The sequence below is a fragment of the Geodermatophilus sp. SYSU D01045 genome (assembly GCF_054050295.1).
In genome coordinates this window covers 1-56317 of record NZ_JBJGZB010000006.1, presented here as the reverse complement: position 1 = coordinate 56317, position 56317 = coordinate 1, and the positions used below count along the sequence as shown (strand labels likewise).

Annotated in this window: 55 protein-coding genes, 1 tRNA gene and 1 pseudogene (1 of these 57 cut by a window edge); 31 read left to right on the top strand and 26 right to left on the bottom strand. The window is 75.7% G+C overall.

Features of this window, described 5'->3' with window-relative positions:
• Window positions 1-2344, top strand: partial view of a RelA/SpoT family protein gene (locus ACI798_RS06785; protein WP_457047541.1) — the 3' portion only. The gene continues 80 nt to the left of window position 1, outside the view; the window shows 2344 of its 2424 coding nt (coding positions 81-2424); the start codon falls outside the window, past its left edge; it ends in the stop codon at window positions 2342-2344.
• Here ACI798_RS06785 and ACI798_RS06780 read toward each other — a convergent pair.
• The 3 genes from ACI798_RS06780 to ACI798_RS06770 form a co-directional block, all read right to left on the bottom strand.
• A complete protein-coding gene (locus ACI798_RS06780; RefSeq protein WP_457047540.1) occupies window positions 2334-2975 on the bottom strand; it encodes a class I SAM-dependent methyltransferase in 642 nt (213 codons plus the stop codon). The genes ACI798_RS06785 and ACI798_RS06780 overlap by 11 nt on opposite strands.
• Entirely contained in the window at window positions 2972-3532 is a 561-nt protein-coding gene (locus tag ACI798_RS06775; RefSeq protein WP_457047539.1) for a peptidylprolyl isomerase, read from the bottom strand. Before ACI798_RS06775 ends, ACI798_RS06780 begins: the two co-directional genes overlap by 4 nt.
• 310 nt (window positions 3533-3842) lie before the next feature.
• Window positions 3843-4343: a DUF3145 domain-containing protein gene (locus ACI798_RS06770; protein ID WP_110007004.1), complete on the bottom strand. Its 501-nt coding sequence runs from the start codon at window positions 4341-4343 to the stop codon at window positions 3843-3845.
• A 396-nt stretch (window positions 4344-4739) separates the two neighbouring features.
• Between ACI798_RS06770 and ACI798_RS06765 the strand changes: the two genes are divergently transcribed.
• The gene (locus ACI798_RS06765; RefSeq protein ID WP_457047538.1) at window positions 4740-5642 is read left to right on the top strand and encodes a maleylpyruvate isomerase N-terminal domain-containing protein; all 903 of its coding nucleotides are present in this window, start codon (window positions 4740-4742) and stop codon (window positions 5640-5642) included.
• Here ACI798_RS06765 and ACI798_RS06760 read toward each other — a convergent pair.
• Window positions 5639-6856: a M23 family metallopeptidase gene (locus tag ACI798_RS06760; RefSeq protein WP_457047590.1), complete on the bottom strand. Its 1218-nt coding sequence runs from the start codon at window positions 6854-6856 to the stop codon at window positions 5639-5641. The genes ACI798_RS06765 and ACI798_RS06760 overlap by 4 nt on opposite strands.
• A gap of 458 nt (window positions 6857-7314) precedes the next feature.
• Between ACI798_RS06760 and ACI798_RS06755 the strand changes: the two genes are divergently transcribed.
• Window positions 7315-7860: a DUF1707 SHOCT-like domain-containing protein gene (locus ACI798_RS06755; RefSeq protein ID WP_457047537.1), complete on the top strand. Its 546-nt coding sequence runs from the start codon at window positions 7315-7317 to the stop codon at window positions 7858-7860.
• A gap of 537 nt (window positions 7861-8397) precedes the next feature.
• Here the strand turns inward: ACI798_RS06755 and ACI798_RS06750 are convergent.
• Window positions 8398-8607: a DUF4177 domain-containing protein gene (locus ACI798_RS06750; RefSeq protein WP_457047536.1), complete on the bottom strand. Its 210-nt coding sequence runs from the start codon at window positions 8605-8607 to the stop codon at window positions 8398-8400.
• A 234-nt stretch (window positions 8608-8841) separates the two neighbouring features.
• Between ACI798_RS06750 and ACI798_RS06745 the strand changes: the two genes are divergently transcribed.
• Both ACI798_RS06745 and ACI798_RS06740 read left to right on the top strand, forming a co-directional pair.
• On the top strand, window positions 8842-9081 hold the full coding sequence (locus ACI798_RS06745) for a hypothetical protein (protein ID WP_456902659.1): 240 nt from the start codon (window positions 8842-8844) through the stop codon (window positions 9079-9081).
• A 184-nt stretch (window positions 9082-9265) separates the two neighbouring features.
• Window positions 9266-9339 (top strand) — tRNA-Ile (locus ACI798_RS06740).
• A gap of 92 nt (window positions 9340-9431) precedes the next feature.
• Here the strand turns inward: ACI798_RS06740 and ACI798_RS06735 are convergent.
• Entirely contained in the window at window positions 9432-11699 is a 2268-nt protein-coding gene (locus ACI798_RS06735; protein WP_457047535.1) for a hypothetical protein, read from the bottom strand.
• A gap of 762 nt (window positions 11700-12461) precedes the next feature.
• On the opposite strand from ACI798_RS06735, the gene ACI798_RS06730 reads away from it, so the two are divergent.
• Complete coding sequence (locus ACI798_RS06730; protein WP_457047534.1) at window positions 12462-13286, top strand: bestrophin-like domain; 825 nt, start codon at window positions 12462-12464, stop codon at window positions 13284-13286.
• A 21-nt stretch (window positions 13287-13307) separates the two neighbouring features.
• Here the strand turns inward: ACI798_RS06730 and ACI798_RS06725 are convergent, their stop codons facing one another.
• Window positions 13308-13883 carry a dihydrofolate reductase family protein gene (locus ACI798_RS06725; RefSeq protein ID WP_456941847.1) on the bottom strand — a complete coding sequence of 192 codons (576 nt, stop codon included), beginning with the start codon at window positions 13881-13883 and terminating at the stop codon, window positions 13308-13310.
• A gap of 96 nt (window positions 13884-13979) precedes the next feature.
• Between ACI798_RS06725 and ACI798_RS06720 the strand changes: the two genes are divergently transcribed.
• Both ACI798_RS06720 and helR read left to right on the top strand, forming a co-directional pair.
• Window positions 13980-14210, top strand: a complete 231-nt coding sequence (locus ACI798_RS06720; RefSeq protein WP_456941846.1) for a hypothetical protein — start codon at window positions 13980-13982, stop codon at window positions 14208-14210.
• Between the two features lie 153 nt (window positions 14211-14363).
• On the top strand, window positions 14364-16514 hold the full coding sequence (gene helR, locus ACI798_RS06715; RefSeq protein WP_456941845.1) for an RNA polymerase recycling motor ATPase HelR: 2151 nt from the start codon (window positions 14364-14366) through the stop codon (window positions 16512-16514).
• Window positions 16515-16557: 43 nt separating this feature from the next.
• Here the strand turns inward: helR and ACI798_RS06710 are convergent, their stop codons facing one another.
• Both ACI798_RS06710 and ACI798_RS06705 read right to left on the bottom strand, forming a co-directional pair.
• A complete protein-coding gene (locus ACI798_RS06710) occupies window positions 16558-17595 on the bottom strand; it encodes an NAD(P)-dependent alcohol dehydrogenase (protein WP_457047533.1) in 1038 nt (345 codons plus the stop codon).
• A gap of 157 nt (window positions 17596-17752) precedes the next feature.
• On the bottom strand, window positions 17753-18775 hold the full coding sequence (locus ACI798_RS06705; RefSeq protein WP_457047532.1) for a zinc-dependent alcohol dehydrogenase family protein: 1023 nt from the start codon (window positions 18773-18775) through the stop codon (window positions 17753-17755).
• Window positions 18776-18904: 129 nt separating this feature from the next.
• On the opposite strand from ACI798_RS06705, the gene ACI798_RS06700 reads away from it, so the two are divergent.
• The 3 genes from ACI798_RS06700 to ACI798_RS06690 all read left to right on the top strand — a co-directional run bounded on the left by ACI798_RS06700 (window position 18905) and on the right by ACI798_RS06690 (window position 21202).
• Complete coding sequence (locus tag ACI798_RS06700; protein WP_457047531.1) at window positions 18905-19792, top strand: helix-turn-helix transcriptional regulator; 888 nt, start codon at window positions 18905-18907, stop codon at window positions 19790-19792.
• A 61-nt stretch (window positions 19793-19853) separates the two neighbouring features.
• On the top strand, window positions 19854-20708 hold the full coding sequence (locus tag ACI798_RS06695; RefSeq protein ID WP_457047530.1) for an SDR family oxidoreductase: 855 nt from the start codon (window positions 19854-19856) through the stop codon (window positions 20706-20708).
• Between the two features lie 92 nt (window positions 20709-20800).
• The gene (locus tag ACI798_RS06690) at window positions 20801-21202 is read left to right on the top strand and encodes a TspO/MBR family protein (RefSeq protein ID WP_457047529.1); all 402 of its coding nucleotides are present in this window, start codon (window positions 20801-20803) and stop codon (window positions 21200-21202) included.
• A 7-nt stretch (window positions 21203-21209) separates the two neighbouring features.
• Here ACI798_RS06690 and ACI798_RS06685 read toward each other — a convergent pair whose 3' ends face one another.
• Window positions 21210-22109, bottom strand: coding sequence for a LysR family transcriptional regulator (locus ACI798_RS06685; protein ID WP_457047528.1), 900 nt, complete (start codon window positions 22107-22109; stop codon window positions 21210-21212).
• 72 nt (window positions 22110-22181) lie between these two features.
• Here ACI798_RS06685 and ACI798_RS06680 point away from each other — a divergent pair, with 72 nt between their 5' ends.
• Both ACI798_RS06680 and ACI798_RS06675 read left to right on the top strand, forming a co-directional pair.
• Window positions 22182-23141: an EamA family transporter gene (locus ACI798_RS06680; protein WP_457047527.1), complete on the top strand. Its 960-nt coding sequence runs from the start codon at window positions 22182-22184 to the stop codon at window positions 23139-23141.
• A 162-nt stretch (window positions 23142-23303) separates the two neighbouring features.
• Window positions 23304-24311, top strand: coding sequence for a hypothetical protein (locus ACI798_RS06675; RefSeq protein WP_457047526.1), 1008 nt, complete (start codon window positions 23304-23306; stop codon window positions 24309-24311).
• A 16-nt stretch (window positions 24312-24327) separates the two neighbouring features.
• Here ACI798_RS06675 and ACI798_RS06670 read toward each other — a convergent pair whose 3' ends face one another.
• Together ACI798_RS06670 and ACI798_RS06665 are read right to left on the bottom strand one after the other, a co-directional pair.
• Entirely contained in the window at window positions 24328-24798 is a 471-nt protein-coding gene (locus ACI798_RS06670) for an N-acetyltransferase family protein (protein WP_457047525.1), read from the bottom strand.
• 77 nt (window positions 24799-24875) lie between these two features.
• On the bottom strand, window positions 24876-25295 hold the full coding sequence (locus tag ACI798_RS06665; protein ID WP_457047524.1) for a hypothetical protein: 420 nt from the start codon (window positions 25293-25295) through the stop codon (window positions 24876-24878).
• A 165-nt stretch (window positions 25296-25460) separates the two neighbouring features.
• Here ACI798_RS06665 and ACI798_RS06660 point away from each other — a divergent pair, with 165 nt between their 5' ends.
• Window positions 25461-25964, top strand: coding sequence for a DUF2505 domain-containing protein (locus tag ACI798_RS06660; RefSeq protein WP_456943263.1), 504 nt, complete (start codon window positions 25461-25463; stop codon window positions 25962-25964).
• A gap of 3 nt (window positions 25965-25967) precedes the next feature.
• On the opposite strand, the gene ACI798_RS06655 is transcribed toward ACI798_RS06660, so the two are convergent.
• Complete coding sequence (locus ACI798_RS06655) at window positions 25968-26165, bottom strand: hypothetical protein (protein ID WP_456943264.1); 198 nt, start codon at window positions 26163-26165, stop codon at window positions 25968-25970.
• Between the two features lie 37 nt (window positions 26166-26202).
• Window positions 26203-29358 carry a carboxyl transferase domain-containing protein gene (locus ACI798_RS06650; protein ID WP_457047523.1) on the bottom strand — a complete coding sequence of 1052 codons (3156 nt, stop codon included), beginning with the start codon at window positions 29356-29358 and terminating at the stop codon, window positions 26203-26205.
• Between the two features lie 84 nt (window positions 29359-29442).
• On the opposite strand from ACI798_RS06650, the gene ACI798_RS06645 reads away from it, so the two are divergent.
• On the top strand, window positions 29443-29577 hold the full coding sequence (locus ACI798_RS06645) for a hypothetical protein (protein ID WP_456943266.1): 135 nt from the start codon (window positions 29443-29445) through the stop codon (window positions 29575-29577).
• A gap of 40 nt (window positions 29578-29617) precedes the next feature.
• Window positions 29618-30835, top strand: a complete 1218-nt coding sequence (locus ACI798_RS06640; protein ID WP_457047522.1) for a serine/threonine-protein kinase — start codon at window positions 29618-29620, stop codon at window positions 30833-30835.
• Here ACI798_RS06640 and ACI798_RS06635 read toward each other — a convergent pair.
• Window positions 30806-31858 (bottom strand): ion channel, encoded by a 1053-nt coding sequence (locus ACI798_RS06635; RefSeq protein WP_456943268.1) that lies wholly within the window; start codon window positions 31856-31858, stop codon window positions 30806-30808. The two genes, ACI798_RS06640 and ACI798_RS06635, sit on opposite strands and share 30 nt — an antisense overlap.
• 96 nt (window positions 31859-31954) lie before the next feature.
• Here ACI798_RS06635 and ACI798_RS06630 point away from each other — a divergent pair, with 96 nt between their 5' ends.
• Window positions 31955-32461 (top strand): mycothiol transferase, encoded by a 507-nt coding sequence (locus tag ACI798_RS06630; RefSeq protein ID WP_456943269.1) that lies wholly within the window; start codon window positions 31955-31957, stop codon window positions 32459-32461.
• A 246-nt stretch (window positions 32462-32707) separates the two neighbouring features.
• On the top strand, window positions 32708-33889 hold the full coding sequence (locus tag ACI798_RS06625) for an acyl-CoA dehydrogenase family protein (RefSeq protein WP_457047521.1): 1182 nt from the start codon (window positions 32708-32710) through the stop codon (window positions 33887-33889).
• 9 nt (window positions 33890-33898) lie between these two features.
• Here ACI798_RS06625 and ACI798_RS06620 read toward each other — a convergent pair whose 3' ends face one another.
• Window positions 33899-34168, bottom strand: a complete 270-nt coding sequence (locus ACI798_RS06620) for a hypothetical protein (protein ID WP_457047520.1) — start codon at window positions 34166-34168, stop codon at window positions 33899-33901.
• Window positions 34169-34301: 133 nt separating this feature from the next.
• Here ACI798_RS06620 and ACI798_RS06615 point away from each other — a divergent pair, with 133 nt between their 5' ends.
• Window positions 34302-34607 (top strand): hypothetical protein, encoded by a 306-nt coding sequence (locus ACI798_RS06615; RefSeq protein ID WP_387984944.1) that lies wholly within the window; start codon window positions 34302-34304, stop codon window positions 34605-34607.
• Window positions 34608-34800: 193 nt separating this feature from the next.
• Here the strand turns inward: ACI798_RS06615 and ACI798_RS06610 are convergent, their stop codons facing one another.
• Window positions 34801-35259, bottom strand: coding sequence for a MarR family winged helix-turn-helix transcriptional regulator (locus ACI798_RS06610; RefSeq protein ID WP_457047519.1), 459 nt, complete (start codon window positions 35257-35259; stop codon window positions 34801-34803).
• 20 nt (window positions 35260-35279) lie between these two features.
• Here ACI798_RS06610 and ACI798_RS06605 point away from each other — a divergent pair, with 20 nt between their 5' ends.
• The 4 genes from ACI798_RS06605 to ACI798_RS06590 all read left to right on the top strand — a co-directional run bounded on the left by ACI798_RS06605 (window position 35280) and on the right by ACI798_RS06590 (window position 39744).
• Complete coding sequence (locus tag ACI798_RS06605; RefSeq protein WP_457047518.1) at window positions 35280-36320, top strand: ABC transporter substrate-binding protein; 1041 nt, start codon at window positions 35280-35282, stop codon at window positions 36318-36320.
• 76 nt (window positions 36321-36396) lie between these two features.
• Window positions 36397-37842, top strand: coding sequence for an APC family permease (locus ACI798_RS06600; protein WP_456943274.1), 1446 nt, complete (start codon window positions 36397-36399; stop codon window positions 37840-37842).
• On the top strand, window positions 37839-38861 hold the full coding sequence (locus ACI798_RS06595) for an acetamidase/formamidase family protein (RefSeq protein WP_456943275.1): 1023 nt from the start codon (window positions 37839-37841) through the stop codon (window positions 38859-38861). Before ACI798_RS06600 ends, ACI798_RS06595 begins: the two co-directional genes overlap by 4 nt.
• A 103-nt stretch (window positions 38862-38964) precedes the next feature.
• Window positions 38965-39744 carry an esterase/lipase family protein gene (locus tag ACI798_RS06590; RefSeq protein ID WP_456943276.1) on the top strand — a complete coding sequence of 260 codons (780 nt, stop codon included), beginning with the start codon at window positions 38965-38967 and terminating at the stop codon, window positions 39742-39744.
• Here ACI798_RS06590 and ACI798_RS06585 read toward each other — a convergent pair.
• On the bottom strand, window positions 39714-41312 hold the full coding sequence (locus tag ACI798_RS06585) for an FAD-dependent oxidoreductase (protein ID WP_456943277.1): 1599 nt from the start codon (window positions 41310-41312) through the stop codon (window positions 39714-39716). The two genes, ACI798_RS06590 and ACI798_RS06585, sit on opposite strands and share 31 nt — an antisense overlap.
• Window positions 41313-41371: 59 nt before the next feature.
• Here ACI798_RS06585 and ACI798_RS06580 point away from each other — a divergent pair, with 59 nt between their 5' ends.
• On the top strand, window positions 41372-41968 hold the full coding sequence (locus tag ACI798_RS06580) for a helix-turn-helix domain-containing protein (RefSeq protein WP_456943278.1): 597 nt from the start codon (window positions 41372-41374) through the stop codon (window positions 41966-41968).
• On the opposite strand, the gene ACI798_RS06575 is transcribed toward ACI798_RS06580, so the two are convergent.
• Genes ACI798_RS06575 through ACI798_RS06555 form a run of 5 tightly spaced genes read right to left on the bottom strand, consistent with a single transcriptional unit; the run spans window position 41965 to window position 46192 of the window.
• Window positions 41965-42936, bottom strand: a complete 972-nt coding sequence (locus ACI798_RS06575; protein ID WP_456943279.1) for a quinone oxidoreductase family protein — start codon at window positions 42934-42936, stop codon at window positions 41965-41967. The two genes, ACI798_RS06580 and ACI798_RS06575, sit on opposite strands and share 4 nt — an antisense overlap.
• Before the next feature lie 17 nt (window positions 42937-42953).
• Window positions 42954-43313 carry a hypothetical protein gene (locus ACI798_RS06570; RefSeq protein ID WP_457047517.1) on the bottom strand — a complete coding sequence of 120 codons (360 nt, stop codon included), beginning with the start codon at window positions 43311-43313 and terminating at the stop codon, window positions 42954-42956.
• A complete protein-coding gene (locus ACI798_RS06565; RefSeq protein WP_456943281.1) occupies window positions 43310-44188 on the bottom strand; it encodes a DODA-type extradiol aromatic ring-opening family dioxygenase in 879 nt (292 codons plus the stop codon). The genes ACI798_RS06570 and ACI798_RS06565 overlap by 4 nt, the downstream gene beginning before the upstream one ends.
• Window positions 44181-45002 carry a citryl-CoA lyase gene (locus ACI798_RS06560; protein WP_456943282.1) on the bottom strand — a complete coding sequence of 274 codons (822 nt, stop codon included), beginning with the start codon at window positions 45000-45002 and terminating at the stop codon, window positions 44181-44183. The genes ACI798_RS06565 and ACI798_RS06560 overlap by 8 nt, the downstream gene beginning before the upstream one ends.
• Window positions 44999-46192, bottom strand: a complete 1194-nt coding sequence (locus tag ACI798_RS06555; protein WP_456943283.1) for a CaiB/BaiF CoA transferase family protein — start codon at window positions 46190-46192, stop codon at window positions 44999-45001. The genes ACI798_RS06560 and ACI798_RS06555 overlap by 4 nt, the downstream gene beginning before the upstream one ends.
• Window positions 46193-46403: 211 nt before the next feature.
• On the opposite strand from ACI798_RS06555, the gene ACI798_RS06550 reads away from it, so the two are divergent.
• The 5 genes from ACI798_RS06550 (at window position 46404) to ACI798_RS06530 (ending at window position 51792) form a co-directional block, all read left to right on the top strand.
• The gene (locus ACI798_RS06550) at window positions 46404-47897 is read left to right on the top strand and encodes an amidohydrolase family protein (RefSeq protein ID WP_456943284.1); all 1494 of its coding nucleotides are present in this window, start codon (window positions 46404-46406) and stop codon (window positions 47895-47897) included.
• A gap of 8 nt (window positions 47898-47905) precedes the next feature.
• Complete coding sequence (locus tag ACI798_RS06545) at window positions 47906-48724, top strand: IclR family transcriptional regulator domain-containing protein (RefSeq protein WP_456943285.1); 819 nt, start codon at window positions 47906-47908, stop codon at window positions 48722-48724.
• A 29-nt stretch (window positions 48725-48753) separates the two neighbouring features.
• Entirely contained in the window at window positions 48754-49323 is a 570-nt protein-coding gene (locus ACI798_RS06540) for a hypothetical protein (protein WP_456943286.1), read from the top strand.
• A 111-nt stretch (window positions 49324-49434) separates the two neighbouring features.
• Entirely contained in the window at window positions 49435-50037 is a 603-nt protein-coding gene (locus ACI798_RS06535; RefSeq protein WP_456943287.1) for an acyl-CoA-like ligand-binding transcription factor, read from the top strand.
• An 84-nt stretch (window positions 50038-50121) separates the two neighbouring features.
• Window positions 50122-51792: an MDR family MFS transporter gene (locus ACI798_RS06530; RefSeq protein WP_456943288.1), complete on the top strand. Its 1671-nt coding sequence runs from the start codon at window positions 50122-50124 to the stop codon at window positions 51790-51792.
• Between the two features lie 102 nt (window positions 51793-51894).
• On the opposite strand, the gene ACI798_RS06525 is transcribed toward ACI798_RS06530, so the two are convergent.
• Both ACI798_RS06525 and ACI798_RS06520 read right to left on the bottom strand, forming a co-directional pair.
• Window positions 51895-54117 carry a glycoside hydrolase family 3 C-terminal domain-containing protein gene (locus ACI798_RS06525; RefSeq protein ID WP_457047516.1) on the bottom strand — a complete coding sequence of 741 codons (2223 nt, stop codon included), beginning with the start codon at window positions 54115-54117 and terminating at the stop codon, window positions 51895-51897.
• Window positions 54114-54365: a hypothetical protein gene (locus ACI798_RS06520; protein WP_457047515.1), complete on the bottom strand. Its 252-nt coding sequence runs from the start codon at window positions 54363-54365 to the stop codon at window positions 54114-54116. The genes ACI798_RS06525 and ACI798_RS06520 overlap by 4 nt, the downstream gene beginning before the upstream one ends.
• Window positions 54366-54562: 197 nt before the next feature.
• On the opposite strand from ACI798_RS06520, the pseudogene ACI798_RS06515 reads away from it, so the two are divergent.
• Window positions 54563-54640, top strand: a pseudogene (locus ACI798_RS06515) (hypothetical protein); the annotation flags it as partial.
• Complete coding sequence (locus ACI798_RS06510; RefSeq protein ID WP_457047514.1) at window positions 54624-55208, top strand: DUF3500 domain-containing protein; 585 nt, start codon at window positions 54624-54626, stop codon at window positions 55206-55208. The pseudogene ACI798_RS06515 and the gene ACI798_RS06510, both read left to right, overlap by 17 nt.
• Here the strand turns inward: ACI798_RS06510 and ACI798_RS06505 are convergent.
• On the bottom strand, window positions 55115-56113 hold the full coding sequence (locus ACI798_RS06505; RefSeq protein ID WP_457047513.1) for a hypothetical protein: 999 nt from the start codon (window positions 56111-56113) through the stop codon (window positions 55115-55117). The genes ACI798_RS06510 and ACI798_RS06505 overlap by 94 nt on opposite strands.
• Window positions 56114-56317: the final 204 nt, after the last annotated feature.

The window sequence follows — 56317 nt, the reverse complement described above, 5'->3', positions numbered from 1 at the left end:
CCCGCTGCCGTCCCGGCCGCTGGTCCGCCGTCCCGACGACGTCGGCAGCGAGCCGCCGGAGGAGGGCGCCCCCGCCCGCCCACGCCGGGTGCGCGACCGGCTGGCCCGCCGGATCGTCGCCAGCCAGCGCAGCGAGGTCCGCCCGGTGCTCGAGCCGCTGGCCGCGCTGCACCGGCAGAGCCACCCCAAGGCCGACCTCACGCTGCTGCAGCGGGCCTACGACGTCGCCGAGGCCGCGCACGCGACCCAGAAGCGCAAGAGCGGCGATCCCTACATCACCCACCCCCTGGCCGTGGCCACCGTGCTCGCGGGCCTGGGGATGGACACCACGACGCTGGTCGCCGCGCTGCTGCACGACACCGTCGAGGACACCGGCAAGACGCTCGAGGCGATCAGCGACGACTTCGGCCCCGAGGTCGCCCACCTCGTGGACGGCGTCACGAAGATCGACAAGGTGAAGCTGGGCGACGCCGCCCAGGCCGAGACGATCCGCAAGATGATCGTCGCGATGGCCCGCGACCCGCGGGTGCTGGTCATCAAGCTCGCCGACCGGCTGCACAACATGCGCACGCTGCGCTTCCTCCCGCCGGAGAAGCAGGAGAAGAAGGCGCGCGAGACGCTGGAGATCCTCGCCCCGCTGGCCCACCGGCTGGGCATGAACACGATCAAGTGGGAGCTCGAGGACCTCGCGTTCGCCACGCTCTACCCCAAGCGCTACGACGAGATCGTCCGGCTGGTCGCCGAGCGGGCGCCCTCGCGCGACACCTACCTCGCCGAGGTGACCGCGGCGGTCACCGAGCAGCTCAAGGCGGCCGGGATCCAGGCCGTCGTCACCGGCCGGCCCAAGCACTACTACTCGATCTACCAGAAGATGATCGTCCGCGGCCGGGACTTCACCGACATCTGGGACCTGGTCGGCATCCGGATCCTGGTCGACACCGTCCGCGACTGCTACGCGGCGCTGGGCATCATGCACGCGCACTGGCAGCCGGTGCCCGGGCGTTTCAAGGACTTCGTCGCGATGCCGAAGTTCAACATGTACCAGTCGCTGCACACGACGGTGATCGGGCCGCAGGGCAAGCCGGTCGAGCTGCAGATCCGCACGCACGACATGCACCGCACCGCCGAGTACGGCATCGCCGCGCACTGGAAGTACAAGGAGAAGGCGCGGCAGGGCGGCAGGCCCGGCCCCGGCGAGTTCGGCGCCTCGAAGGTCGGCACGCCCGACGACATGCTGTGGCTGCGCCAGCTGCTGGACTGGCAGCGCGAGGCCCAGGAGCCCGGCGAGTTCCTCGAGACCCTGCGCTACGACCTCGGTCCGCAGGAGGTCTTCGTCTTCACGCCCAAGGGCGACGTCATGAGCCTGCCCGGCGGGTCGACGCCGGTGGACTTCGCCTACGCGGTGCACACCGAGGTCGGCCACCGCTGCATCGGCGCGCGGGTGAACGGCACGCTGGTCAGCCTGGACAGCAGGCTGTCCAACGGCGACGTCGTCGAGATCTTCACCTCCCGCTCGCCCACGGCCGGCCCGTCGAAGGACTGGCTGTCCTTCGTCGGCTCCTCCCGCGCGCGGACCAAGATCCGCCAGTGGTTCACCAAGGAGCGCCGCGACGACGCCGTCGAGGCCGGCAAGGAGGCCCTCACCCGGGCCATGCGCAAGGCCGGCCTGCCGCTGCAGCGGCTGCTCGGCGGCGAGGCGCTGGTCACGCTGGCCAAGGACCTCCGCTACGCCGACGTCACCGCGCTGTACGCGGCGGTGGGGGAGAACCAGATCTCCGCGGCGTCGGTGGTCGACAAGCTGATCACCGCCCTCGGCGGCGCCGAGGGCGCGGTCGAGGACATCGCCGAGACCGCGATCCCCACCCGGCGCCCGCTGCACCGGCGCCCGGCCAGCGGCGACCCCGGGATCGTCGTCCACGGGATGAGCGACGTCTGGGCCAAGCTCGCCAAGTGCTGCACCCCGGTGCCCGGCGACGAGGTGCTCGGCTTCGTCACCCGCGGCGGCGGGGTCAGCGTGCACCGCACCGACTGCACCAACGCCGCGGACCTGCGGCGCAAGAGCGAGCGGCTGGTCGAGGTGGAATGGGCCAGCCAGCCCGGGTCGGTGTTCCTCGTCTCGATCCAGGTCGAGGCGCTGGACCGGCACCGGCTGCTGTCCGACGTCACCAAGGCGCTGGCCGACGAGCGGGTGAACATCCTCTCGGCGTCGGTGCAGACCAGCCGGGACCGGGTGGCGGTCAGCCGGTTCACCTTCGAGCTGGCCGACCCCGCGCACCTGGGCGCGGTGCTGCAGACGGTGCGCAACGTCGAGGGCGTCTTCGACGTCGAGCGCGTCACCGCCTGAGGGCCACCACCGCGTACAGCGGGTCCCCGGCGCCCGGCGGGGTGCGCAGCGACACCTCCGGCTCGGTGAAGGCGCCGGCGCGGCGCACCAGCTCGGCGACCAGCGCGCCGTGCTGCTCGTCGGTCGTGGCCAGCCAGCCGTGCACGGCCTTGGTGGGGAAGCAGCGGTTCGAGAAGGTGACCACCAGCGGCCCGCCCCGGCGCACCACCCGCCCGGCCTCGGCGAGCACCTCGACCGGCCGGGTCAGGTAGTCGATCGACACGCAGCACACCACGGCGTCGACGTCGCCGTCGGGCAGCGGGAGCCGCGGGTCGGCGTTGAGGTCCCGCACCACCCGCTCGGTGGCCGCGGGGTTGGCGGCCAGCTCGCGGGCGTTCATGCCGAGCACCACCAGCTCGGCCGGCGGGGTGCGGAAGTGCGAGACCCACGAGGACATGAGGTCCAGCACCCGGCGGGGTACCGGCGCCGAGCCGTCGATGCCGAGCTCGGCGTAGAGGTCGCCGACCGCGGCGATCGCGTCGTCGTCGATGTGGGTGACCAGCCGCGGCGGGCCGTAGAACTCCGCGTCGGGCCGCTCGTCGTCGCGCGCGAAGAACCCGGGCGGGAACCCCGCGTAGGGGTCCTCCGTCATCCCACCGGTGCCATCGAGGTGACCGTCACCGGGACGGTCGGGGCGCCGCCGCCGGGGGAGGGGTCCAGCGAGCCGTCGTTGCCGTTGGCCGCGACCACGTCGAGGACGGCGAGGCCGCCGTCGTCGACCGTGCCGACGACGGTGTAGTCCGGCGGCAGCGCGCTGTCGCCCCAGACGAGGAAGAACTGGCTGCCGTCGAGGCCCTGCCCGCTGTTGGCCATCGCCACGGTGCCGCGGGGGTAGGTCTCGTCGCCGTCGACGTCGGTGGGGAAGGCGTAGGTGGGCCCGCCGGCGCCGGTGCCGGTCGGGTCGCCGCACTGCAGCACCTGCAGGCCCTCGCTGTCGACCTCCCGGTGGCAGGACGAGCCGTCGAAGAAGCCCTGTGCGGCCAGGTGCAGCATGCTCGCCGCCGCGCACGGGGCGCCGGCCCGGTCCAGGGTGAGCGTGAGCTCGCCCAGGCTGGTGGTCATCCGCAGCGCCGCGGTGCCCTCGGCGGGCACCTCGTCGTCGGGCGGGGCGACCTCCACGGCGTAGGGGTTGCCCGACCGGGCGGCCACCCACTCGCAGGCCACCGTCGCGGCGCCCGCAGTACCGCCGCCGGGCGGGGGGGCGCCCCCCCGCCGGCCGCCCGCCCCGCCCCCCCCCCCCCCCCCCCCCGCCCCCCCCCCCCCCCCCCCCCCCCCGCCCCCCCCCCCCCCCCGGCCCCCCCCCCCCCCACGCCCCGCCCCCCCCCCCCCCCGGCCGCCCGCCGCCCGCCCCCCCCCCCCCCGCGCCCCCCCCCACGACCTGGTGTGCAGCCTACGACGAGGACGCGGGGTGCCTCACGTCGTGTGCCCTGATCGTGACCTGCGACTTCGCCCCGGACCCTCAGACGACCTGGTGCAGCCAGGTGGTCTGGCTGCCGTCACCGGCGTAGCGGTAGACCTCGAGATCGGCGTCCCAGGCCGCGCCGAGGAGCTGGTCCACGCCGTGGCGGAACGCCTCCACCGACGTGGCGGTCGCCGCGAGGGTGCGCAACTGCTGCTCGGTCACCACGATGTCGCCGTTGGCGCTCGTGGGGGCGCGGAAGACGCCGTGCCCCGGCACGTAGGACATGCGCTCGCCGTCGTTGCCGTGACTGGCCTCTTCGGTCACCTCGAACCGCAGCATCGGCCACGCGCGCAGCGCGGCGACCAGCTTGGCGCCCGTGCCGGGGGACCCGGTCCAGGCCACCTCGGCACGGTAGGCACCGTGCGCCGCGGGCTGGTCGGCCCACGACAGGGAGACCGGCGCGCCGATGACGCGTTCGAGCGCCCACTCGACGTGCTGGCAGAGCGCCTTCGGGCAGGAGTGCACGAAGACGACACCCTGGGTAGACCGTCGCTGCACGAGGCACCTCCATCGACTCGATCGGTCTCGTCTTCCCCAACGGACGATCGATTCGGTGACAGGCTGTGGTCAACGGCGGTGGGCCAGGGCTTCCGGGGACAGTGTGCACGATGAGGTGCCGGTCGCGCCAGTGCGGATGCAGCGACTGTTCCGGATGTGACCACACCCGCCCCGCAGGTCACGGAAGTGCTGGTCAGCGCCATACCACGACCGGTGGCGCGGCGTCCAACCCGAGGTCGGACGGCCCTGACGGTACACCGTGGCTCCCGTCACCGGCCGTTGCGGGAGCCCGTGTCGTATACGGAACTCTGTCGACCGTCGGTGACGCACGGTGAACGCCCCGCGGGAGTGTCGGTCACCCTGCGAGATCGTCCGCGGGGTGGGTAGGGGCCCGGCATGGGACGCGACGACGGGACGCACGGGATGGCCGACGCCGGCCGGGACGTGGTCGGGCCGATGGTGCTCGGCGCCTGGGACGCCTTCCTCGAGCAGGCGGCCGCGGTGGACCTCGACCGGCCGACGCGGCTCCCGGGCTGGCGGGCGCACGAGGTGTGCGTGCACCTGGGCTGCTGGCCCGACCACGCCGCCCTGGCCGACCTGACGGCGTCCGCCCGGGCCGGCGGCACCGGGACGCCGGCCGACGTCGACGCGACCAACGCCCGGGTGACCACCGCCCACCGGGACGCCTCGCGGGAGGAGGTCCTCGCCGCGCTGCGCCGCAACCGGGAGGCGACCGCCCGCTACCTGGCCGAGGAACCCACGGAGCTGGACACCGCGCCCGCCGTCTCGACGGTGGGGCGGCTGCCGATGCTGTCGGTGGTCCTGGGCCAGGCCTACGAACTCGCGGTGCACGGCCTGGACCTGGTGCCGCTGGGCGCTCCCCCGGTCCCGCCGGCGGTCCTGGACGCCGGGCTGGCCGCGCTGGCCGACGTCACCGGCGCACTGGCCGCCTCGTCGGGCATCGCCGGCGGCGCCGCACTGGTCAGCCCCGGCGGCGGCTGGGTCTTCGCGGCCGACCCGCCGGGCTGGACGGTGCGGCGGGTCGCCGGAGGACGGCCCCGCGGCGCCGTCGTCGAGGCCGCGGCCGACGTGCTGCTGGAGGCGGCGTCGGGGCGGACCAACCCGGCCGCGGCGCTGGTGCGGCGCCGGCTGCGGGTGCGCGACCTGCCCGAGCTGATGCGGCTGGCGCCGATCGTCGAGTCGGCGCCGGGCATCCCCGGCGGCCCGATCCTGGCGCTGGCCGCGCGGACCGTCGGGGGCGCCGGCGACCTGCTCGGCCGGTTCCGCGGGCGCCGCTAGCAGGCGCCGCCCAGCGAGACGCCGTGCGCCTGCAGCCACGGCATCGGGTTGACCCGGCTGGCGTACAGCCCGCCCTCGTGCACCTCGAAGTGCAGGTGCGGTCCGGTGGACTGGCCCTTGTTGCCGACCTCGGCGATCTGCTGGCCGGCGGTCACGACCTGGCCGGCCGAGACGAAGAACCGGTTGACGTGTCCGTAGAGGGTGATCGAGCCGTCGTCGTGCTGCACGTAGACGGCCTGGCCGAAGCCGCTGGCGGGACCCGCCTGCAGGACGACGCCGCCCTCCGGGGCGAAGACCGGGGTGCCGATCGGGGCGGCGATGTCCACGCCCTGGTGCATGGTCCCCCAGCGCGGGCCGTAGCAGGAGGTCACGCGGCCGGTGGTCGGGGCGATGCCACCGCCGGCGCTGGACTGGACGTTCACCGCGGCCTGCTGCTCGGCGGCCTGCTGGGCCTCCCAGGCGGCCTCGGCCTCGGCGATGCCGCGCAGCCGCAGCAGCTCGACCTCGGCCGCGCGCAGCTGCTCGTCGAGGCGGGCCTTCTCACCGGCCAGGGCGTCGTAGTCGCCCTGCGCCTCGGCCAGCCGGGCGTCGGCGGCGGCCTGGGCCTCCGCGGCGGCCGTGGCGGCGGCGTCGCGCTCCTGGACGGCGGCGCGGGCGGCGGCGTCGGCCTCCTCCTCCTGGGCCTCGAGGACCTCGTACTGCTGGAGGGTCTCGGCGCGCTGGGCGCCGAGCAGGTCGAGGGTGGCGGCGCGCTCGAGGACCTCGCGGGGGCCCTGGCTGTCCAGCAGCACCGAGGCGGTGCCGCCGAGGTCTCCCCCGTTGCCCATGTAGGCCTCGCGGCCGAGCTCGACGACCTCGTCCTGGGCCTGCGCGACGGCGTCGCGCGCGGCCTGCAGCTCGGCAGCGGCCGCGGTGGCGGCCTCCTGCGCGGCGGCGAGCTCGGCCTGGGCGACCAGCGCGGCGTCCGCGGCGGCCTCGGCCTCGACGGTCATCCGCTGCAACTGCTCCTCGGCGGTGGCGACCTCGCCCTGGATCCGGCTCACCTCGGCGACGAGGGCGGCCTCGGCGGCCTCGGCCGCGGCGACGTCGTCGTCGGGGTCCGCCATCGCCGGGACGGGCGCCGCCATCAGGAGCGCGGCGGCGCCGGCGGCGAGCACGGCGCGGCGCAGCCGCCGGGTGGCGGGGCGGGCGGGGCGGGCGGTCCGGTGGTGCACGGTCGCCAACGGGGCGGATCTCCCTCTCCTCGCGGCCGCCTGCCGGGTCGGGCCCATCCGGCGGGACGGGCACCCTGCCCGCGTCCGGCGTCCGCGGGCGCGACCGAGCCGGGGACCTCCGTGCGGTCCCCGCTCCCGGTCCGGACCGGGACGGTCAGGCGGAGTCCGGCCGGGGTCCTCGTCGGTCCGAGGCGCAGCGGCCCGGCAGGACCGCGGGCGAACGTACTACGGATGGGACGGGTGAGGTCACGGGGACATAACGGTCCCGGCGTGTCCGCTTGCGCTCTCAACCGTCTCAGCACTCCCCTGACCTGCGGGTCTCACGGTGCGTGTCCGGAATGACACTCCTTGTCACTCCTGCGTCCGAGGCATGTCCCACGGTGCCCGGCCTCACAGGTCCGTCACAGGAACGGCGGGCAGGCTGACCGGCCGGACCGGCTCTCGTGGGGAGGAACGACATGGACGGGACCCCGATCCCAGGACCGGCGACGCCGTCGGACGGCCGGGTGCGGTACACGGCCGCCGTGAACGGCACGGCACGGCCGGGCGCCACGCCGCAGGCGCCGCCGGTGCGCGCCACCGACGCCGACCGGCTCGCGACGGTGCACCGGCTGCAGGACGGCGTCGCCCGCGGGGCGCTCACGCCCGACGAGGGCGGGGACCGGATGGCGGCGGCCTGGGCCGCCGTCCACCTGCGCGACCTCGCGCCGCTGACCGCCGACCTCCCGCCGGTGGCGGCCGCGCCGCGGCCCACCGCGCCGGGCTGGCGGCCGCTGGGGCTCATGGCCTGGGAGCAGGTGCGGACCACCGTCGCCGGGGCGCGCGCCGGCCGACCCGCGGCCGTGCGCATCGCACTGGTCGGCCTGGTGACCCTGCTGGTGCTCGTGGCGTTCGGCTCGCTGGTCCTGCACGGGCTGGCCGAGGGGTTCGGCGGCGGTCCGGACGGGTTCCCCGGCGGGCCCGACGGGTTCGGCGGCTTCGGCGACGGGCCCGGCCGGGGCTGATTCCCCCCGGCCGGGCCCGCCCGCGCACGGGGTCAGGCGCTGTCGCCGGTGGTCCGTCGTCGGGGACGGTGCCGGTCGTGCCGTCGTCGGTGCTCCCGTCGTCGAGGCCGGGCGGGGTGCCGGGGAAGCCGCCGGTGCCACGCGGGAGGCCCTGCCCGCTGCCGGACCTCCGGGGACAGGGCGCGGCGGAGAGGCGGCCGGCGCCTGCGCCGGGGGCGGCGCGGCTGCGGTCGTGACGGACGGCGAACCGGGGGCCGCACCCGCCGAGGTGTGCTCGGGGTACCAGGCCAGGACGGCCGGGGGCTCCCAGCGGGTGCCGTTCGGGGTCTGCTGGTCGTTCACGGTGCTCCTCGTGGTCCGGGCAGCACCCACGGTGGCGACCGTCGCTGGGGCGCAGCCACGCGGAGGCCGTGAGGTCACTGCGGGACCCCTCCGGCGTCAGCTCCGGAGCGCGCGTCGAGGACCGGGTCCTCGGTCGTCCACCAAGCAGGGAGGCTCCCGGCCGACTCACCACCGGCGCGAGCGCCGCCGGCGTGATCAGGCGAGGGGCCGCTCGAAGGTGACCAGGAGGCCCTCCACGCTGCCCGGCCCGATGCGGCCCTTCACGTCGACGGACGTGATTGCCTTGAGCTGCCAGCCCTCGCGAGCGTGCTCGTTGAGCACCCTCTCGAGCTTGTCGCCGGACATCTTGCCGCCGATCATGCCCTCGCGGAGTTCCTCGACCTTGTACTCGTAGCGTCCGGCCATCGATCGCTCCTCCCGGTGGTGCCCGAGGGGTCAGTCTGGCGGGCCGGACGCCCGCGCGTCCCACGACCGCATCCCGCGGTTGCCGTCCCCGCAGCGGGACGACCGACCGGCCGACGGCGCACTGCGCTGCCCGGACAGCCGTGCCCGCGACGAGGACCACCGGGCGCGGACCGGTGGACGCGCCCGGTCGCCGCGAGTAGACCGGACGTCTCACCCGAGTGGAGGGAGCGGGCCATGACCACCACCAGCGGCCAGGAGGCCGGACAGGTCACCGGCACCCAGGACAAGGACTACAACCTCATCTGGTTCACCGAGCAGTGCCTGAGCAACGCACTCCGGCTGGAGACCTACATCCAGGACGCCGACCGCGACGGCGACGGCGAACTGGCGGAACTCTTCCGCAAGGCGCAGGCGGACAGCCGCAAGGGCGCCGAGCAGGGCAAGCAACTGCTCCGGTCCCGGCTCGGCGGCTGAGCCGGCCGGTCCGACGGACCCCTGGGAGGCGCAGTGCCGGTCTCCCAGGGGTCCGTGGTGTCACGGGCGGGCCCGCCCGGCCGGATCGGTACCCTCGGGCACGGCCCGGCACCCGGTGGAGCGACGGCCGCCACGACCGGGGCCGGACGACGGGGACGGACCGCTGAGCATCGGGTCCGTCGCCGGGGCGGTAGCTCAGCCGGTCAGAGCATGGGACTCATAATCCCTGGGTCGTGGGTTCGAGCCCCACCCGCCCCACAACGAGCCTCCTACCTGCGACGACAGGACCTGGAGTCGACCCCACGACAAGATCGGGACTGCTCCTGCGCCCATGACCCCCGTGTCGCTCGTCACCTGCAGTCCGCGAGCAGACCCGCGACCTCGGCCTGGGTTTGGTCGTACGCGGTCGAGGCTGCGATCCCACGATCCAGTGAGGGCTCACCCATCGCCGCGGCCTCTCGTGCACTGATCGACCCATCGGCCAACTGCTGCATCACGGCATGGTGCTCCCGTAGTGCCTCACCCAGATCGCGCAGGTGGCCCAAGGCGCCGATCTCCTCATCAGCGGCTGCGGTACAGGCAGCCGCCGGCGTCTCCGCGGGGGCCTCGACGCCAGCGCAGTCGGTGAGTCCGTCGTGTGTCACCTCGAACAACACGTCGAAGCTGTCGGCTGCCTCCACGCCCTGCTCGAGGGTGGGTGCCGCGGTCGCCTCGGTTCCTTCCTCGTCCGAGGTCCCCGTCATCTCAGCAGCATGGTGGTCGAAGGCCCGCTGCGCCGTCACGCCGTACACATCCGTGACCAGGCCGGCCCACTCCATCTCGGGCTCGCACACCTCGAAGGCAGTGCTGGGAAGATCATGGAACGGCAACGAAGATTGCCTCGTGGTCGCAGCGGCCTCGGCCTCCGTCGTCAGGGAGACCACGTCTGCGGCCCCGGTCTGGACGAGTCCGTAGAAGTCCGCCATGTCCTCGCGGTAGTCGATCATCTCGTGGTACCGGCGCTCGTAGTCGTTCTGCACTGTGCCGTCGTCTTCGTCGAGGGAGTACCACATCCCAGGACACACGGCGGTCGGGTCGCGGCGGATGTCCTCGCCGTCGTCCCTGCCCTCCAACGTGCCGGCAGGATTGATGCACGAGACCATCTCGGCGGTCTCGATCTCCGTGAGGCTGCGCTGGACGGGGTCGTACAGCCGCATGCTGAGTACTTGCACCGTGGTGACGACCTGAGAACCCGCGGCGAGTCGGTGGAGGGTGCTGAGGTCCTCGACCGGCCACTCGACGACGGTGTATCGGTGCGGGTAGGGACGGGGCAACGTCGCAGGCGTTCCAGCAATCGCCGCTGAGTCCTCTGCCGGCGGCATCGTCAGTTCTTGGTAGTAGGCCTCGCGCTCCGCGCGGTCCACCTCGACGGTGGTGTCCGGCTCGTCCGCGGTGGAGGTGGCGCTCACGGGCGTCGGCAGTCCTTCGCTCCGGACGGATTCCTCGGCCTCCTTGTAGTCGCGGTACTCCTCGTTGCTCAGCAAGGCCTGCGGCACCATCTCGGGCCCGTGACCCGGGACCTTCTCGAGGACCAGCCGGGAACCCTGAGCGACGGCGAGTGACGCCGAGAGTTCCAGTGTCCTCAAGGCGGTCGGCTGGTTCGGGTCCGTCAGTTGCTCCGGGACGTTGACCAGGATGTTGTGCTGGTACTCCTCCCTGGCCTCCAGCCAGGAGCCATCCCCGAGCACCTGGCCCAACTGCAGGACCTGGAAGGCATCGGGTTGACCGGTGCGGGAGATCGCCGCGTCGTCCTGCGCCCTCGGGTCCCCGGCGCTGAAGTCGCCGTACTCGAAGACGGTCGGCTGGTCGCACTCCGGGTCGGTCACGGGTGCCAGTTCCTCGACGAAACAAGCCAGCGCCTGCCGCTCCTCGTCCAAGGGGTTGACCCCGGTGATCTCGGTTCGAGGGGTGTAGGTGACCTCTGTGACCTGATAGAGGGAAGAGACGATCTGGACCTTGGTGTCACTGACATTCTCGATCTTGATGGAACCCTCGAACAGGTGCGGGTCCGCCGTATCGGCCTCACTCGCCGCCGGCTTCAGCTCCGTCGTGACCGTCAGTGCCGCCGCGATGGTCCCCGGTTGGTACTGCTGCGTGTACCACCACTGCACCCCGCCGAAGAGCACGGTCACGGAGAGTCCCCCGGCCACCAGGCGTCCGCCTAGCGCCGTCCACTTCACCTGGGTCGCGGCGTGGTCCTTCGTGCTCGTCCACCCGAGGACGGCCCCTGCGACCGATGCGACCGTGATTCCAGCCCAGGGCACCCAAGCCGGAAACGGGGGGAGTCGACTTGGAGAGAGGCCCGGCGCCCGGTACTGCATCAGGAGCAGGTAGATGCCGGCCAGTGCTCCCGCGACGCCTGCGGCGACTGCTGCAATCCGTCCGTGCGTGTATCGCCACGACTCCCGGAGGAGGACCGCACTGCCGGCGAACAGGGCCAGCCCCGCCACGGCGAACGCGAGCCCGATCAGCTTGTACTGCAGGTCGGCGGCAGACAGGACGTCGAGCAGGCCTACCCAAAAGGTGAAGAGACCGACCACTCCGAAGAGGACGACGGCTGCCCAGACCAGACCGGGCACCCGGCGCCACACGGTGAGGCGCCGGCGGAGGCCAGCACGGGTCTGCTCAGGAGGACCACCGGGGGCCGGTTCAGGAGAAGGACTCGAGTGCATGAGTTCTCACCAGCCGGCTCCGCCGCATCGCACAGTGTGGTCACCGCGCCACTGGCGACGCTAAGTGCTCCACGTCACGCCCTCGTCACCGAACCATCACCGGCCGTCTGCGTCCCGCGGTCCACCGCCGCTCGGGGCTGGTTCGGGGGAGCAACGCGTCGTCCATTCCTCGGGGACTGGGGACCGTGCAAGGGATGCTGCCGAGCGCGTCGTCGAGTACGACCGAGCCGGGACAGGCACGCCTCGGTCTGCCGTCGCCTCACTCGGATCCTTCGGAAGGCGTCCGCCGAAGACCCGGGTACTCGGCGTTGGATGCTCGCGCGTGACCTGCGTCGACCCGGTCGGCACTGCGCAGCGCCTGAGCATCGGTGATCCCCGGGTCGTGGGTTCGAGCCCCACCCGCCCCACCGGACCCGACCTGCGGTCCCGTCCTCCTGGCCGGGCCCGGACGCAGGTCCGACGACGGCCGCGGACCCCTGGTCCGGAGCAGCCCCGTGGTCCTACTGTCCCCCGGTGGAACCGGCTCGGGCGGGGAGCAGCTGCGCTGCCGCCCGGCTGCTCCGGTCGACGGACGACGCCCCGTCGTCCCGCCGCCGGTGACGCTCCCGCCCCGGCGTCCACCGTGACCCCCGGGTCCCGACCGAGCCCGGGCAGGGGCCGGTCCCAGCCGTGGCGAAGGGGGGCGTGGTGCTGTTCTTCGGGCTGAACACCTGGGTCCTGGCGGTCCTGCTCGGCCTGCTCATGATCGGCGTGACGCTCGGCGGGCTGTCCGTCGGTCAGCGGGTGGGTCGCGCCTCGGACAGGTTCCGGGAGCCGCTGGGCGTGCTGCAGGGGGCGCTCATCGGCTTCATGGGTCTGATCCTCGCCTTCGGCCTCAGCCTGGCGCTGGGGCGCTACGAGTCGCGGAGAGCCGCCACCGTCGACGAGGCCAACGCCATCGGCACGACGTACCTCCGCGCGCAGACCCTCCCCGAGCCGGTGCGCACGGAGACGCTCGACCTGCTGCGGCAGTACACGGGCACCAGCATCGAGATCGCCGAGTCGGTGCCGGGGAGCCCCGCTCAGCAGGAGGCGCTCGCGGCGAGTGAGCGCGACCAGCGCCGGCTCTGGTCGCTGGCCGGAGAGGCCCTCGACCGGGAGCCGGACGCCAGCGCCCCCCGCCTCTACGTCGAGTCGCTCAACGAGATGTTCGACGCGCAGTCCACCCGCGTGTACGCCCTGACCAACCGCGTGCCGACGGCCGTGCTCGTCGTGGAGGTCGCCGGGGCCGCCGTGGCCCTCGGCGCGCTGGCCCTTCACCTCGCCCTGCACCTGTCCAGCATCCGGCGCGGGCTGGCCACGACGGTGGTCGCGGCGCTGCTCGTCACCGTCCTGCTGGTGGTGACCTTCGACCTCGACCGCCCGGCCCGGGGCCTCATCCGGGTCCCGGCGACCCCGCTGGCGGACGTCCACGACTCCATGTCCGCTCCCCCGGCAGCCGGCGCTCCCGACTGAGCGCCGGGCACGCGGGTCTCCTCAGGACGCCCCGGGTGGACCCGCGAGGACCGTGGGGACGTACTCGAGCAGCTGGAGCCGGCCGTCGAACAGGCGGCTGTCGACGAGCTCGAGGGCGACGTCGGGATAGCCGTCGTAGACGCGGTCGGCCCCGGTGGCGCCGGTGATGACCGGGAAGACGATCACGCGGAAGCGGTCCACCAGGCCGGCGGTGAGCAGCGACCGGCACAGGCTGACGCTGCCCACCGTGCGCAGCGGCCGCTCGCCGCGTTGCTTCATCTCCCGCACGGCGGCCACGGCGTCGCCGTCGACCAGCTCGGTGTTCGCCCACGACAGCGGCGCCCGCAGGGTGGACGAGAACACCACCTTCGGCATGGCTGTCAGGCCGGCGAGACCGGGGTCGTCGGGGATCTCGGCGGCGAAGCCGGACATCAGCCGGTACGTCGTCGCCCCCATGAGGACGGTCTGCTCCAGGGCGCCGTCCTGCGCCAGCCAGCCGAGGTACTCGGGCCCCTCCATGCCCCAGTAGCCGGGCCAGCCCTCGGCGGCCCCGTAGCCGTCGAGCGAGACGATGAAGTCCACCATCAGGTCGGACATCGGACCCTCCTCCCGTGTCACGGGGGACGACCGGCCACCAGGCAGGAACTCATCGCCGGGTGCAACCGCGGGGGCGCCTCCGTCCGAAGACCGTCCGTGAGCGCGATGCCGGTGGACCCGCGGTGGATCCTGCAGCCCCTGAGCGACGCGGGTCTGGGAAGCGATCAGGTCAGCGACCTCGTCTTCCGCCTCGCCTTCGACGCCGTCGTCGACCCGGGCCGGCTCACGCCCGCGCACCTCGGCTCCCTGGTCGACGGCCAGCCCGCGCACGTCCGGCGGGCGTGGTCGGAGGTGCTGGACCGGTTGACGACGGGGCCGGTGAGCTGACCGGCAGCCGGTGACGGCGGCGGCCCGGCGATCCGGACGTCGGCGGTCGCGCGAGGGGACCGGGAGAGGGAGCCCGTTCGTCCTCCCACCTCAACGTATAGCGGGCCCCGGGGCTTGCGGCAAGACCCGGTCCGGGGCCCACACTCGCCCGCCGTGAGCCCCCTGAGCACCACCGTCTTCGCCCTCCCCGACGACCTCGCCGCCAAGGCGGACCCGGCGCTGGTCGCCGACGACGTCGCGCACTTCGCCGCCGTCGCGGCGAGCCTGGAGCAGACCGTCGCCGAGCTCACCGACCGCCTCGACGCCGAGCGCCGGTCCCCCGGCGGACACGGCCAGGCGGCGCTGGACCGGGACCTCGAGGTGCACCGGCTCACCTCGCGGCTGCGGACCCTGCGCCGCTTCGGCCTGGACCTGTGCCTGGGGCGGATGGTGCCCGCGGACGGCGGCGAGCCGGTCTACGTCGGGCGCCTCGGCCTCACCGACGGCGCGGGCCGCCGGCTGCTGGTCGACTGGCGGTCGCCGGCCGCCGAGCCGTTCTTCGGCGCGACCCACGCGGACCCGATGGGGCTGGCCAGCCGCCGCCGGTACCGCTGGACCCGCGGCCGGATCACCGACTACTGGGACGAGGTGTTCACCCCGGACGGGCTCCGCGGGCACGCCGCGCTCGACGACCAGTCCGCCTTCGTCGCCAGCCTCGGCAGCGACCGGTCGGACCGCATGCGGGACGTGCTGGGCACCATCCAGGCCGACCAGGACGCGATCGTCCGCGCGGGCTCCCGCGGCGCGCTCGTCGTCGACGGCGGCCCGGGCACGGGGAAGACCGTCGTCGCCCTGCACCGCACCGCCTACCTCCTCTACTCCGACCCCCGCCTCGGGCACCACCGGGGCGGGGTGCTGTTCGTCGGCCCGCACGAGCCGTACCTCGCCTACGTCTCCGACGTCCTGCCCAGCCTCGGCGAGGAGGGCGTGCGGACCTGCACGCTGCGGGACCTGGTACCCGAGGGCGCCGCGGCGGGGACGGAGGCCGACCCGCGCGTGGCCGGGCTCAAGGCGTCCGCGCGGATGGCCGAGGCGGTCGAGGCGGCCGTGCGCTTCCACGAGGAGCCGCCCACCCGGGGGACGACGGTGACGACGCCGTGGGCCGACGTCCGGCTGGGCCCCGACGACTGGGCCGAGGCGTTCGAGGCGCCGGACCCCGGCACCCCGCACAACGAGGCGCGCGGGCAGGTGTGGGAGGCGCTGGTCTCCATCGTGGTGGACGCGCACGACGACGAGGACGCCGAGCCGGACGAGGTGCGGCGGGCGGTGCGGCGGGACGGCGACCTGCGCGCGGCGTTCGACCGCGCGTGGCCGCTGCTGGAGGCGGCCGACGTCGTCGGGGACCTGTGGTCGGTGCCGGCCTACCTGCGCCGGTGCGCGCCCTGGCTCGGCGCCGACGAGGTCCGGGCCCTGCAGCGCGCGGACGCGCAGGCGTGGACGGTGTCGGACCTGCCGCTGCTCGACGCGGCGCGGCAGCGGATCGGCGACCCGGAGGTGGAGCGGCGGCAGCGCCGGCACGACGCCGTGGTCGCGGCCGAGCGGGAGCGGATGGCCGGCGTCATCGACGAGCTGATCGCGGCCGACGACTCCGAGCTGCTGCTGATGACCACGCTGCGCCACCAGGACCTCCGCGACGCCCTGGTCGACGGGGCCGCGCTCCCCCAGGCCGACCCGGACGTGCTCGCCGGCCCGTTCGCGCACGTCGTCGTCGACGAGGCACAGGAGCTGACCGACGCGGAGTGGCAGGTGCTGCTGCGCCGCTGCCCGTCACGCAGCCTCACCGTGGTCGGAGACCGCGCGCAGGCGCGGCACGGGTTCACCGGGTCGTGGGAGGAGCGGCTCGGGCGGATCGGCCTCACCGACGTGCGCCTGGCCTCGCTGACCGTCAACTACCGCACGCCCGAGGAGGTCATGGCCGAGGCCGCGCCGGTCATCCGGGCCGCGATCCCGGACGCCAACGTGCCGACGTCGGTCCGCAGCACCGGCGTCCCCGTCGTCCACGGGTCCGTCGCGGACCTGCGGGCGGTCGTGGACGGCTGGCTGGCCGCGCACGCCGAGGGGATCGCCTGCGTCATCGGCGACCCGGCGTTCCCGGCGACGTCCCGCGTCCGGTCGCTGACGCCGGTGCTGGCGAAGGGGCTCGAGTTCGACCTGGTCGTCCTCGTCGACCCGCAGCGGTTCGGCGAGGGCATCGAGGGGGCGGTCGACCGGTACGTCGCGATGACCCGGGCGACGCAGCGGCTCGTCGTCCTCACCGGCTCCTGACACGGGCGGCGCGGGCCCGGGTGCGGGGCCCGCGCCGCCGGTGTCAGAGGGTGGCGGTGTCGATGACGAACCGGTAGCGGACGTCGGAGGCGAGCACCCGCTCGTAGGCCTCGTCGACCCGGTCGGCGGCGATGACCTCGACCTCGGCGCCGATCCCGTGCTCGCCGCAGAAGTCGAGCATCTCCTGGGTCTCGGCGATGCCGCCGATCATCGAGCCGGCGTAGGTGCGGCGGCCGCCGATCAGCGACATGGCGCGCAGGCTCAGCGGCTCGGCGGGCGCTCCGACGTTGACCAGCGCGCCGTCCACGGCCAGCAGCGACAGGTGGGCGTCGACGTCGATCGGCGCGCTGACCGTGTTCAGGATCAGGTCGAACCGGCCGGCCAGCTGGACGAACGTGTCCGGGTCGCCGGTGGCGAAGTAGTGCTCGGCACCGAGCCGGAGGCCGTCCTCCTGCTTCTTCAGCGACTGGGACAGCACCGTGACCTCGGCGCCCATCGCGGCGGCGAGCTTGACGGCCACGTGGCCCAGCCCGCCGAGCCCGACGACGGCGACCCGCCTGCCCGGCCCGGCACCCCAGCGGCGCAGCGGCGAGTACGTGGTGATGCCGGCGCACAGCAGCGGCGCGGCGGCGGCCGGGTCGATGCCCTCCGGGACGGACAGGACGTAGCCGGCGTCCACGACGACGTGGGTGGAGTACCCGCCCTGGGTCGTGGAGCCGTCGCGGTCGGTGCCGGCGTAGGTGGGCACCATGCCGTCGAGGCAGTACTGCTCGTCGCCGTTGCGGCAGTTGGCGCACTCGCCGCAGGAGTCGACCATGCAGCCGACGCCGACCAGGTCGCCGACCCGGTGCCGGGTGACCTCGGGTCCGACCTCGGCGACGACGCCGACGATCTCGTGGCCGGGGACGACGGGGAACGGCTGGGGGCCCCAGTCGCCGTTGACGGTGTGGATGTCGGAGTGGCAGATGCCGGCGTACCGGATCTCGATGAGGACGTCGTCCGGGCCGACGTCGCGGCGCTCGACGGTGGTGGGGGCCAGGGGCTCGCCGGCGGCGGGGGCGGCGTAGGCGTTGACGCGCATGCGGGGAGTGCTCCTCGTTCGGTGGTGCGGGTGTCAGTCGGGGGCGGGGGCCGGGCGGCGGCGACGGCGTCGATGTCGACGTCGCCGGTGAACCGGTCGGCCGGGCCCTCGACGGTGTCGATCGAGCCGCGGGTGACCTGCACGGTGGTGCTCCTCCTCAGGGGCGCAGCAGCGCCTTGATCGCGCGGCGCTCGTCCATCGCCCGGTAGCCCTCGGCGGCCTGCTCCAGCGGGAGTTCGAGGTCGAAGACCTTCCCCGGGTCGATGGCCCGGGTGCAGACGAGGTCGATGAGCTCGGGCAGGAAGCGGCGCACCGGGGCCGGGCCGCCGTGCAGGTGGACGCCGGAGAAGAACAGCTCCTCGCCGGGCAGCGAGACGTCGTGCGCGACGCCGACGTACCCGACGTGGCCGCCGGCGCGGGTGGCGCGGATCGCCTGCACCATCGACTCCTGGGTGCCCACGGCCTCGATGACCGAGTGCGCGCCCAGCCCGCCGGTGAGCTCCTCCAGCTCCGCGACGCCCTCGTCGCCACGGGTGGTGAGGACGTCGGTGGCGCCGAACTCGCGGGCCAGCCGCTGCCGGTCCTCGTGCCGGCTGAAGACGACGACCCGCTCCGCGCCGAGCTGCCGGGCGGCCAGGACGCCGAGCAGGCCGACCGCCCCGTCACCGACGACGGCGACGGTCTTGCCGGGCCCGGCCTCGGCGGCGACGGCGGCGAACCAGCCGGTGCCCAGCACGTCGGAGGCGGCGAGCAGGCCGGGGACGAGGTCGTCGTCGGGCGTGCCGGGGGTGGCGACGAGCGTGCCGTCGGCCAGCGGGATCCGCGCGTACTGGGCCTGTGCGCCGGTCGGGGCGCCGGGCTGCCGGTTGACGCAGTGCGTCTGGTAGCCGGTCCGGCAGATCTCGCAGGTGTTGTCGGAGGCGAAGAAGGAGCCGACGACGAACTGCCCGGGCCGCAGGGTGCGCACCTCGCTGCCGACCTCCTCGACGACGCCGACGTACTCGTGCCCCATCGGCGACGGACCGGCCACCGCCTCGACGCCGCGGTAGGGCCACAGGTCCGAGCCGCACACGCAGGTGGCGGCCAGCCGGATGACGGCGTCGGTGGGCTGCTCGATCGCCGGGTCCGGGCGGTCCTCGACGCGGACGTCGCCGGGGGCGTGGAGGACGGCTCCTCGCATGGTGGTGCTCCTCTGCAGCTGGGGTGTCGACCTCCACGGAACCCCGCCGGACGCGGGCGCGGGGGGTCGGGTTCGTGGGGGTACTGACGCGACCCCCCTACCCCGGCGGCCCGCCGTACCGTCGATCGCGTGGACAACCGCGCCGACATCCGCGACTTCCTGGTCAGCCGGCGCGCCCGGATCACCCCGGAGCGGGCCGGCCTGCTGCCCGGCGGCGGGCGCCGGCGGGTGCCGGGGCTGCGCCGGGAGGAGGTCGCCGTCCTCGCCGGGGTGAGCACCGACTGGTACACCCGGCTGGAGAAGGGCCACATCGCCGGCGTCTCCGAGGAGGTGCTGGAGGCCGTCGCCCGCGCGCTGCAGCTCGACGAGGCCGAGCGGACCCACCTGTCCAACCTGGCCCGCGCCGCCACCCGGCCGGCGCGCACACCGCAGCGCCGCGGCAGGGCCGCCATCCCGCCGCGGGTGCAGTGGATGCTCGACTCGATGACGGGCTCGGCCGCGCTCGTCGCCAACGGCCGCCTGGACCTCCTGGCGACCAACGCCCTGGGGTGGGCGCTGCACTCACCGCTGTTCGACGGCCCGCGGCGGCCCGCGAACTTCGCCCGGTTCCAGTTCCTCGACCCGCGGGCGCGGGACTACTACGCCGACTGGGAGCTCGCCGCCAACACCACCGTCGCGCTGCTGCGGGCGGAGGCCGGCCGCCGCCCGCACGACGCGCAGCTGCGCGAGCTCGTCGGGGAGCTCTCGACGGTCAGCGAGGAGTTCCGGGTCCGCTGGGCGGCGCACGACGTCCGCATCCACCACAACGGCGCCAAGCAGTTCCGCCACCCCGTCGTCGGCACGCTCGACCTGGGCTACCACACGTTCGACCTGCCGGCCGAGGACTCCGCGGACCTGCGCGTGACCATCTACACCGCCGAGCCCGGCTCGCCCTCCGAGGACGCGCTCAAGCTCCTCGCCAGCTGGGCCGCGACCGCGGGGCACGCGCAGCCCGACCCGGCGGCCGACCGCGTCTGACCCGCGCCCCGATCGGCCCGCTGTCGTCCGGTCGGCAGGCCGGACTGCCGATGCGGGTGCCGTGGACACCGAGCAGCGCACCGTCCTGGTCACCGGGTGCTCCTCCGGGCTCGGCCTGGAGACCGCCGTCGAGCTGGCGAGCCGCGGCTGGCACGTCGTCGCCTCGATGCGCGACCCCGGCCGGCGGGCGGCGCTCGACGCGCGCACCGGCGAGGCGGGGCTGGAGCCGCTGGACGTCGTCCGGCTGGACGTGACCGACGCGGAGTCCTCCCGGCGGGCGGTCGAGGAGACCCTCGGGCTGACCGGCGGGCGGCTCGACGCGCTGGTGAACAACGCCGGCACCGCGAGCGGGGGCGCGTTCGAGGACACCGACGAGGAGGAGTGGCGCCGGGTCCTCGACACCAACCTGCTCGGCGCCCTGCGGCTCACCCAGCTCGCGCTGCCGGTCATGCGGCGGCAGCGGGCCGGGCGGCTGGTCCTCGTCTCCAGCGACTCCGCCCGCTACGGCAACCCCGGGCTGTCGCTGTACTGCGCGTCGAAGTGGGCGCTGGAGGGCTGGGCGGAGTCGCTGGCCTACGAGGTCGAGCCGTTCGGCGTCCGGGTGGTGCTGGTCGAGCCGGGCAACTACGACACCGCGATCTGGGCGACGACGCCGCGCATCACCCCGCCCGGCAGCCCCTACACCGGCCTGCTGCAGACCGTGGAGCGGTTCGTCGAGGAGGAGCACCTCCCCCGCTCGCGCGACCCCCGCGAGGTGGCCCGCGCGATCGCCCGCGCGCTGGACGCGGACCGCCCGCGGTTCCGGGTGACCGTCGGCCCCGACGCGAAGCTGGCCGCGGTGCTCGACAAGGTGCCGTACCGGGTGGCGGCCGCCGCCGTCCGCCGGGTCACCGGCCTGCACCGCTGGAAGCCCTGAGCTCCCTGGGCGGGTCCGTCGCCCACCGCGCAGGCTGGAGCCGTGCGACGCCCCCTGCTGACCTCCTCGGCCGCCTCGGCCTGACCGCCCTGGTGGGCTCGGCCGGGACCGACGTCGGCTCGTCCTGGTACCGCGGCCTCGACAGGCCGCGCCGGCAGCCGCCCGGCCCGGTGTCCGGGATCGCGTGGACGGTGCTCCACGCGCTGCTGGCGTTCGCCGGCGGGCGCGTCCTCGGGCGCGGCGCTCCCCCCGACGCCCGGGCCCTCGCGGCCGACCTGGTGCTCGACGCGGGGTGGACGTGGGCGTTCTTCCGCGCGCACCGTCCGCCGCTGGCCGCGGTGGAGGCGGCGCTGCTGGCGGCCTCGACGGCCGACCTCACCCGGCGCGGCGCCCGGCTGGACCGCGCCGCGGGCCGGGCCCTGCCCCCCTACGCCGCCCGGACCGTCTTCGCCACGGTCCTCAGCGCCGAGATCGCCCGCCGCAACCGGCGCTGACCGGGCCTCACCCGCCCGCGACCTCTGCGGCGACGTCGACGAGGGCGTCGAGCACGCGGCGGACGACCAGCCGCTCGGCGGTGTCCGGCCGCAGCAGCGCGTCGACCTGCCGCCCGGCCCGCACGCCCACCAGCGGCAGCAGCCGCACGCCGGGGTGGCCGCCGCGGGTGAACCGCGGCAGCAGCGAGACCCCGTGGCCGTCGGCCACCAGCGCCTCGACGACGGAGAAGTCGTTGATCCGGTGGGTGATCCGCGGCGCGGTGCCCGACCCCGCGGCGACGGCGGCCAGCACGGTGGCGACCGGGAAGCCCTCGCGGACGGCGATCCAGTCCTCGTCCACAAGGTCCCCGGGCCGCACCCGCGACCGGCCGGCCAGCGGGTGGCCGCGGGGCACGGCGACGTCGAGCGGCTCGCGCAGCAGCGGGACGACGCGCAGCCCCGCGGCCGGCCACTGCGCGCCGTCGGGCCGGTGGGCGACGACGACGTCGACCCGGTCGGTGAGCGCCGGGAACTCGTCGAGCGCGACGTCCTCGTCGGAGCACTCGACGGTGATGCCGCCGAGCTCGCGCACCCGGGTCAGCAGCGGCGGCAGCAGCAGCTGGGCGCCGCTCTGGAACGCCGACACCCGCACGGTGCCCTCGGGGCGCTCGAGGAAGGCGGCGCAGGCGGCCCGCGCCCGCTCGACGGCGACCGCGACGTCGACCGCGGCCTCGGCCAGCGCCTCCCCCGCCGCGGTCAGCCGCAGCCCGCGCCCCACCCGCTCGGTGAGCGGCACGCCGGCCTCCCGCGTGAGGGCGGCCAGCTGCTGCGACACCGCCGACGGCGTCAGGTGCAGGACGGCGGCCGCGGCGGTGACGCCGCCCTGCGTGCGCACCGCGCGGAGGGTCTCCAGCGCGCGGACGTCCATGCAGCGACGCTACATCGTCGTGTCAGGAGTTCTCGCTGGTGCTGGAAGGTCGCGGGGCGCACGCTCGACGTCGTGCCGACCCGCGACCGCCTGCTCGCCGTTCTCGTGGCCGTCGTCTGGGGACTGAACTTCCCGGCGATCCACCTGTCCCTCGAGCAGTTCCCACCGTTCTTCCTCGTCGCGCTGCGGTTCGCGCTGGTCGCGGTCCCGACGGTGCTGCTCGTGCCGCGGCCCGGCGTCCCGTGGCGGTGGGTGCTCGGCTACGGCGCCGGCTTCGGCGTCCTGCAGTTCGTCTTCCTCTACGTCGCGATGGACACCGGCATGCCGACCGGCCTCGCCTCGCTGGTGCTGCAGTCCTCGGCGCCGTTCACGGTCGTGCTGGCCGGGCTGCTGCTCCGCGAGCGGCTGACCGGGCGACAGGCGGCCGGGGTCGGTCTCGCCGTCGTCGGCCTGGCCGGCATCGCCGTCCACCGGGCCGGGCTGGACGGCGGCGCCACGCTGCTGCCGGTGCTGCTGACCCTGTGCGGCGGCCTCGGCTGGGCGCTGGGCAACCTCTGCAACCGGCAGGCGCGCCCGGCGAGGCCGTTCCGGCTGATGCTCTGGATGACCGTCGTGCCGCCGCTGCCGATGCTCGCGCTGTCGCTGGCCACCGAGGGCCCGGCCCGCATCGGCACGTCGCTGACGACGCTCGGGACGACGACGGGGCTGCTCGCGCTGGCCGGCCTGCTGTTCACCGTCGTGGTCGCCACGCTGCTCGGCTCCGGCATCTGGACGGCGCTGATGAGCCGGCACCCCTCGGGCACCGTGGCGCCGTTCTCGATGCTGGTGCCCGTCGTCGGGATGGGGTCGGCGTGGCTGTTCTTCGGCGAGCGGTCGCCGCTGGTCGAGCTCGCCTGCGGCGCCCTCGTGGTGGCCGGCGTCCTGTTCGGCAGCCGCCTCCCGCGGGTGCCGTCCGACGCGACTCCCCCACAGGCGGCGGCTTCGTCCACGGGCCCGGTCCCCGTCGGTCAGGAGCCGGCCGGGCGCCCGTGACCGGACGAGGGCCCAGGACGGGTCGGACCCGGCCCCCCAGAACCGGGGTGTTCGTGCGACACACGGGTGAACGGCGCCCGGCGGCACGCCGGGTCGCGTAGACGTACGGAACGGCCCGGGTCAGGATTGGCCGGGCCGGTGACGGCTCAGGGGGGAGCGTCCATGGACAGGAAGCGACGCGGGGTCCGATCCGACCGGTGGATCCCGGGGCTCGGAGCCGGCGCGTGCGCGCTCGGGATGGCGGCCGCGCTGGCCGCGGTCTCCGGGCCCCCGGTCGCCGGTGCGGTCGGAGCGGACCCGACGTCGGCCGAGGCCCAGACCCGGCGCGGCGGCTCCGGGGACGGCCTGACCGAGAGCGGCCCGCTCGTGCTGCCGAGCATCGGCGTCACCGCGCCCGGGTTCGAGGACGGCTGGGCGCCCGCGGCCGCCACCCGGCCGGCAGTGGACGACGACGTCGACGGGTCCTCCCCCGGCTCCCTCTCGCGGAACGCGTTCCCGCGCGGGTCGTCCACCGACGGCCGGTCGCTCCCGACCGAGGTCCCCACCGAGCCCGCGCCGGCGGCTCCTGCGCCCGTCGACCCCGCGCCCGTCGACCCCGCGCCCGTCGACCCCGCGCCCGTCGACCCCGCGCCCGTCGACCCCCCGCCCGCTGCTCCGGCCCACCCGGCGCCGGGTCCCCCGGTTCCCGTGGCTCCCGCGGTCGAGGCGCCGGCGGACCCGCCCGCTCCGGTCGAGCAGCCGCCGGTCGAGGAGCCCCCGGCACAGCAGCCATCGCCCGAGCAGCCGCCGGCCGAGGAGCCCGAGGGACCGCCCGCGCCGGTGGACGCCGCGCCGTCGGCGCCGGCCGAGCAGCCCCCGGTCGAGCAGCCGCCCGCCGAGCAGCCGCCCGCCGAGCAGCCGCCCGCCGAGGAGCCGTCGTGCGGGGACGCCGGGACCACGACCGCGGACCCGACCACCGACCCGGCTCCGGACCCGGCAGCGACCCCCGCTGCCGATCCGGCGGCGGACCCGGCCGCCGACCCGGACGCCACGGCGCCCGAGTGCCCGCCGGACCCGGCCTGCCCCGAGCCGCCCGCCGACCCGGCGACCGCGGAGTCCACCGAGTCACCGGCGCCCGAGGAGTGCACCGCGGTGGAGGCCCCCGCCGCCGACCCCGTCCCGGTCCCCTGAGCCGGGCGCTGGTCCCTCAGTCCAGGTCCCGGACGTACCAGACCTCCCGCAGGCGCCGGCCGGCCCACTCCCGCTCGACCACCTCGCCCGTCGGCCGCCACCCGGCCCGCTCGTAGAAGGCGCGCGGGCCGCTGTTGCGCTCCTCGGTGCGCAGCCGGGCGCGGTCCCACCCGGCCGTCCGCAGCAGGTCCAGGACGGCCGCCAGCAGCGCCCGCCCGGTGCCCCGCCCCTGCTCGGCGGGGTCCACGTAGAGCAGGGCGACCTCGCCGGTCGTGACGTCGGCCCGCCCGAACCCGACGACGACGCCGTCCCGCTCGGCCACGACGAACCCGTCCGCGGAGACCCGCTCGCGCCAGAGGGACACGTCCGGCTCGGCCAGGACGTCGCCGAGGAACGCCGACCACGCCGCCCGGCCGGCCCGCGCGTGCACGCCCGCGACGGCGACGGCGTCCGCGGGACCCGCCGGCCGGATCACCACCTCGCCCACGGCCGCAGTCTGGTCCGCGGGACGGCGGAGGCCCGTCACCCGGGTCGGGTGACGGGCCTCCGTGGACGGTGGTGGGGTCAGCGCTCGGCGGACTCGACGAAGCTGCTCACGCACTCGCCCTGGTTGCGGAAGGCCGGGAGGGTGCTGCGAGCCCAGCCGCCGTCCTTGCACTGCTGCTCGCCCGTCAGGCGGACGTCCGCGGCGAAGGTGTGGGTCGTGCCGGCGAACGACATGGACTCGATGACGCCGTCACCCTCCACCCCGGACCCCAGCGGGAAACCGAAGGCGAGGACGCCGGCCGGCCGGTCGGCGACCGAGTCACCGGTCATGCCGGTCCCGCCGGGGAACGCGGACCCCCACCAGTCGAGCGTGGCGTGGACCGTGCTCCCCCCAGTGGTGCCGGGCTGCACGGCGGGAGCATCGGCGGTGACGAACGGCTTGGCGCTCCCGAGGGACAACCACCACTCCGTGCCGTGGTCGTCCGGCTCACCGACCACGCCGAGCGGGGTGTTGGTGAGCCGGACGACTACGGCACGCCAGGTCGCCGGGACGCCACCACCCGGCAGGCCGGAACACGCGTCCGGACCAGCCGTCCCACCGTCCCCGCGGGCCCCGCGGACACCCCGCCGGGCGGCCCGCGGGGGCACGGCCGAGGATGGGGCGTGCCCATCGACGCCACCACCAGCTACACCGCCGCCCCCGACCGCGTGTTCGCCGAGCTCGTCGACGAGGTCTTCCTGCGTGAGGTCGCCCAGGCCCTGGACGCCCAGGTGCACGAGGTGTCGAGCGAGGCGAACGGGACGGGCACCACGACCCGGGTGCGGCTGTCGGCGGCGACCACGGGCATCCCGCCGGTCTTCGCCCGCTTCGTGGGGAAGACGGTCCCGGTCACCGAGACGACCACCTGGCGGCCCGACGGCGACGGCGGCTACCGCGGTGCCCTCGACCTGCGCGCCGAGATCATGGGCCGCGAGGCCCGGGTCACCTGCGAGCGCCGGCTGACCCCCGCGGCCGGCGGCGGCACCCGCGCCACGGTGACCGGCGACGCCACGGTCGACGCGCCCTTCATCGGCCGCCAGGCCGAGTCCGCGGTCCGCGACCTGGTCACCCAGGTGGTGCTGCGGCGCGAGCACGAGGTGCTGCAGCGCCGCCTCGGCGAGAGCTGAGGCTCAGGGCGCGCTCGCGCCCCAGCGCGCCACGTCGCTCCCGGCGTCGTCGACGAGCACGTACTCCGCGGCACCGGGCGGGTCGTCCGCGCGGTGCCGGGCGACGACGTCGACGGCCTCGGTCTCGGCGGTGGTCGCGTCGGCGGCGTCCCACTCGTGCAGGACGGCGCCGTCCCCGGTGGTCAAGCGGAACTGCGGCATGGCCGGACGGTAGCCGCGGGCACCGCCGGCCGCCCGCTCACGCGAGCCCGGCCAGGGCGCGGACCAGCACCTCCCGGGTGTCGGCGGGGTCGACGACGTCGTCCACCTCGAACGCCGACGCGACGTTGAGCGCCTTGCCCTGCGCGTAGGACGCGGCGACCAGCTCGGCGAACCGGACCTCCCGGTCCGCGGGCGGCAGCGCCGCCAGCTCCCGCCGGTACCCGAGCCGCACCGCGCCCTCCAGGCTCATCGGCCCGAACTCGCCGGTGGGCCAGGCCAGCGTGAGCAGCGGGACCTGCAGGTCGCCGCCGAGCATCGCCATCGCGCCCAGCCCGTACGCCTTGCGCAGCACCACCGCCAGCAGCGGGACGCCGAGCTGCGCCCCGGCCACGTACAACCCGCCGAAGCGGCGCACGGTGCCGGTGCGCTCGGACTCCGGGCCGACCATGAACCCCGGGGTGTCCACCAGCGACACCACCGGCAGCCCGGCCGAGGAGCACAGCCGCAGGAACGCCGCCGCCTTGTCCGCCGACTCGCCGTCGATCGCGCCGCCGAGGTGCCGCGGGTCGTTGGCCACGAACCCCACCGGCCGCCCGTCCAGGCGGGCCAGCGCGGTGACGACGCCCCGCCCGAAGGACGGCCGCAGCTCCAGCACGCTGCCGGCGTCGGCGAGCGTGGCGACCACCGGTCGCACGTCGTAGCTGCGCACCCGGTTGGCCGGCAGCGCCGTCCGCAGCGGCCGCTGGTCGGCGGCCTCCCCCGGCACGACCCGGCCGGCCAGCAGCGCGACCGCCTGCCGCGCGGCGGCGACGGCCGCGGCGTCGTCGGGCACCACGACGTCGACGACGCCGTTCGCCGCCTGCACCGCCGTCGGCCCGACGTCCTCCGGCGCGACGACGCCCAGCCCGCCGGCCTCGATCATCGCCGGGCCGCCCATCCCGATGCTGCTGTCCTCGGTGGCGATGACGACGTCGCAGCAGCCGACCAGCGCGGCGTTGCCGGCGAAGCAGTACCCCGAGACGACGGCGACCGTGGGCACCCGCCCGGCCAGCCGCGCCATCGTGGTGAAGGTCGGGACGTCGAGCCGGGAGAAGCCGCCGCCGTCGGTGTCGCCGGGCCGCCCGCCGCCGCCCTCGGCCACGAGCACCACCGGCAGCCCGCGCTCGGTGGCGACCTCGAGCAGCCGGTCGGTCTTGCGGTGGTTGGTGCGGCCCTGGGTGCCGGCCAGCACGGTGTAGTCGTAGACGAGGACGGCGCACGGCACGCCGCCCACCTCGCCGATCCCGGTGACCATGCCGTCGGCGGGCGTCCGTGCGACCAGCTCCGCCAGCGTCCGGCGCGCGCGCTGGGCGGCGATGCCCAGCTGGCCGTACTCGACGAAGGTGCCCTCGTCCACCAGCGCGGCCACCGTCTCCCGCGCGGTCATCCGGCCGGCCTCGTGCCGGCGGGCGACCGCCTCGGGCCGGGCCGCGTCGAGGGTGGCGGCGCGCCGCTCCTGCAGCTCGGCCAGCTCGGGGCGGATCACGTCGGGGTCGTCCTGGGACGGGCCAACGGCGGCGTCGACCTCGCCGGGGACGAGCCCGCCGAGCACCGCCCCCGCGGTCACGACGTCGCCCACGCGGACCGCCAGCCCGGTGACCACGCCGCCGGCCGGCGCGGCCACGACGTGCTCCATCTTCATCGCCTCGAGCACCAGCAGCGTCGCCCCGGCGGCGACGGCGTCCCCCTCGGCGGCGGCCACCTCGACCACCGCGCCCGACAGCGGCGCGGTCACCGGCAGCACGCCGTCGACGGCCGCCGCGACCTCGGCCGGGCGGTCGGGCACCAGCTCGGCCAGGCGGGCGTCGACGAGGTCGGTGGTCGCGGCGCCGTCGGCCAGCCCGGGGAGGTCCAGCAGCGCGGCGAGCAGGTCCGCGTTCACCGGCACCCCGGCGACGTCGAGCTCGGCCAGCGCGCGGCGGCAGCCGGCCAGCGCCCGCGGCAGGTCGCGGTCGGCCACGACCACCTTGGCCAGCAGCGAGTCGTAGCGCGGGCCGACCTCGTCGCCGGCGACCACGCCGGCGTCCACCCGCACGCCGCGCCCGGTCGGCGGCACGAACCTCTCGAGCCGCCCGGCGCCGGGGTGCACGGTCCCGTCGGGCAGCAGCGTCTCGGCGTTGACCCGCGCCTGGACGGCGGCCCCGCGCGACGGCGGCGGCTCGGCCAGGCCGAGGTCCGCGAGCGTCGCACCCTCGGCCAGCCGGATGCCGACCTCGACCAGGTCGAGCCCGGTGACCTCCTCGGTCACGGTGTGCTCGACCTGCAGCCGCGGGTTGACCTCGAGGAAGGCCACCTCGTCGCCGCGGGCCCCGTCGTGGCGCACCAGGAACTCCACGGTGGCCAGCCCGCGGTAGGCCAGCGACCCGCACAGCGCGGTGGCGTACGCGGCCAGCCGGGCACGCAGGCCGTCGTCGAGCCCCGGCGCGGGGGCCACCTCGACCAGCTTCTGCCGCCGGCGCTGCAGCGAGCAGTCGCGGTCGCCGAGGGCCACCACGGCCGCGCCGTCGCCGGCCACCTGCACCTCGACGTGCCGGGCGCCGGCCAGCAGCCGCTCGACGTACACCGCGCCGTCGCCGAACGCCGCCCGCGCCTCCGAGCGGGCGCGCTCGAGCGCGGCGGGCAGGTCCGCGGGGTCGCGCACCGGGCGCATCCCGCGGCCGCCGCCCCCGGCCACCGCCTTGACCATCACCGCGCCGCCGTCGCCCAGGCCGGCGAGGAAGGCGGTCGCGGCGGCGAGGTCGGTGTCGCCGTCGGTGGCGGCGAGCACCGGCAGACCCAGCTCGCCGGCGCGGGCGCGGGCGGCGGTCTTGTCGCCGAGCAGGGCGAGTGCTGCGGCGTCCGGGCCGACGAACGCGACCCCGGCGTCCGCGCAGGCGCGGGCGAGGTCCGGGCTCTCGGCGAGGAAGCCCCAGCCGGGGTGCAGCCCGGCCGCGCCGGCGCGGACGGCGGCCCCGACGACGGCGCCGACGTCCAGGTACGCCGCCGGCCCCGTCCCGGGCAGGCGGACGACCTCGTCGGCGCGGCGGGCGTGCAGGCTCCCGGCGTCGTCCTCCGGCGCGACGGCGACGGTGGACAGGCCCAGGGCGGCGGCGCTGCGGAACACCCGGGCGGCGACCTCGCCGCGGTTGGCCACCAGCAGGCGGGTGATGCTCATCGGCGCCGGAGTCTAGGTGGCGCCGGTCACGCCCGCGGCGCCGTCCCGGGAGCGGACCGGCCGGCCCGCGGGCAGGCTGCGGGCATGACGACGCCGTCGCAGCCCGAGCCGGACCAGCCCCAGCCGCGCGACATCGCCCTCGAGATGGAGGACGCGGAGACCGAGGCCGCCCTCGAGGCGCGCAGCGAGCCCGAGTCGCCCCCGGCCGGGACCGACTGAGTCGGGGACGCCGGCGCCCCCGTGGGCGTACCGTCCGCCCATGTCCGCCGACACGGGTGCAGGGCGGCTGGTCGCCGGCCGCTACGCGGTCACCGGGCTGCTCGGCCGCGGCGGCATGGGCGTGGTCTGGCGCGCCACCGACCAGGTGCTGGGCCGGCCCGTGGCGCTCAAGGAGGTCACCTTCCCGGTCCACCTCGGCGACGACGAGCGCGCGGCGCTGCGCGACCGCACCCTGCGCGAGGCCCGCGCGGCGGCCCGGCTCGTGCACCCGTGCGTGACCACCCTCTACGACGTCGTCGAGGAGGACGGCCGGCCCTGGCTGGTCATGGAGCTCGTCGACTCCCGCAGCCTGCAGGAGATCGTGGAGCGGCAGGGTCCGCTGCCCTGGCCGACGGTGGCCCGCATCGGCCTCGACGTGCTCGCCGCGCTGGAGGCCGCGCACGCCGCGGGGATCGTGCACCGCGACGTCAAGCCGGCCAACGTGCTCGTCGGCCGCGACTGCTCGGCGCACCTCACCGACTTCGGCATCGCGGTCGCCACGGGCGGGCCGTCGATCACCACGTCCGGGGCGATCATCGGCTCGCCGTCCTACATGGCCCCGGAGCGGGCGCGGGGCGAGGAGCCCGGGCCCGCGGTCGACCTGTGGTCGCTGGGTGCCACGCTCTACACCGCCGTCGAGGGCCGGCGGGCCTTCGACCGGCCCGAGTCGATGGCCACCCTGCTGGCCGTCGTCTCCGAGGACCCCGCCCCGGCCGAGCGGGCCGGCCCGCTGGCGCCGGTGCTCGAGGGGCTGCTCACCAAGGACCCCGCCCGGCGCTGGGACGTCGCGCGGACGCGGGCCGCCCTGCAGGTCCTGTCCGAGCGGGCCGGGCCGGCTCCGGCGCCGGCGTGGACCCCCGCCGACGGGGGTCCGGGCCCCCGCGGCGACCGCCCGCACCCCGCCCCCGGGGACCGGGTCGAGCGCTTCGACCTCGACGACCTGCGCGGGCTGGCCTCGGTGCTCGGCACCGTCGCCCGGGACGCCCGGGACCAGGCGCGGTACCTCGCCGACCGGCACCGGGAGCGGCGCGCCGAGCGGCACGCCCGGGCCGCCGCTCCCCCGCCGGCACCGCCGCCGCCCCCGCCGCGGCCGGCACGCCGGCGGCGGCGGTTCCGGCGCCGCTGGGTCGTCGTGCCGGTGCTGATCGCGGTGCTCGCCGTGCTGGCCGCGATCGGCGGGGTGCTGGCGCTACTGGCCGCCGCGTTCGGCGTGTGGTGACCGGTCCAGCCGGGCGACGTCCAGCCGGTGCGCCGCGACGTAGTACAGCGTCGCGCCCTCCGGCACCGGGGTGTCCCAGGCGGGGCTGACCCGCAGGTCCTCGGCGGTCCGCAGCGCCAGCACCGTGGCGCCGTGGTCGCGGCCGAGGGCGGTCTGCCACTCGCCGAACGCCCGCGGCCGCGCACCGGCCGGCACCCGCAGCGAGTAGGTGTTGCCGTGCCCGCCCGCCGTCATGAGCTCGTTGTAGATCTCGGTCAGCCCGGGGTCGGCGGCCTCCTCCGACAGCAGGAAGGGCATGTGCCACTGCACGACCTGCACGCCGGGGTTGACGTAGCGGAGGGTGTCGCGCCGGCCCAGGTCGCGGACCGCGGCGACCATGTGCACCCGCGGGTTGGCATGGTCGACGGCGACCGCGATGGCCAGGGTCTCGTTGTCGTCGCGGCCGTCGATGACGACCGTGCGGGCGCGGGCCACGCCGGCGCGGATCATGACGTCGGCGTGGGTGAGGTCGCCGCGGACGAAGGAGACCGCCGCCTCCTCGGGCATCGGGTTGACCGTCACGTCGTCGTGGGCGCACAGCGCGATGCGGGTGCCCGGCTCGACGGTGAGCTCGGTGACGATCCGCTCGGTCCGCCCCGGGGTGTAGCCCAGGACGACGACGTGGTCCCGGAGGTCCAGGCCGACCACTCCTCTCAGTCGCCTGCCCCGCGTGGTCTGCAGGGCGCTGGCCAGCTCGGTGAACAGCAGGGTCAGCGTGACGATCCCGCCGACGACCACGTACGCGCCGACGATCCGGCCGCCGACCGAGGACGGGTACAGGTCGCCGTAGCCGACGGTCGCGGCGGTGATCACGAAGTACCACCAGTAGCTCCCCGGCTCCGTGATGCCGCTCTCGGCGGGCTCGAGCAGCGCCATCGCCGCCCAGCTGGTGAGGAACACCAGCGCGATGACCGCCAGCGGCAGGCGCCAGCCCGAGAGCCGGGCGCGGAGGGAGCGCAGCAGCCGCTGCAGGACGAACACCACCGTGCTGGCTCCCTCGACGGCCGGGCGGACACCGCAACCTACCGTCGGCCGGCCCCGGCAGGCGTCCCCCGCGAGCGGGACGGGTAGCGGCCGGTCATGCGGACCCGTGACCTGCTCACCTACGCCTACTCGCAGATCGGCGAGACCCTGTCCGCCGCCGTCGAGGGCCTGTCCCCCGACCAGCTCGCCGAGCGCGTCGGCCCGGACGCCAACCCGATCGGCTGGCTGGCCTGGCACCTGCTGCGGGTGCAGGACGACCACCTCGCCGACGTCGCGGGTACCGAGCAGGTGTGGACCGCGCAGGGCTTCGCCGGCCGCTTCGGCCTGCCCGTCGACGACGGCGCCACCGGCTACGGGATGAGCGCCGAGGAGGTGGCGTCGGTGCGGGTGCCCTCGGCGGAGCTGCTGCTCGAGTACGCCGACGCCGTCGCCGCCCGCAGCGGGGAGTTCCTCGGCGGGCTCACCGACGAGGACCTCGACCGCGTCGTGGACGAGCGGTGGGACCCGCCGGTGACCCTCGGCGTCCGGCTGGTCAGCGTGCTGTCCGACGACCTGCAGCACGTGGGCCAGGCGGCCTACGTGCGGGGGCTGCTCGGCGCCTGACCCGACCGAGCAGGTCAGGACGGCGGCCACGTCGGCCGCCGTCCTCCCGGCCGCGCCCGTCGCCTGCCGGCCCTCCGGGTCGACGCCGAGGTCGCGGCGCACGACCGCGGCGAAGCGGGCCGGCGCCGCGTCGAGCTCGGCGACCTGCGCGGGCGTCGGCCGCGGTCAGCGTGCCCGTGAAGGAGTCCGGGGCGACGACGATCCGCACGCCCGGCAGCATGCCCTGCCCGCGCGTAGCGTCGGGCCGTGCCTGAGACCGGGAGCACCGACTTCTACGCCCTCGAGGAGCTGCTCACCCCCGAGGAGGTCGAGATCCGCGACCGCGTGCGCGCCTGGTGCGACAAGGAGGTGACGCCGCGGATCAACGACTACTGGGAGCGGGCGGAGTTCCCGTTCGAGCTGGTGCCCGGGTTCGCCGCGCTCGGCATCGCCGGGGGCACGGTGCAGGGCTACGGCTCGCCGGGGATGAGCGCGGTCGCCGCCGGCCTGGTGGCCGCCGAGCTGGCCCGCGCCGACGGCAGCGTCGGCACCTTCAACGGCGTGCACAGCTTCCTCGCGATGCAGTCGATCGCGATGCTCGGCTCCGAGGAGCAGAAGGAGCGCTTCCTCCCCGAGATGGCGCGGATGGAGAAGATCGGCGCCTTCGGCCTGACCGAGCCGCAGCACGGCTCGGACGCCGTCGCCCTGGAGACCAGCGCCCGCCGCGACGGCGACGCCTTCGTCCTCGACGGGCAGAAGAAGTGGATCGGCAACGGCTCGATCGCCGACTACGTGCTCATCTGGGCGCGCGACGAGGAGGGCGCGGTCGGCGGGTACGTCGTTGAGAAGGGGACCCCCGGCTTCAGCACCCGGGTGATGACCGGCAAGACCGCACTGCGGGCGGTGTGGCAGGCCGAGATCACCCTCGACGGCGTCCGCGTGCCGGCCGAGAACAAGCTGGCGAACTGCCGCTCGTTCAAGGACGTCTCCACGGTGCTCGACCGCACCCGGTACACCGTCGCGTGGCGCGCGCTGGGCGTGGCGACGGCGGCCTACGAGCTGGCGCTGGCGCACTGCCTGCACCGGGAGCAGTTCGGGCAGCCGATCGCGGGCTACCAGCTGGTGCAGGAGAAGCTCGCGACGATGCTCGCCGAGATCACCACCATGCAGCTCATGTGCTGGCGGCTGTCCAGCCTGGCCGACGCCGGCCGGATGACCGCGGCGATGGCCTCGCTGGCCAAGCGGCACTGCTGCGCCACCGCCCGGCAGATCGTGGCCGACGCGCGCGACCTGTTCGGCGGCGACGGGATCCTGCTCGAGCACCACGTCGCCCGGCACCACGCCGACATCGAGGCGATCTACACCTTCGAGGGCACCGACCACGTGCAGGCGCTCATCGTGGGCCGGGAGATCACCGGCCTGTCGGCGATCAGCGGCCGGCGGCGCTGACCGCCGCGGTCAGCCGGCGCGGCTGAGCAGGGCCTGCTCCCGGGCCGGCCCGGACAGCCGCCGGCAGTCCGGGCAGCCGGTGCGCCCGGCACCGATGCGCTCCCACCGCTGGTGGCCCCAGATCTGCACGATCGACCCGCAGAGGGCCAGCTCCACCTCGCCGTCGCGCTCCGCCGCCGGCCGCGGCGACGAGACGGCGTGCCACGGGGTGCGCCGGGCGGCCGGAGTGCCCTGCTCCCAGCGGTCCGGACGGGCGAATCCGACCGCGAGTGGGTCCACGGGCTGCAGGTGCCCCGGACGGTCTCGGATCGATCCCCCGTCCGGGGGAACCGGCGGCGCGCCCGCACCCGGCACCGGGAGTGCGCCTGCGGCGTTACCGTCGGGAGGTCTGCGGAGCGGAGGAGCGACGACGGTGGAACCTGTCAGCCTGGTCATCGGTGCGGCACTGCTGGCCGCGGGCTTCGTGGCCGGCCGGCTCGGGCGCCGTCGTCCCGCGGGCCCGCCGCCCAACCCGACGCCGGTGTGCGGCTGCGGGCACACGCTGAGCCAGCACGACACCGAGACCAACACCTGCTACGCCGAGCTGCGCCGCGACACCTTCGACCGGCGCGGCCGGTTCGCCGGTCACACCTGGGTGCCGTGCACCTGCCGGCAGTACGTCGGCCCGCGCCCGATCGACGAGGTCTTCGTCCCCCGCATCCTCCCGCCGTCCGACTGACCGGGCGCCGGCGGCGGCCGCCGGTCCCACCACACGGCTCACGGTGAGTCGATCACCGGATGCGTGCCGCTCGCGCCGGCGTGTCGGCGCGTGTCGCGTGCACCCAGCCGATGATCAACGGGGCGGCGCGTCCCCGGTGCGACTGCAGCCCGCTGGATGCGACTGATCGCGGGGACGGGCGCCGCCGCAGGGGTCAGGCGGGCGGGTCGGCGAGGTCGGTGAGCGCGGCGACCAGCGCGGCGACCCGGTCGGTGCCGAGCTCGGTGGTCAGCGCGGCCTCGTGCGCGGACACCAGCGCCTCCAGCCGGTCCAGCCGGCCGCGGCCGAGCGTGGACAGGTGCACCCGCACGCGGCGGCCGTCCTCCGGGTCGGGCAGGCGGTAGGCCAGCGCGGCGTCGACCAGGCCGTCGACCATCCGGGTGGCGGTGGGCGCCGGGACGCACAGCGCCGCGCACAGCCCGCTCATCGTGCGGCCCGGTCCCGAGGCGAGCGCGCGCATCAGCCGGTAGGTCTCCAGCGTCGCGCCGTCCTCGGCGAGCACCGCCCCGACGCCGCGGGCGACCCGCCGCGAGACGACGGCCAGCAACTCGACCAGCGAGGCCGCGGGCGCGGCGGACGCCGCAGTGCCCGGAGCCCGCTGCTCGACCGCCATGGCCGCACCATACTCAGGAGGTGCCCGGACCGACCGTCCCGATGGAGGCGTGGGAGGCCGCCGTCGTCGGCCGCTCCCCCGACGTCGCCCGGATCGGGCTGGCCGTCCCGCTGACCGGGCCGCTGGCGATGACCGCGCCGTCGGCGCTGGACCTGGCCGCGCTCGCCGCCGACGAGGTCACCGAGGCCGGCGGGGTCCGCGGTCGCGCGGTGGAGCTGGTCACCGTCGACGCCGGGCGCCGCCCCGCCGAGGTGGCCGCCGACGTCGCCGCCCTGCACGCCGCCGGTGCGGTCGACGTCCTCGTCGGCTTCTCCACCAGCGACGTCTCCCGCGCGGTCGCCGCCGCGCTGGCCGGGCGTGCCGGCTACGTGTTCACCCCGCCGCACGAGGGCGGGCGCGGGTCCCGCGGGGCGCTGCGGATCGGCGCCTCCCCGCTGGTGCAGCACGCCGCCGCGCTCACCTGGCTGGTGCGCCACCGCCGCGCCCGCCGCTGGGTGCTGCTGGGCACCGACTACGTGTGGCCGCAGGCGGTGCACCGCGCCGCGCGGTCGGTGCTGCTCGACGTCGGCGCGGAGATCGCCGGCGAGCTGCTCGTCCCGTTCGGCCCGGCCGACCCCGGCCCGGCGCTGGACCTGGTCCGCCGCACCCGCGCCGACGCCGTGCTGCTCAGCCTGGTCGGCCGCGACCTGGTGGCCTTCAACCGCGCCTTCGCCCGCGCCGGGCTCGACCGCCGCGTCGTCCGGCTGTCCGGAGCGCTCGAGGAGAACGGCCTCTACGCCGTCGGCGGCGACGGCACGGGTGAGCTGTACGCCTGCATGCCCTCGTTCGCGGCGGCCGACGGTGCCGGCGACGAGGGACAGCTCGCCCTGCAGGAGCGGCTCGCGGCCCGGGTGGGGCCGAGCGCGCCGGTGGTCTGCGCCTACGCCCGCGGCGTGCACGACGGCGTCCGCACCGCCGCGCGTCTGCTGGAGACCGGCGCCCCCGAACCGCCGCGGATCCCCCGGCCGCGGCTGGCGCGCGCCGACGGGCTGGTGTTCCGCGAGGTCGGCGCGCGCGACTGACCCCCACTGCTTCCGATCGGAAGGAAGGGGCCTACCCTCCCCGCGTCCGGCCCCGAGCCGGCCGAGAGGAGGAGTCGTGACCGACCCCCGCACCACCCCGTCCGCGTACGCCACCGGGAGCACCGGTGCCGGCGCGACCCCGGCAGCCGGAGCCGCCGGCGTCGAGGAGTTCGGCTACCGCCAGGAGCTCAAGCGCTCGCTGACGTTCACCGACCTGCTGGTCTACGGCCTGGTCTTCATGGTGCCGATCGCGCCGTTCGGCATCTTCGGCAGCGTCTTCCAGGCCAGCGGCGGCATGATCGCCCTCGCCTACGCCATCGGCGGCCTGGCGATGGCCTTCACCGCGGCGTCGTACTCGCAGATGTCCCGGGCGTTCCCGATGGCCGGCTCGGTCTACACCTACGCCGGCCGTGGCATCGCCCAGCCGGTCGGGTTCATCGCCGGCTGGATGATCCTGCTCGACTACGTGCTCGTCCCCGGCCTGCTCTACCTCATCGCCGCGGTCGCGATGAACTCGATCGTGACGTCGATCCCGGTGTGGGTGTGGCTGATCGGCTTCGTCGTCCTCAACACGGTCGTCAACTACTTCGGCATCGAGTTCACGGCGCGGGTCAACAAGATCATGCTGGTCGCCGAGCTCATCGTGCTGGCGATCTTCCTGGTCATCGGCGTCGTCGCGCTGGCCTCCGGCGAGGGCCGCGGCTTCGACTTCTCGCCGATCTACAACAGCGACACCTTCTCGCTGGAGCTGGTCTTCGGCGCGGTGTCGGTCGCGGTGCTGAGCTTCCTCGGCTTCGACGGCATCTCCACCCTCGCCGAGGAGAACCGCGAGTCGGCCCGCTCCATCGGCAAGGCGATGATCGCCGCGCTGGCCCTGGCCGGGACGCTGTTCATCGTCCAGACCTGGGTCGCCGCGCTGCTCGTGCCCGACCCCGACACCCTGATCGCCGAGGGCGACGCCGCCGGCACCGCCTTCTACGACGCCGCCGAGGTCGCCGGCGGGGCGTGGCTGGGCACGCTGACGGCGATCGCGACGGCGGTCGCGTGGGGGTTCGCCAACTCCCTGGTCGCCCAGGCGGCCACCTCGCGGCTGCTGTTCGCCATGGCGCGCGACCGCCAGCTGCCCGGCTTCCTGCGCAAGGTGCACCCGACCCGCCGCGTGCCGGTCAACGCGACCTTCCTCGTCGCGGCCGTCTCCCTCGTGCTCGGCCTGTACATGGAGCAGCGCGAGGACGGCATCACGCTGCTGTCCACCCTGGTCAACTTCGGCGCGCTGTCGGCGTTCCTGCTGCTGCACGTCGCCGTCGTCTGGCACTTCATCGGCCGGATGGGGAGCCGCAACTGGTGGCTGCACCTCGCGGTGCCGGTCATCGGGTTCGGCATCCTGGCCTACGTCGTCTACAACGCCCAGGTGGCCGCCCAGGAGCTGGGCTTCGTGTGGCTCGCCATCGGCGTCGTGCTGATGATCGTCCTGATCGCCACGGGCCGGAGGCCCGAGATCCGAGCGGAGGAGAACCTGTGACGGCGTCCCTCGAGGTCGTCCCCCTGGAGCCGACCCCCGATCAGCTGCGCTACTCCTTCGGCGGCGGCGAGCCGCTGCTCACCGTGGCGCCGGGCACGGTGGTCGAGCTGACCACCGAGGACTGCTACGGCGGCAAGGTGCGCAGCGTCGAGGACCTGCCGAGCCAGGTGTGCAACTTCCCGTTCCTCAACCCGGTGAGCGGCCCGATCGCCGTCGAGGGGGCCGAGCCCGGGGACACCCTGGCGGTGCACCTGGTCGACGTCGCACCGGCGCGGGACTGGGCGGTGTCCAGCACGTTCCCGCACTTCGGCGCGCTCACCACCACCCACTCGACGGCGATGCTGCACGAGCCGCTCGAGGAGCTGGTCTGGCTCTACGAGGTCGACCGCGAGCGGGGCACCTGCCTGTTCCGCCCCCGCCGCGGCGGCCCGGAGGTGGAGCTCCCGCTCGACCCGATGCACGGCACGATCGGCGTCGCGCCGGCCGCGGGCGAGGTGTTCGCCAGCATCACGCCCGGCGCGCACGGCGGGAACATGGACACCCCCGAGGTGCGGGCCGGCACGACCGTCTACTTCGGCGTGAACGTGCCCGGCGGGATGCTCTCCCTCGGCGACGGGCACTGCCGGCAGGGCGAGGGCGAGGTGTGCGGCACCGCGGTCGAGTCGGCGATGCGCACGGTCGTCGTCGTCGACCTGGTCAAGGGCGGCGGGCCCGCGTGGCCGCGGCTGGAGAGCGACGAGTTCCTCATGTCGACCGGGTCGGTCCGGCCGCTGGAGGACGCCTACCGGATCAGCCAGCACGACCTGGTGACCTGGGCGGCCGAGCTCGCCGGCTGGGACCAGCTCGACGCCCTGCAGCTGGTCAGCCAGGCGGGGCTGGCGCCGGCGGGCAACGTCGTCGACACCAACTACACGATGGTGGCGAAGCTGGCGAAGCGGTACCTGCCCGGCGCGGTCGCGGCCGACGGCGTGCACGAGCGGCTGCGCGCCACCGCGGCGGCGTACCTGCAGGAACGCTGACCCCGGCGCCCGGGACCCGCCTTTCGCGCGCGGAAGGCGAGTCCCGGGCGCCCGACGGGGTAGCGGTGTCGCAGACGTGCCACCGCCGCCGGGAGGAGTGCCCGTGACCGACGCCCCGAACAGCCCGGAAGCCCGCCGCCGCCTGCTCGCCGCCACCGAGCCCGTGCGGGCCGCCGCCAGCGCCGGCGCGCTCGCGCTGACCTACCCGCTGCTGCGCGGCGCCCCCCGCGGCGAGCCGCACGGGGTGCTCGTGCTGCCGGGCCTGATGGCCTCCGACGTCTCCACCGCGACCCTGCGCCGCTGGCTGCGCGGCCTCGGCTACCCCGTGGTCGGCTGGGAGCTCGGCCGCAACCGCGGCCCCACCAAGGAGATCACCGACGAGCTGCCCCGCCTGGTGCAGCGCCTGGCCGACCAGCACGCCGGCCCGGTGAGCATCGTCGGGCAGAGCCTGGGCGGCATCTACGCCCGGCGGCTGGCGCTGCGGGTGCCGCGGCTGGTCCGCCAGGTGATCAGCCTCGGCTCGCCGTTCGGCCTGGCCGGCGGCCCGCCCGACGACAGCCCCGGCGCCCGCGCCTACGCCCGCTACCGCCACCTGCACGCCGTGCCGCGCGGGCGGGGCGGCCTCGGCGGCCTGCCCGTCCCGAGCACCGCGGTGTACTCGCGCTGGGACGGCGTCGTCGACTGGCGGGCCTGCCGGCAGACGCCCGGCCCGCGCGCGGAGAACGTCGGCGTGCACGCCAGCCACCTCGGGATGGGCCACGACCCGGCGGTGCTGTGGCTGGTGGCCGACCGCCTGGCCCAGACCCGCGACGGCTGGCGGCCGTTCACCCCGCCGGCCCGGCTGCGGCTGCTCTACACGAGCGAGGACGACGTCACCGGCTGACGGCGCCGCGCCCGCAGCACCGCGTCGGCGGCGTGCGCCGAGCCGTGCTCGTGCCCGCGGGCCTCCCGCGGCCGCGCCTCGGCCACCTGCACCTCCCAGTCGCCGGGGTCGAGCACCGCGGCCATCTGCCCGCCGGCGGCGTACCAGTCGGGCAGGCCCGGCCGCTGGATGCCGTGGGCGACGTCGCTGCCGTCGTGCATCGTCACCAGCAGCGTGCCGCCGGGCGCGACCGCCGAGGCCAGCGTCCGCAGCACGTCGTCGCGGGTGCCGGGCGGGAAGTGCAGGAACGAGGCGGTCACCAGGTCCCACCGCTCGTCGCCGGGCTGCCACGACGAGACGTCGACCTTGCGGGTCTCGATCCTCAGCCCGGCCGCCTCGGCCGCCGCGGCGGCGCGGTCCAGCGCGGTGCGGGAGAGGTCGAGCGCGGTCACCGCCCAGCCGCGGCGGGCCAGCCAGACGGCGTCGCCGCCCTCGCCGGCGCCGGCGTCCAGCGCGCGGCCGGGCGGCAGGTCGGCGGCCTCGGTGGCCAGGACGTCGTTGACGCGGCCGCTCCACACCCCGGAGCCGTGCGCGCGGTAACGCTCCTCCCACCACTGCTCGCCGTACTCCGGGTCGCTCATCGCGCGGATCACGTCGACGGCGGCCCGGGTGTCCTCGGCGACCAGGTCGGCGTTGACCTGCGCGCCGGCCATCAGCCCGGCGGCCGCGGCGCCGATCACCTGGGCGCTCGGGTCCGCGACGTTGCCGGCCGCCCACACGCCGGGCACCGCGGTGGCGCCGCGGGCGTCGACCGGCACGTGCGACCCGACGACCGCCTCGCCCATGCGGAACGGCTGCGCCTCCAGCCCGAGCCCGGTCAGCACCGCCGAGCGGGCGGTGAACCGCGGGGCCACGACGACGGCGGCGCGCGGCACCACCTCGCCGTCGGCCAGCCGGACGCCGGTCAGCCGGCCACCGTCGGTCTCCAGCGCCGCCACCTCGCCGCGCACCACCCGGATCCCGCGCGCGGCCAGCGCCTCGGCGGTGGCGTCGTCCGGCTCCGGCGCGGTGTGCAGGAAGAACACGACGTCGGCGCTCCACTGCCGCCACATCTGGGCCTGGTGCAGCGACATCGGGCCGGTGGCGACCACGCCGATCGCCCGGTCGCGCACCTCCCAGCCGTGGCAGTACGGGCAGTGCAGGACGTCGGTGCCCCACAGCTCCCGCACGCCCGGGACGTCCGGCAGCTCGTCGGTCAGGCCGGTGGTGACCAGCAGCCGCCGCGCGCCGAGCACCCGCCCGGAGGCGAGCTCCACGGTGAACGCGCCGGCCGCCCCGCCGACCGCGGTGACCGTGCCGTCGACCAGCACCCCGCCGTAGCCGGCGACCTCGGCCCGCCCGGCGGCGAGCAGGTCGGCCGGGGGCGTGCCGTCGCGGCCCAGGTAGTTGTGCATCTCGTGCGCCGGCGCGTTGCGCGGCGTCCCCTCGTCGACGACGGCGACCGAGCGCCGCGCCCGCCCCAGGGCGAGGGCGCCGGACAGGCCCGCCGCTCCCCCGCCGATGACCACCACGTCGTACGTCTCGTCCATGCCGCCCACAGTGCACCCGCCGTCGCGAAAAAGGCAAACACCTTTGCCATACTGGCAACGTGACCGATCCCGACGCGGACCTCGACGCCGTCCTCGACGCGGTGGGCCCGCGGCTGCGCGAGCTGCGCCGGCAGCGCGGCGCGACGCTGACCCAGCTGTCCGAGGACACCGGAATCTCGGTGTCCACGCTGTCCCGGCTGGAGTCCGGGCAGCGCCGGCCCACCCTCGAGCTGCTGCTGCCGCTGGCCCGCGCCCACCAGGTGCCGCTCGACGAGCTGGTCGACGCCCCGGAGACCGGCGACCCCCGGGTGCGGCTCCGGCCGATCACCCGGCACGGCGCCACGTTCCTCCCGCTCACCCGCCGGCCGGGCGGGCTGCAGGCCTACAAGATGGTGCTGCCGCCGCGCTGGGGCGGGGAGCCGGACGAGCAGCGCTCGCACGAGGGCTGGGAGTGGGTCTACGTGCTCTCGGGCCGGCTGCGGCTGCTGCTCGGCGACACCGACGTCGTCCTCACCCCCGGCGAGGCGGCCGAGTTCGACACGCGCACCCCGCACTGGCTGGGCAACCCCGACGGCCGGCCCACCGAGGTGCTCGCCCTCTTCGGCCCCCAGGGCGAACGCGTGCACGTGCGCGCCGCCCCCCGGGGCCGCGGCTAGGGGACGACGACCAGCCGGACGCCCGCCTCGCCGGCGGCCTGGCGGGCCCAGGCGCCGCCGACGTCGGCCAGCGGCACCGTCTCGTGCGCGACGGCGACCCGGCCGGTGGCGGCCGCGGCGAGGACGGCACCGAGCGCGTCGCGGCGCTGCTGCGGGGTCAGCGCGTTGTTGGTGTAGCCGAGCACCTCCGCCGACCGGCCGCGCAGCACCGCCGAGGAGAACACCGCCTCGTCGCCGGACGCCCCGCCCAGGTTGACCAGTCGCCCGCCCGGCGCCAGCACCCGCGACGCCGCGGTCGCCGCCACGCCGAACACCGGGTCGACGACGACGTGCGCCCCGCCCGGGCACGCCCGCGCCAGCGCGGCGGCGAGCGCGTCGACGTCGCCGGTGAGCGGCACGACGGCGTCGGCGCCGGCGGCGCGGGCCCGCTCCCGCGCCGTGGTCGAGCGGCAGACCGCCACCACCCGCCCGGCGCCGAGCACCCGCGCCGCCCCGACCGCCACCTGCCCCACCGCGCCGCCGGCCCCGAGGACGAGGACGGTCTCCTCCGGCTGCAGCCGCCCGCGCCAGGTCAGGCACATCCACGCGGCCACGCCGGACAGGCCGATCGCCGCGACCGCGGCGTCGGGCAGGTCGGCGGTCAGCGGCACGAGGTCCTCGTCGTCGACGGCGCACCGCTGCGCCAGGCTCCCGTCGCCGGGCGCCATGCCGGCCGACGTCGCGAACCAGACCCGGGTGCCGGCCGGCAACCGCCCGGACTCCTCGACGACGCCGACGCCCTGCACCCCCGGCACGTAGGGCACCGCCGGCGCGCCGAAGTAGGACGTGCCGGACGCGCACAGCAGGTCCAGCGGCACGATCGGCGCGGCGGTGACGCGCACCAGCGTGTGCCCCGGCCCGACGGCGGGGTCGGGGTGCTCGGCGTGCTCGGGCGGCGTCCCGGGCGCGCGGACGACGGCGGCGCGCACGTCAGGTGGCCCGCACGTCAGGTGGTGATGTCGGGATAGGGCAGCGTGATGTGCTCCATCGCCTTGCCGTAGGCCTTCTGGTACTCCAGCGGCCCGTGGTCGCGCTCGAACATCGCGATGAACAGCGTGAGCGTGAGGAACGGGTGGGCGCCCATCCGGAACAGCGTCACGTGGTCGTGCTCGCGCAGCGCGCGCCGCTCGTCCTCGGTGAACTCCAGCCAGGTGGACCGCTCGTCGTCGGTGCAGTTGAGGATCTTGTTGGCCATCTCGGCCTCCCACCACTCGACCGTGCCGGCCGGGTCCTCGCGGTAGCGCTCGACGAGCGCGGGGTCGCGGTCGACGGTGAAGAGGAACTTGTCCAGCAGGTAGCGACTCATGCCGGGGCCACCTCTCCGGGGACGCCGTTCGGGTACCAGGTGAAGTAGGCCTCCATGGTGTGGAACAGGTCGAGGGTGTCGACGTGGTCGGCCTTCTGCCCCTCGCCGGCGGCGCCCATCATCAGCATGAAGTCCATGAAGCCGTGGGTGGCGTTGCCCGGGGCGTGCAGCGAGTCCAGCGACACCTCGGCCAGGCAGCCCTCGATGTCGCCGGAGGCGATCCACTCGACGGCCTTGCGGTCGAACTCCGGGTCGGGCCCGTGCTCGCCGAACTGGCGCGGCCCCCCGAGCTCCAGCGACAGGTGGCCGGTCCCGATGATCGCCACCCGCTGGTCCGACTCCCAGGACTCGACCATCTCCCGGATCGCCCTCCCCAGCTGCACGAACCGCCTCGGCTGCGGCAGCGGCGGGGCGAAGATGTTCGTGTAGACCGGCACGATCGGCAGGTCGGCCTGCGGGCGCAGCGTGATGATCGGGCACGTGATGCTGTGGTCGATCCGCAGCTCGTTGGAGAAGGCCAGGTCGAAGTCGCGGTCGAGGCCGTCGCGCAGCAGGTGCGCGGCCAGGTCCTCCTCGCCGCGCAGCGTCATCCGCGGCAGGCCGAACTCGCGTTCCTCGTTGTACCAGTTGGCGTCGAAGAAGGGCGCCTTGCCGACGAGGAACTGGGGCATGTTGTCCAGCCACAGCTGGTGGAAGTGGTCGCTGCCGACCATCACCAGCACGTCGGGCTCGGCGCGGGTGAGCGTCTCGCGGAACCGCTCGATCTTGGCCACCCACTCGTCGGCGAACGGCGGCCGGTCCGCGCCGGTCGAGGTGCTCGCGCGGTAGTAGAAGGGGTGGTGGGTCGACGCGATGACCGCGGCCACCTCAGCCATGACTGCCTCCCGGGGTCTCGGGCTCGTAGGGGTCCGGCGCGACGGAGCGGTTGTGCAGGTCGACGGACAGGAAGACCTCGTTGGCGACGGGACGCCTGATCTCCTCGGCGAGCTGGCCGATCAGCCCGGCGGTGCGGGCCAGCAGCGCGAAGCCGCGCAGCAGCTCCAGCGGCAGGCCGAGGTCGGCCAGCGCGGCGCCGCAGACGCCGGCGCCGTTGAGCGGCAGCGTCCTCCCGAGCACCTGCGGGTGCACCCGGCCGATCGCGGCGAACAGCGCCAGGTGCGGGCCGACCAGGCCCTCCTCGCCGGCGATCTCGAACAGCCGTGGCGTGCGCGGGTCGCCGTCCTTGTGCACGTGGTGGCCGAGCCCCGGGACGAACCGGCCGGCCGCCCGCTGCGCGGTGACCGTCTCCAGGGCGAGGGCGTCCCAGCCGGCGTCGTCGGCCGGGAGCTCCCCCGCCGACACCAGGACGTCGTGCAGGAAGCGGCCGCAGTCCTCGGTGACGCCGAGGAAGCGGGAGCCGCCGCCGAGCAGCCCGGCGGCGAGCGCGCCCTGCACCGAGTCCGGCGCGGACAGCCAGGTCAGCCGCGTGACGATCGCCGTCGGGGTGAAACCGTGGTCGGCGAGCGCGGCGAGCACCGCCTCGAACACGCGGGTCTCCCCCGGCGTGGGCCGGCGCTGGGTGGCCAGCCAGAACGCCAGCTCGCCGAAGCCGACGGTGCCCATGACGTCGCGGGCGAGGTCGGTGCCGAGCAGGGTGATCGACTCGCGGCTCGAGGCGCCCAGCGCGGTCGGGTACCCGTCCTCGGTCACGGCGCCTCCTCGCCCTCGGCCAGCCAGCGGCGGATCTCCGCACCGTGCTCGTCGAGCGCGGGCGGTGGCAAGCGGTACCGCGCCGCCGTCCCGGAGAACCGGATGGGGTTGCGGATCGAGGGGACCCCCGCGCCGTCCTCCCCCGCCGTGACGACGGGGTCCAGGCCGACCTCCTCGGCGAAGGCGACGCCCTGGTCGACGGTGTTGATCGGCCCGCACGGCACGCCCGCGGCGATGATGTCGCGGAACCACTCCATCTTGGTGCGGGTCTTCAGCCGCCCGACCAGCAGCGGGCGCAGCTCCTCGCGGTGGGCGGTGCGGTCCTCGTTGTGCAGGAACCGCGGGTCCTCCACCAGCTCGGGCACGCCGAGCACCTCGCACAGCTTGCGGAACTGGCCGTCGTTGCCGGCGGTGACGATCAGGTCGCCGTCGGCGCAGGGCAGCGGCTCGTACGGGAACAGGCTGGGGTGGCTGTTGCCCATCCGGAACGGGACGACGTCGCCGGCCACGTACGCCGAGGTCTGGTTGACCAGCCCGGACAGCGCGCTGGAGAGCAGGTTGACCTCGACGTGCTGGCCGCGGCCCGTGGCGTGCCGCTGGTTCAGCGCGGACAGCACGCCGACGGTGGCGTGCAGGCCGGCCATGACGTCGAAGACGGCGACGCCGGCGCGGTAGGGATCGCCGCCCGGGTCGCCGGTGAGGCTCATCAGCCCGGAGATGGCCTGCACGATGAGGTCGTAGCCGGGCAGCGACCGCCCGCCGGGGCCGCTGCCGAACCCGCTGATCGAGGCGTAGACGACGGCGGGGTTCGTCGCGGCCACCGTGCCGTAGTCGAGGCCGAAGCGGGCCAGGCCGCCGGGCTTGAAGTTCTCCACCAGGACGTCGGCGCGGCGGGCGAGCTCGCGGGCCGCGGCCAGGTCGGCGTCGTCGGTGAGGTCCAGGGCCACCGACCGCTTGTTGCGGTTGACGCCCAGGTAGTAGGTGGAGACGCCCTCCCCGCCGACGTCGCGGACCGGCGGCGCCCAGGTGCGGGTGTCGTCCCCGCGCGGGCCCTCGACCTTGACCACCTCGGCGCCGAGGTCGGCCATGAGCATCGTGGCGTAGGGGCCGGCCAGGATCCGGGAGAAGTCGGCCACGAGCAGGCCGGCGAGGGGGCCCTCGGGGTCGGGTCCGCCGGGTGCTGCCGTCATCGTCGCGTCGCGCTCCTCGGCGTCGGGGCTGGTGCGGGCGGACAGTCGTCCGCCGGTCGCGCCGAGTCTCGGCACCGCCGCCGAGCCGTGTCAACCGCACGGCCGCAGCCTTGACATGTGCCGCAGGTCACGAGCAGGGTGACCGCGTCCGCGACCCTCGTCCGGTGGGCGGACAGGTGTCCGTCGAGCCTGTGACGTCCGAGGAGAGTCCATGACCGAGCCCCAGACCCCGGCGCCGCAGGCCGGGCGCCCCGTCGTGTTCCGCGGCGGCACGGTGCTGACGATGGACGACGCCGGCACGGTGCTGACCGACGCCGACGTCCTCGTCGTCGGCGACCGGATCGCGGCCGTGGGCCCGGAGATGGAGGCCCCGCAGGACGCCCTGGAGGTCGACGCCACCGACGGCATCGTGATGCCGGGGATGATCGACACGCACCGGCACATGTGGCAGACGGCGATGCGCGGCTACGGCGCCGACTGGTCCCTCACCCAGTACTTCGTCTGGTACTACCTCGAGCACGGCCGGCGCTTCCGCCCGGAGGACGTCGCCGCGGGCAACCGGCTGGCCGCCGTCGAGGCGCTCGACGCCGGCGTCACCACCGTCGTCGACTGGTCGCACGGGCTGCAGACGGTCGACCACGCCGAGGCCGCCGTCGACGCGCTGCAGTCGGTGCCCGGACGGTACGTGCTCGCCTACGGCAACATCCAGGCCGCGCCGTGGGAGTGGACCGCCGACGAGGCCGTGCAGGGCTTCCTCGAGCGCCGCCGCACCGGCGCGGGCGACCTGCTCGCCTTCCAGCTCGCCTTCGACGTCACCGGCGACCCGGCGTTCCCGGAGAAGGCCGCCTTCGAGGTGGCCCGCGAGCTCGGCCTGCCGGTGACCACGCACGCCGGCGTCTGGGGCGCCACCAACGACGACGGCATCCGGCTCATGCACGAGCACGGCTTCGCGACGCCGGAGACGGTGTACGTGCACGCCGCCTCGCTCTCCCCCGACAGCTACCACCGCATCGCCGCCACCGGCGGGTCGATCTCGGTGTCCACCGAGTCCGAGCAGAGCGCCGGCCAGGGCTACCCGCCCACCTGGCAGGTGCGCGCGCACGGCATCCCGGTGTCGCTGTCGATGGACACCAGCGTGTGGTGGAGCGGCGACCTGTTCTCCGCGATGCGCACGACGCTCGGCGCCGACCGCTCGCGCGAGCACTTCGAGGCCCACCTCAAGGGCGAGACGGTGACCCACCTGGCGCTGCGCGCGCAGCACGTCGTGCAGTGGGCCACCCGCGGCGGGGCGACGGCGCTCGGCCGCGACGACCTGGGCCGGCTGGTCCCGGGCGCGAAGGCCGACGTCGTGCTGATCAAGAACGACGCCTCGCCGGTGTCGTTCCCACTGCTGAACCCCTACGGGCACGTCGCCTTCCACGCGCAGCGCGGCGACGTGCACACCGTGCTGGTCGACGGGCGGGTCGTGAAGTCCGACCACCGGCTGGTCGGCGTCGACCTGGCGGCGGTCCGGCGCGAGGTCGAGGCGACCGTCGAGCACCTGCGCGCCGACATGGGCGAGGACGTCTGGACCACCGGGATGGACCCGGAGCTGCCCTCGGGCGAGGTGCTGGACAACCCGTACCAGTACACCGACTACCGGTCGGAGAGCACGCACGCCGCCCGCGAGGAGGCCTTCGAGCGGCACCTCGCCGGGGAGCGCTGAGGGCCGTCGTGGCCGGGCGCGGTGAGGGGCCGGACTTCGTCGAGGCGCTGGCGCGGGGCCTGGACGTGCTCACCTGCTTCGACGCCGACCACCCGGCCATGACGCTGTCGGAGGTGGCGTCCGCCGCGGGGCTGGCCCGGCCGACCGCGCGGCGGCTGCTCCTCACGCTCGAGGAGCTGGGCTTCGTGCGGTCGGCCGGCGGGGTGTTCTCGCTGACCCCGCGGGTGCTGTCGCTCGGGATGGCCTACGTCGGCGCGCTCGGGCTGTGGGACCTCGCCCGGCCGCACATGGAGGCGCTGGTCGCGCGGACCGGCGAGTCGTCGTCGATGGCGCAGCTCGACGGGTCGGACATCGTCTACGTCGCGCGGGTGTCGGTGCCCAAGCTGATCGCGCTGCGGGTCGAGATCGGCACGCGCTTCCCCGCCGTCCAGACCTCCCAGGGCAAGGTGCTGCTCGCCGCCCTGCCGGCCGATCGGCTCGAGGCCACCCTCGCCGAGCCCAGCCGCTCGGGCCTGCCGCCCTACATCGGGCGCACGGCCGAGCAGCTGCGCGAGGAGCTCACCGAGGTGCGCGCCCGCGGCTGGGCGCTGGCCGACGAGGAGCTCGCGCCCGGCGTCCGCTCGGTCGCCGTCCCGGTGCGCGACGGCACCGGCGCGGTGCGGGCGGCGATGAACGTGACCGTGCACGCCGCCGAGACCTCGACCGAGCGACTGCTGGCCGAGCACCTGCCGGCCCTGCTGCGCACCGCCGGCGAGGTGAGCGCGGACTGGGCGCGCTGGCAGTCCCGCCCGCACGTGGAGGTGGACCGGTCGCGCTCCGCTGGATGAGACACGGCCGGATCGGGTACTCCCGGTCCATGAGCGGGAAGTCGGCGGAGGACTACGCCCGGGACTACACGGACCCCGAGCTGCGCGAGCGGCTCAAGGAGGAGATCAAGGCCGGCGACAGGGGCGGGCGGCCCGGCCAGTGGAGCGCCCGCAAGAGCCAGCTGCTGGCCCACGAGTACGAGGCCGCCGGCGGCGGCTACCGGCACGAGGGCGAGCGCAGCGAGTCGCAGCGGCACCTGCAGGAGTGGACCGGGCAGGACTGGCACACCGCCGACGGCGGCGACCGCGCCCGCGGCGAGGGCGGGACGAAGCGGTACCTGCCCGACGCCGCGTGGGAGCTGCTGTCCGACGAGGAGGAGCGGGCCACCGACGAACGCAAGCGCGGCTCCGGCGAGCAGCACGTGGCCGACACCGACGCCGCGAAGGAGGCCCGGAAGGCCGCGGAGCTGGTCGACGCGAAGGCGACCGAGGCGCGCGCGAAGGTCCGGGAGATGCACGGCGACTCCCAGCTCGACCGGGCGGAGAAGGCGGAGCGCGAGCTCGGCGCGGGCCGCAAGACCGTCCTCGAGGCGATCGAGCGGCAGCGCGACCGCGACTGACCCGGGCCCGGGTGGCAGAAATGGCCATCCCTGCCGCCCGGGCCCGCCGGGACACGCCGTGCACTGCGTGCAAGCTTGCGCGGACTGCACGTTTCGGCCGATGATCGGGGGGTGACCTCCGGACTGCGCGAGCGCAAGAAGCTCGCCACCCGCTCGGCACTGCACGCCGCCGCGCTGCACCTGGTCGCCGAGCGTGGGCTCGACGCCGTCTCCGTCGACGACGTCGCCGAGCGCGCCGGCGTCAGCCCCCGCACGTTCTTCAACTACTTCGCCACCAAGGACGACGCCGTCCTCGGCCTCGACCCCGCCGACTCGGCCCTGCCCGCCGAGCGGTTCGCCGCCCGCCCCGCCGGCGAGGACCCGGTCACCGCCCTGCGCGCTGTCCAGGCCGAGCAGGCCGCCGCGATGGCCGAGGAACCCGCGGGCGTGTGGCCGCTGCGGCTGCGGGTCATCGACCAGCACCCCGTGCTGCTCGCCCGGCTGCACGCCGCCTTCGGCGCCTCCGAGCGGGCGCTGGCCGACGCCGTCGCCGCCCGCACCGGCACGCGGGTCGGCGTCGACGCCTACCCCACGCTGCTGGCCGCCGTCGCCGGTGTCGCCCTGCGCACCGCGCTGCACCGCTGGCTGTCCACCGACTTCACCGTGCCGCTCCCCCACCTCGTCGACGAGGCCTGGGACGTGCTCGCCGCCGGGCTGCCCGCCCCGCGCTCCTGAACCCTCCCGAGCGGCCGGCGCCGTCCGCTCCCCTCTCGGTGCCGCGCGCCCGCGGCACCGCCGTACGACCGAAAGAGGACCTCCGTGCAGGCCCCGCCCCCCGACTCCTCCGCACCGCCGATCGTCCTGACCCGGCGCCGCATCAACCTGGTGTTCTCGGCGCTGCTCGCCGGCATGCTCGTCGCCGCCCTCGACCAGACGATCGTCTCGACCTCGATGCCGACCATCGTCGGTGAGCTCGGCGGCGTCTCGCACATGGCGTGGGTGACCACCGCCTACCTGCTGGCCACCACGCTGGTCATGCCCGTCTACGGCAAGTTCGGCGACCTGTGGGGCCGGCGGACCCTGTTCCTGGTCGCCATCGGCCTGTTCACCGTGGCCAGCGTCGGCGCCGCGCTCGCGCCGGACTTCACCTGGTTCGTCGTCTGGCGCGGGGTGCAGGGCCTCGGCGGCGGCGGACTGATGATCCTGTCGCAGGCGATCATCGCCGACATCGTCCCGGCCCGGGAGCGGGCGACGTACATGGGCCCGATCGGCGCGCTGTTCGGCCTGTCGGCCGTCGCCGGCCCGCTCGTCGGCGGCTTCTTCACCGACACGCCCGCCCTGGGCTGGGAGTGGTGCTTCTGGATCAACGTGCCGGTCGGCGTGGGTGCCTTCCTCGTCGGGTGGTTCGCCCTCTCCCTGCCGCGCCGGCGCAGCACCACCCCGCTCGACGTCGCCGGGATCGTCGCGCTGTCGGCGACGACGACGTCGCTGGTGCTGTTCACCGACCTCGGCGGCAGCGACGGCTGGACCGACCCGCTGACCCTCGCGCTGGCCACCGCGTTCGTCGTCTGCGCGGTCGTGTTCGTGCTGGTCGAGCGGCGCGCGGTCGAGCCGATCGTGCCGCTGGGGCTGTTCCGCAACCGGACGTTCGTCGTCGCCACGGCGCTCGGCATGGCCGTGGGCCTGGGCATGTTCTCGGCGATCGCCTTCATGCCGACGTTCCTGCAGATGAGCTCGGGGCTGTCGGCCGCGAACTCCGGCCTGCTCATGCTGCCGATGACCGCCGGGATCATCCTGACCATCCAGTCCTCGGCGGCGGCCATCCTGCGGAACGGCCGCTACAAGCGGTTCACCACCGCCGGGGTCGCGGTCATCCTCGCGACGATGGTCTGGATGACCACGCTGGCCGGGGACACTTCGCTGTGGACGATCGGCGCGATGTTCTTCGCGCTCGGCTGCGGGCTGGGGCTGATCATGCAGAACGTCGTGCTGGCCGCGCAGAACGCCGTCCCGGCCACCCAGATCGGCACGGCCACCTCGACGAACAACTACTTCCGCGAGGTCGGCGCCACCCTCGGCGTCGCCGTCTTCGGGACGCTGTTCACGACCCGGCTGGCCGAGAACCTCACCGGCGCGCTGACCGGCAACGCCGAGCAGGCGGCGGCCGCGGGCATCACCTCCCCGGACACGCTGGTGCCGTCGGCGGTCGACGCCGCCGGCGACCCGCTGCGGACGGCGATCGTCGACGCCTACGCGGACTCGCTCGCGCCGGTGTTCTGGTACCTGGTGCCGATCCTCGCCGTCGCGCTGCTGCTGTCGTCCGCGCTCAGGGAGATCCCGCTCGCCGAGCAGGCCGGCATGGTCGCCCGCGGCGAGGCGGTGGAGTCCGAGGAGGAGCTCGCGACCCTGCTGCGGGCCGGCGCGCAGGCCGCCGTCCCGGCCCCCGAGCCGGCCCTGACCAAGCGGGACGACGACCCGCTGCCCGTCTGACCCTCCCCGGGGTGGCAGGAATGGCCATCTCTGCCGCCCTCGGACGGGCGCTGAACCCCGGTGGCCCAGGACCGCGCAGGTCCCGGGCCACCGGCGTTCACGTCACCGGGCGCCGCGGGCGGCGGCGGTCTCGGCCATCAGCCGGTCGAGCAGGTCCTGCGGCAGCGCGGCGCCGAAGTCGGTGGCGAACCGGCGCATCGGCATCGACCCGATCATCCGCAGCATCATCGCCTGCTCCTCGGGCGAGGCGGCGTCCGCGGGCATGGTCGCGGTGAGCGCCTCCACCAGCGCGGGCCCGGCGGCCGGGTGGGTGAACCACTCGCCGACGGAGGAGTCCATCGTCAGCACCCGGACCAGGTCGTCCCCGGGCAGCGTCACCACCCGCTCGGCGAGCACGGTCCCGGCGTCGGCGCAGACCTGCACCGCGTACTCCCCCGGCGCGACCACCCAGCCGGACTCGACGACGTCCCAGTACGCGAACGCGCGCCGGCCGAGCTCCAGGGTCACCTCGCGGCCCTCCCCCGGCCCGAGCGCCACCTTGGTGAACGCGCGCAGCTCCCGCAGCGGGCGGCGCACCGGCCCGGCCGTCGTCGACACGTACACCTGGACGACGTGCCTGCCGGCCCGGTCGCCGGTGTTCGTCACGGTCACCGAGGCGGTGGCGGTGTCGTCGCCGGTGGGCTCGACCCGCAGGTCCGACGTCGTGACCGTCGTGTACGAGAGCCCGTGCCCGAACGGGTACCGCACCGCCCGGCCCTGCGTGACCAGCCCGCGGTAGCCGACCAGCACGCCCTCGCCGTAGACGACCCGGCCCTGCTCGCCCGGGAAGGAGAGGAAGCTCGGGGAGTCCTCCAACCGCAGCGGGACGGTCTCGGCGAGCCGGCCCGACGGGTCGGCGACGCCGTACAGCAGGTCGGCCAGCGCGCCACCGCCGGCCTGCCCGAGCAGGGCGCCGTCCAGGATCGCGTCGACGTCGTCGTGCCAGCCCTCCAGCGACACCACCCCGCCGTGGGAGAGGACGACGACCGTCCGGGGCGCCGCGGCGGCCACCGCGCGGACCAGCTCGACCTGGTCGGCGGGGAGGTCGATCGTCGTCCGGTCGAAGCCCTCGGACTCCTCGGCGTCGGTCAGGCCGAGGAAGACCACGGCGACCTCGGCGTCGCGGGCCAGCGCCACGGCCTCGTCCCGCGACGCGGCGGCGTCGTCACCCGAGCCGGGCGCGAACGGGAGCTCCCGCCCGGCCAGCGCGCGCATCGCGTCGAGCGCGGACTCGACCCGGGTGGCGGTGACGTTCGAGCTGCCGCCGCCCTGGAAGCGCGGCGTGCGGGCGAACTCGCCGACGACGGCGACGCGGGTGCCCGGGGACAGCGGCAGGGTGCCGCGCTCGTTGCGCAGCAGCACCGCGCACTGCGCGGCCAGCTCGCGGGCCAGCGCGCAGTGCGCATCGACGTCGACCTCCCCGGCCGGCCCGCCGGCGTACCGGGCCAGGGCGGCCACCCGGGCGGCGCTCGCGTCGACGTGCGCCTCGTCGAGCTCCCCGGACCGCACCGCCTCGACCACCCGCCGGTTGCCGGCGCCGCGGTCGCCGGGCATCTGCAGGTCCAGCCCGGCGGCCAGCGCCGCGGCGCGGTCGTCGACGGCGCCCCAGTCGGAGACGACGACGCCGTCGAAGCCCCACTGCTCCCGCAGCACCTCGGTGAGCAGCCAGCGGTTCTGCGACGCGTAGACGCCGTTGACCTTGTTGTAGGCGCACATGACCGTGGCCGGCGCCGCCTCGGTGACCACCCGCTCGAAGGCCGGCAGGTGGATCTCGCGCAGCGTCCGCTCGTCGACCTCGGCGCTGATCCGCATGCGCTCGGTCTCCTGGTCGTTGGCCGCGAAGTGCTTGACCGAGGCGCCCGCGCCGGCGGCCTGCTGCCCGCGCACGTGGGCCGCGCCGAGGACGCCGGACAGCAGCGGGTCCTCGGAGTAGTACTCGAAGTTCCGCCCGCCCAGGGGCGACCGCTTGACGTTGACCCCCGGTCCGAGCACCACGTGCACGCCCAGCGCCCGCGCCTCCCGGCCGATCGCCGCGCCGATCCGCTCGGCGACCGCCGGGTCCCAGCTGTTGCCCACCGCCACCGCGGGCGGGAAGCAGGTGGCCGGCAGGTTGCGGGTGATGCCGGGACCGCCGAAGTCGCCCTCCTGGCGGCGCACGCCGTGCGGGCCGTCGGTCAGCACGAGCGAGGGCAGCCCCGCCTCCTCGACCGGCGGGGTCGACCAGAAGTCCTGGCCGGAGAGCAGGGTCGCCTTCTGCTCGAGGGACAGGCCGTCGAGGTCGGTCACGGGAGCTCCTGCGGGTCGTCGGCGCCGGCGTACGCGAACGAGCGCACCACGAGCGAGCCGCGGGCGCACCACACGCCGCCCAGCCGGCCGGTCATCCCGCCGGCGACCTCCGTGGAGACGTAGCGCCCGTCCAGCCGGCCGAGCTCGGCGAAGCCGCCGGGCCTGACGACACCGGCGACGACGACGTCCGGACCGAGCGTGGCCGAGGAGAGGTGGCCGGCGGCCGGCTCGGTGCGGATCTCCAGCACCGCCTCCGGCCCCGCGGCCGCCTCGCCCAGGACGAGCGCAGCGGGCCGACCTGCGCCACCGCCCGCACCCGGTCGCCGTCGACCCCGACGTCGAGGTGGTGCCGCCCGTGCTGCCGGCGCGCGGGTCGTCTGCGTCGGGCTGCGGGTGCAGACCCGGGTCGACGGCGAGACCGTGCAGGACGCCCCGCACCGACGAGATGGCCTACACCGTCGGCGACACGCTCTCCCTGATCAGCCACACGTTCACGCTGCGCCCCGGTGACCCGCTGGCCACCGGCACCCCCTCCGGGGCCGGGTACGCCCGCACGCCGCCGTGGCTGGTGCAGCCCGGCAACGCGACGAGCGGCACCTGGCCGGCGCGTTCCAGGAGAACCGGGTCATCCCGGTCGGGGGGGCCGGGTCGCCGACCTGCCCGAGGGCGCCCGGCAGCGGGTGCTCGACGTCGTCGCCACCTTCATCGCGCCGCTGCCCGCCGGTCCCCGGACCGCGCGGCTGCGCGAGGTCGCAGACCACCTCGACGAGACCTGGTTCTCCTGGATCGGCGGGCACGGGCCCGGCGACGTCTTCTACTGCCGGGTCCGGTCACCGGTGGTCGTCGCCGAACTCGACCACCACTGCGGCGTCCTCCTCGACTCCGACACCCCCCCAGCCCTTCCCCGTGCACACCGTGCTGCGCACCCCGCACGGCGACGACTACGGCCGCGCCTGGGTCCGGCCGTTCCGGGAGCACGCCGGCGACTGAGCGGGCCTCAGCCGGCCTCTTCCTCGTCGTCCTCGTCGTCGTCCTGCTGGGCCTCGCCCGCCTCGTCGTACCCGTCCGCCGGGCCGGCCATGACGGCGTAGAGGTCCTCGAGGACGTCGAGCGCGGTGTCGACGTCCTCCGGCGCGCGGTCCGCGAGCGCCCCGAGCGACTTCAGGCGCTCCTCGGTGAGGAACTCGGGCAGCCGCTCGAGCAGCGTGGCGACCGCCTGCGGCCCCTGGCCGGTGAGCGCCCGGCCGACGCGCAGCAGCGCCCGGACCGCGGCCGCGCCGCGCCCGCCGCCGAGCAGCTCGCCGGCCTGGTCGAGGTTCTCCTCGGCCAGCACCCGGTCCAGGCCGGCCGTCACCCGCTCCACCCGGCCGTCCCCGAGCACCTCGCCGGCGCGGTCGACCACCTGCGGCAGGCGGTCGTCGGCGAGCAGCACGTCGAGCCGGGCGAGCAGCCGGCCGATCCGCTCGTCCTTCGCGAGGTCCAGCAGCCGGCCGAGCCGCTCGTCGGCGGCGAGGTCGAGCAGCGCGTCCAGCCGGTCGAGCCGGTCCGGTGACGCCAGCCGGTCGACCGCGGCGCCGAGCTGCTGCAGCCGGCCGGAGGACAGCAGCCCGTCGAGCGCGTCGAGGGCCCGCGGCACGACGTCGGCCCGCGCCCGGACCGAGTCGGCCACCCGGGACATCCCCGCGATCCGGTCGGGCGTGAGGACCGCGACCAGCCGGTCGGTCAGCGCGGCCACCGCGGCCGTCCGCTCGGGGGTCAGGACGCCGGCGATCCGCTGCACCACGCCGGTGGCCGTGTCGAGCACGTCCGGGGCCGCGGCCGCCGCCCGCGCCACCGCGGGGCCGACGCCGTCGAGCAGCGTCCGGGTGCTGCGCAGGACGTCGTCGGCGACCGGCAGCAGCGTCTCCGCGCGCGGCAGGGCCGCGCCGAGCGTGCGGACGGACTCGACGAGGGTCCGCGGCAGGTCGAACAGGTCAGCGGGATCAGGCAGGCGCACCGGCCCTCCCTACCCGCCCGGTGACCCGACTCACTCCCGGACGCGCCGACGGCGGTGCCACCCGGTCGGGTGCCCCGCCCGGCGGTCGTGCTCTGCCCCCGGTCGTGGGGGGGGGGGGGGGGGGGGGGGGGGGGGGGGGGGGGGGGGGGGGGGGGGGGGGGGGGGGGGGGGGGGGGGGGGGGGGGGGGGGGGGGGGGGGGGGGG

Bases quoted from the DNA above. Each gene is read 5' to 3' on its own strand.
- ACI798_RS06780 (WP_457047540.1), bottom strand. From the start codon at position 2,975: ATGACGGAGGACCCCTACGCGGGGTTCCCGCCCGGGTTCTTCGCGCGC.
- ACI798_RS06765 (WP_457047538.1), top strand. From the start codon at position 4,740: ATGGGACGCGACGACGGGACGCACGGGATGGCCGACGCCGGCCGGGAC.
- ACI798_RS06755 (WP_457047537.1), top strand. From the start codon at position 7,315: ATGGACGGGACCCCGATCCCAGGACCGGCGACGCCGTCGGACGGCCGG.
- ACI798_RS06750 (WP_457047536.1), bottom strand. From the start codon at position 8,607: ATGGCCGGACGCTACGAGTACAAGGTCGAGGAACTCCGCGAGGGCATG.
- ACI798_RS06745 (WP_456902659.1), top strand. From the start codon at position 8,842: ATGACCACCACCAGCGGCCAGGAGGCCGGACAGGTCACCGGCACCCAG.
- ACI798_RS06725 (WP_456941847.1), bottom strand. From the start codon at position 13,883: ATGTCCGACCTGATGGTGGACTTCATCGTCTCGCTCGACGGCTACGGG.
- ACI798_RS06710 (WP_457047533.1), bottom strand. From the start codon at position 17,595: ATGCGCGTCAACGCCTACGCCGCCCCCGCCGCCGGCGAGCCCCTGGCC.
- ACI798_RS06705 (WP_457047532.1), bottom strand. From the start codon at position 18,775: ATGCGAGGAGCCGTCCTCCACGCCCCCGGCGACGTCCGCGTCGAGGAC.
- ACI798_RS06685 (WP_457047528.1), bottom strand. From the start codon at position 22,109: ATGGACGTCCGCGCGCTGGAGACCCTCCGCGCGGTGCGCACGCAGGGC.
- ACI798_RS06675 (WP_457047526.1), top strand. From the start codon at position 23,304: ATGGACAGGAAGCGACGCGGGGTCCGATCCGACCGGTGGATCCCGGGG.
- ACI798_RS06655 (WP_456943264.1), bottom strand. From the start codon at position 26,165: ATGCCGCAGTTCCGCTTGACCACCGGGGACGGCGCCGTCCTGCACGAG.
- ACI798_RS06650 (WP_457047523.1), bottom strand. From the start codon at position 29,358: ATGAGCATCACCCGCCTGCTGGTGGCCAACCGCGGCGAGGTCGCCGCC.
- ACI798_RS06645 (WP_456943266.1), top strand. From the start codon at position 29,443: ATGACGACGCCGTCGCAGCCCGAGCCGGACCAGCCCCAGCCGCGCGAC.
- ACI798_RS06640 (WP_457047522.1), top strand. From the start codon at position 29,618: ATGTCCGCCGACACGGGTGCAGGGCGGCTGGTCGCCGGCCGCTACGCG.
- ACI798_RS06630 (WP_456943269.1), top strand. From the start codon at position 31,955: ATGCGGACCCGTGACCTGCTCACCTACGCCTACTCGCAGATCGGCGAG.
- ACI798_RS06610 (WP_457047519.1), bottom strand. From the start codon at position 35,259: ATGGCGGTCGAGCAGCGGGCTCCGGGCACTGCGGCGTCCGCCGCGCCC.
- ACI798_RS06585 (WP_456943277.1), bottom strand. From the start codon at position 41,312: ATGGACGAGACGTACGACGTGGTGGTCATCGGCGGGGGAGCGGCGGGC.
- ACI798_RS06570 (WP_457047517.1), bottom strand. From the start codon at position 43,313: ATGAGTCGCTACCTGCTGGACAAGTTCCTCTTCACCGTCGACCGCGAC.
- ACI798_RS06565 (WP_456943281.1), bottom strand. From the start codon at position 44,188: ATGGCTGAGGTGGCCGCGGTCATCGCGTCGACCCACCACCCCTTCTAC.
- ACI798_RS06555 (WP_456943283.1), bottom strand. From the start codon at position 46,192: ATGACGGCAGCACCCGGCGGACCCGACCCCGAGGGCCCCCTCGCCGGC.
- ACI798_RS06550 (WP_456943284.1), top strand. From the start codon at position 46,404: ATGACCGAGCCCCAGACCCCGGCGCCGCAGGCCGGGCGCCCCGTCGTG.
- ACI798_RS06540 (WP_456943286.1), top strand. From the start codon at position 48,754: ATGAGCGGGAAGTCGGCGGAGGACTACGCCCGGGACTACACGGACCCC.